This is a genomic window from Streptomyces sp. MspMP-M5, from assembly GCF_000373585.1.
In the GTDB taxonomy this organism is placed as follows: Bacteria; Actinomycetota; Actinomycetes; order Streptomycetales; family Streptomycetaceae; genus Streptomyces.
Genome location: NZ_KB891881.1, coordinates 113,629 through 157,161, shown reverse-complemented (window position 1 = coordinate 157,161; position 43,533 = coordinate 113,629). Strand labels below are relative to the sequence as shown.

The 43,533-nt window shown below is 70.0% G+C and carries 36 protein-coding genes and 1 pseudogene (1 of these 37 only partly in view); 20 read left to right on the top strand and 17 right to left on the bottom strand.

Annotated elements, in window-relative coordinates:
- The coding region (locus B073_RS0111230) for a hypothetical protein (RefSeq protein WP_018538193.1) at nt 1-807 on the bottom strand (807 nt) is incomplete at its 3' end.
- Nucleotides 808-940: 133 nt separating this feature from the next.
- On the bottom strand, nt 941-3,106 hold the full coding sequence (locus tag B073_RS39785; RefSeq protein WP_078507980.1) for an MFS transporter: 2,166 nt from the start codon (nt 3,104-3,106) through the stop codon (nt 941-943).
- A 137-nt stretch (nt 3,107-3,243) separates the two neighbouring features.
- Here B073_RS39785 and B073_RS0111220 point away from each other — a divergent pair, with 137 nt between their 5' ends.
- From B073_RS0111220 to B073_RS0111210, 3 genes are all read left to right on the top strand, one after another.
- Entirely contained in the window at nt 3,244-3,684 is a 441-nt protein-coding gene (locus tag B073_RS0111220; protein WP_018538191.1) for a MarR family winged helix-turn-helix transcriptional regulator, read from the top strand.
- Nucleotides 3,685-4,156: 472 nt separating this feature from the next.
- Nucleotides 4,157-4,384 (top strand): hypothetical protein, encoded by a 228-nt coding sequence (locus tag B073_RS0111215; RefSeq protein ID WP_018538190.1) that lies wholly within the window; start codon nt 4,157-4,159, stop codon nt 4,382-4,384.
- A 346-nt stretch (nt 4,385-4,730) separates the two neighbouring features.
- The gene (locus tag B073_RS0111210) at nt 4,731-5,450 is read left to right on the top strand and encodes a leucine-rich repeat domain-containing protein (RefSeq protein ID WP_018538189.1); all 720 of its coding nucleotides are present in this window, start codon (nt 4,731-4,733) and stop codon (nt 5,448-5,450) included.
- Nucleotides 5,451-5,586: 136 nt separating this feature from the next.
- Here B073_RS0111210 and B073_RS0111205 read toward each other — a convergent pair whose 3' ends face one another.
- The gene (locus B073_RS0111205; protein ID WP_037811469.1) at nt 5,587-5,934 is read right to left on the bottom strand and encodes an ArsR/SmtB family transcription factor; all 348 of its coding nucleotides are present in this window, start codon (nt 5,932-5,934) and stop codon (nt 5,587-5,589) included.
- Between the two features lie 133 nt (nt 5,935-6,067).
- Here B073_RS0111205 and B073_RS0111200 point away from each other — a divergent pair, with 133 nt between their 5' ends.
- From B073_RS0111200 to B073_RS0111190, 3 genes are all read left to right on the top strand, one after another.
- Entirely contained in the window at nt 6,068-7,177 is a 1,110-nt protein-coding gene (locus B073_RS0111200) for a Gfo/Idh/MocA family protein (protein ID WP_018538187.1), read from the top strand.
- A 280-nt stretch (nt 7,178-7,457) separates the two neighbouring features.
- On the top strand, nt 7,458-8,732 hold the full coding sequence (locus B073_RS0111195; RefSeq protein WP_018538186.1) for an MFS transporter: 1,275 nt from the start codon (nt 7,458-7,460) through the stop codon (nt 8,730-8,732).
- Between the two features lie 368 nt (nt 8,733-9,100).
- Nucleotides 9,101-9,883, top strand: coding sequence for a sugar ABC transporter permease (locus B073_RS0111190; protein ID WP_234025050.1), 783 nt, complete (start codon nt 9,101-9,103; stop codon nt 9,881-9,883).
- Nucleotides 9,884-9,982: 99 nt separating this feature from the next.
- Here the strand turns inward: B073_RS0111190 and B073_RS0111185 are convergent, their stop codons facing one another.
- The gene (locus tag B073_RS0111185; RefSeq protein WP_018538184.1) at nt 9,983-11,227 is read right to left on the bottom strand and encodes an acyl-CoA dehydrogenase family protein; all 1,245 of its coding nucleotides are present in this window, start codon (nt 11,225-11,227) and stop codon (nt 9,983-9,985) included.
- A 148-nt stretch (nt 11,228-11,375) separates the two neighbouring features.
- Between B073_RS0111185 and B073_RS0111180 the strand changes: the two genes are divergently transcribed.
- Both B073_RS0111180 and B073_RS0111175 read left to right on the top strand, forming a co-directional pair.
- Nucleotides 11,376-13,175 carry a CoA transferase gene (locus B073_RS0111180; RefSeq protein ID WP_018538183.1) on the top strand — a complete coding sequence of 600 codons (1,800 nt, stop codon included), beginning with the start codon at nt 11,376-11,378 and terminating at the stop codon, nt 13,173-13,175.
- Between the two features lie 68 nt (nt 13,176-13,243).
- Nucleotides 13,244-14,998: a class I adenylate-forming enzyme family protein gene (locus tag B073_RS0111175; RefSeq protein ID WP_037811467.1), complete on the top strand. Its 1,755-nt coding sequence runs from the start codon at nt 13,244-13,246 to the stop codon at nt 14,996-14,998.
- A 143-nt stretch (nt 14,999-15,141) separates the two neighbouring features.
- On the opposite strand, the gene B073_RS0111170 is transcribed toward B073_RS0111175, so the two are convergent.
- Genes B073_RS0111170 through B073_RS39780 form a run of 4 tightly spaced genes read right to left on the bottom strand, consistent with a single transcriptional unit; the run spans nt 15,142 to nt 18,087 of the window.
- Nucleotides 15,142-15,954 (bottom strand): metal ABC transporter solute-binding protein, Zn/Mn family, encoded by an 813-nt coding sequence (locus tag B073_RS0111170; protein ID WP_018538181.1) that lies wholly within the window; start codon nt 15,952-15,954, stop codon nt 15,142-15,144.
- Nucleotides 15,912-16,781, bottom strand: coding sequence for a metal ABC transporter permease (locus B073_RS0111165; protein WP_018538180.1), 870 nt, complete (start codon nt 16,779-16,781; stop codon nt 15,912-15,914). Before B073_RS0111165 ends, B073_RS0111170 begins: the two co-directional genes overlap by 43 nt.
- Nucleotides 16,778-17,413, bottom strand: a complete 636-nt coding sequence (locus B073_RS0111160; RefSeq protein WP_018538179.1) for a metal ABC transporter ATP-binding protein — start codon at nt 17,411-17,413, stop codon at nt 16,778-16,780. Before B073_RS0111160 ends, B073_RS0111165 begins: the two co-directional genes overlap by 4 nt.
- Nucleotides 17,413-18,087, bottom strand: a complete 675-nt coding sequence (locus tag B073_RS39780) for a sigma-70 family RNA polymerase sigma factor (RefSeq protein ID WP_051093980.1) — start codon at nt 18,085-18,087, stop codon at nt 17,413-17,415. The genes B073_RS0111160 and B073_RS39780 overlap by 1 nt, the downstream gene beginning before the upstream one ends.
- A 73-nt stretch (nt 18,088-18,160) precedes the next feature.
- On the opposite strand from B073_RS39780, the gene B073_RS39775 reads away from it, so the two are divergent.
- Nucleotides 18,161-18,403 (top strand): zf-HC2 domain-containing protein, encoded by a 243-nt coding sequence (locus tag B073_RS39775; RefSeq protein WP_018538177.1) that lies wholly within the window; start codon nt 18,161-18,163, stop codon nt 18,401-18,403.
- Between the two features lie 395 nt (nt 18,404-18,798).
- Here the strand turns inward: B073_RS39775 and B073_RS39770 are convergent, their stop codons facing one another.
- Complete coding sequence (locus B073_RS39770; protein WP_018538176.1) at nt 18,799-19,509, bottom strand: hypothetical protein; 711 nt, start codon at nt 19,507-19,509, stop codon at nt 18,799-18,801.
- A 379-nt stretch (nt 19,510-19,888) separates the two neighbouring features.
- On the opposite strand from B073_RS39770, the gene abc-f reads away from it, so the two are divergent.
- Nucleotides 19,889-21,535: a ribosomal protection-like ABC-F family protein gene (gene abc-f / locus B073_RS0111140; protein ID WP_018538175.1), complete on the top strand. Its 1,647-nt coding sequence runs from the start codon at nt 19,889-19,891 to the stop codon at nt 21,533-21,535.
- A gap of 118 nt (nt 21,536-21,653) precedes the next feature.
- Here the strand turns inward: abc-f and B073_RS46330 are convergent, their stop codons facing one another.
- Complete coding sequence (locus B073_RS46330; RefSeq protein ID WP_158690114.1) at nt 21,654-21,848, bottom strand: hypothetical protein; 195 nt, start codon at nt 21,846-21,848, stop codon at nt 21,654-21,656.
- A 1,190-nt stretch (nt 21,849-23,038) separates the two neighbouring features.
- On the opposite strand from B073_RS46330, the gene B073_RS0111130 reads away from it, so the two are divergent.
- Both B073_RS0111130 and B073_RS39765 read left to right on the top strand, forming a co-directional pair.
- Nucleotides 23,039-23,524, top strand: coding sequence for a hemerythrin domain-containing protein (locus B073_RS0111130; RefSeq protein WP_018538173.1), 486 nt, complete (start codon nt 23,039-23,041; stop codon nt 23,522-23,524).
- Nucleotides 23,525-23,553: 29 nt separating this feature from the next.
- A complete protein-coding gene (locus B073_RS39765; RefSeq protein WP_018538172.1) occupies nt 23,554-23,961 on the top strand; it encodes a hypothetical protein in 408 nt (135 codons plus the stop codon).
- A gap of 435 nt (nt 23,962-24,396) precedes the next feature.
- On the opposite strand, the gene B073_RS0111120 is transcribed toward B073_RS39765, so the two are convergent.
- Both B073_RS0111120 and B073_RS0111115 read right to left on the bottom strand, forming a co-directional pair.
- Nucleotides 24,397-25,215 (bottom strand): SDR family NAD(P)-dependent oxidoreductase, encoded by an 819-nt coding sequence (locus B073_RS0111120; protein ID WP_018538171.1) that lies wholly within the window; start codon nt 25,213-25,215, stop codon nt 24,397-24,399.
- A gap of 451 nt (nt 25,216-25,666) precedes the next feature.
- Complete coding sequence (locus tag B073_RS0111115; protein WP_018538170.1) at nt 25,667-27,616, bottom strand: FAD-dependent oxidoreductase; 1,950 nt, start codon at nt 27,614-27,616, stop codon at nt 25,667-25,669.
- Nucleotides 27,617-27,965: 349 nt separating this feature from the next.
- On the opposite strand from B073_RS0111115, the gene B073_RS0111110 reads away from it, so the two are divergent.
- Nucleotides 27,966-28,646, top strand: a complete 681-nt coding sequence (locus B073_RS0111110; RefSeq protein ID WP_018538169.1) for an NAD(P)H-dependent oxidoreductase — start codon at nt 27,966-27,968, stop codon at nt 28,644-28,646.
- 104 nt (nt 28,647-28,750) lie between these two features.
- Entirely contained in the window at nt 28,751-29,578 is an 828-nt protein-coding gene (locus B073_RS0111105) for an SDR family oxidoreductase (protein ID WP_018538168.1), read from the top strand.
- A 45-nt stretch (nt 29,579-29,623) separates the two neighbouring features.
- Here the strand turns inward: B073_RS0111105 and B073_RS0111100 are convergent, their stop codons facing one another.
- The 3 genes from B073_RS0111100 to B073_RS43880 all read right to left on the bottom strand — a co-directional run bounded on the left by B073_RS0111100 (nt 29,624) and on the right by B073_RS43880 (nt 32,556).
- On the bottom strand, nt 29,624-30,190 hold the full coding sequence (locus B073_RS0111100; protein ID WP_018538167.1) for an AAA family ATPase: 567 nt from the start codon (nt 30,188-30,190) through the stop codon (nt 29,624-29,626).
- Nucleotides 30,191-30,280: 90 nt separating this feature from the next.
- Nucleotides 30,281-31,573 carry a glycosyltransferase gene (locus B073_RS0111095; RefSeq protein WP_018538166.1) on the bottom strand — a complete coding sequence of 431 codons (1,293 nt, stop codon included), beginning with the start codon at nt 31,571-31,573 and terminating at the stop codon, nt 30,281-30,283.
- A gap of 47 nt (nt 31,574-31,620) precedes the next feature.
- Nucleotides 31,621-32,556: a class I SAM-dependent methyltransferase gene (locus tag B073_RS43880; protein ID WP_078507977.1), complete on the bottom strand. Its 936-nt coding sequence runs from the start codon at nt 32,554-32,556 to the stop codon at nt 31,621-31,623.
- 569 nt (nt 32,557-33,125) lie between these two features.
- Between B073_RS43880 and B073_RS0111090 the strand changes: the two genes are divergently transcribed.
- Nucleotides 33,126-36,659 (top strand): hypothetical protein, encoded by a 3,534-nt coding sequence (locus tag B073_RS0111090; RefSeq protein WP_026247265.1) that lies wholly within the window; start codon nt 33,126-33,128, stop codon nt 36,657-36,659.
- A gap of 97 nt (nt 36,660-36,756) precedes the next feature.
- Here B073_RS0111090 and B073_RS39760 read toward each other — a convergent pair.
- A pseudogene (locus B073_RS39760) lies at nt 36,757-36,999 on the bottom strand (SAM-dependent methyltransferase); the annotation flags it as partial.
- Between the two features lie 148 nt (nt 37,000-37,147).
- Here B073_RS39760 and B073_RS0111080 point away from each other — a divergent pair.
- From B073_RS0111080 to B073_RS0111060, 5 genes are all read left to right on the top strand, one after another.
- Entirely contained in the window at nt 37,148-39,331 is a 2,184-nt protein-coding gene (locus B073_RS0111080) for a trehalose-6-phosphate synthase (protein WP_018538164.1), read from the top strand.
- 96 nt (nt 39,332-39,427) lie between these two features.
- Entirely contained in the window at nt 39,428-39,664 is a 237-nt protein-coding gene (locus B073_RS46325) for a hypothetical protein (protein ID WP_018538163.1), read from the top strand.
- A 483-nt stretch (nt 39,665-40,147) separates the two neighbouring features.
- Nucleotides 40,148-40,651, top strand: a complete 504-nt coding sequence (locus B073_RS39755; RefSeq protein ID WP_234025049.1) for a universal stress protein — start codon at nt 40,148-40,150, stop codon at nt 40,649-40,651.
- 102 nt (nt 40,652-40,753) lie between these two features.
- Nucleotides 40,754-41,911 (top strand): PP2C family protein-serine/threonine phosphatase, encoded by a 1,158-nt coding sequence (locus tag B073_RS0111065; protein ID WP_018538161.1) that lies wholly within the window; start codon nt 40,754-40,756, stop codon nt 41,909-41,911.
- A 285-nt stretch (nt 41,912-42,196) separates the two neighbouring features.
- A complete protein-coding gene (locus tag B073_RS0111060; RefSeq protein WP_051093979.1) occupies nt 42,197-43,342 on the top strand; it encodes a sensor histidine kinase in 1,146 nt (381 codons plus the stop codon).
- 43 nt (nt 43,343-43,385) lie between these two features.
- On the opposite strand, the gene B073_RS39750 is transcribed toward B073_RS0111060, so the two are convergent.
- Nucleotides 43,386-43,533, bottom strand: the 3' portion of a protein-coding gene (locus B073_RS39750; protein ID WP_018538159.1) for a universal stress protein. 374 nt of this gene lie beyond the right edge of the window; the window shows 148 of its 522 coding nt (coding positions 375-522); the start codon falls outside the window, past its right edge; it ends in the stop codon at nt 43,386-43,388.

Here is a 43,533-nt window from a genome sequence, read left to right as displayed (position 1 = left end):
GGCGTGGAAGGCGTCGACGCCGGCCGCGGCGAGCGGAGCCAGGATCGCCTCCAGCTCCTGCGGGGTCTGGGCGAGCCGTGCGTCGTACGCCTCCTGCTTCCACTGCGAGTAGCGGAAGATCACCGGGAAGGCGGGCGAGACGGTGTCCCGGACGGCGGCCACGATCTCCGCCGCGAACTTCGTCCGGGCCACCGGGTCGCCGCCGTAGGCGTCGGTACGGCGGTTGGTGCCCTCCCACAGGAACTGGTCGAGGAGGTAGCCGTGGGCGCCGTGCAGTTCGACGCCGTCGAAGCCGATCCGCTCGGCGGCCGCGGCGGCCTCGGCGAAGGCACCGATGACGTCGTCCAGGTCGCCTCGGGTCATCGCCTTGCCGGTGCCCTCGGTACCGTCGATGCGGATGCCGGAGGGGCCGACGGCGGGGGCGTCGACGAAGGGCGGCTCGCCCGGCTTGCGGACCATGCCGATGTGCCACAGCTGCGGCACTATCGTGCCCCCTGCCGCGTGCACGTCCTCGGCGACCTTCGCCCAGCCGGCGAGCTGCTCCTCGCCGTGGAAACGCGGAACGCGGTCGCTCTGCCCCGCCGAGTCGTGGCCGACGTAGGTACCCTCGGTGACGATCAGGCCGACGCCCGCGGCGGCCCGACGGGCGTAGTACGACCGCACGTCCTCACCGGGGACGCCGCCCGGGGAGAACATCCGCGTCATCGGCGCCATCACGATGCGGTTCGGGACGGTCAGGCCGTTCAGCGCGACGGGCCGGGAGAGGATCTCGGCCGCGCGGGAGGCGGGGGACGTAGAGACGGTCATCGGGTGCTCCTTGTCGGTATCAGTAGGTGTGCGCAATGAGTGTGTTGGAGTGGCGTAGGACGACCGTCTGCCGTCTGGGGGCGCGGGATTCCGGCGGTCCGGCGAGCTGCCTGGCGCTCCCGGAGGCTGTGGCCTACTGCGGCGCGGGGTGTGCCAGTTCCAGAGCGAAGTCGTCCGTGCCGCGGCCCTCGACGGCCAGCGCCGACGCGACGGGTGGGTAGCCGCTGGCGATGAGTGAGTACTCGCCCGCGGTCAGGTCGGTGAAGGCGTACGCGCCGTCGGCGTCCGAGAGGGTGGTGCGCACGACGTTCCCGGCGGCGTCGACCAGCGTGAGCCGGGCGTTGGGCAGCGGATCGCCGGCCTTCCCGGCGCGCACGGTGCCCCGCACCTGCGCACCGGCCGTTCCTGCGGCACGCCGGAGCCGTACGCCGTAGGCGACCGGGGTGGCTGCTGCCATGACCGCGGCGGCCTGCGGCTCATGGCCCTCGGCGGCGGCGATCAGCACGTACGGACCGCTGGCCGGGGCGTGCAGCGCGTAGCGGCCGTCGGGGTGGGAGAGCGTACGGCCGACCTGCCGTCCGTCCGGCGATATGAGGGTGAGGGCGGCACCGTCCAGCGCCTCGCCGGCGGCGTCCCGCACCAGGCCGTGAAACCCGGCCCCGGCCCGGACGATCCCGGCCAAGACGGCATCGGCTGGGACGGCGTCAGTCTGCGCGGCGCCCGTCGGGACGGCGTCGGCCTGGGGCGCGAGCTCTGTAGTGGAGTCAACAACGGTCGCTTCCTCAGCCTGAATTGACGAGGTATCAGCACTCGCCGTGCCCACCTTGGCGGTCCCGGGGCCGTGCAGCCGGTGCTGTGCCTGCTGCCCCTGTCGTCCGCGCAGGCCGAGCCAGCCGATCACCGCGACCAGCGCGAAGGCCACGGCCCCGATGCCGAAGGTGAGGGTGAACCCGGATTCGGCGGGCAGCGGTGCCACGCCCGCCGGCAGGTGCTCGACGGTCTTGGACGCCAGGATCGTGGTGACGATGGCGCTGCCGATCGCGCTGCCGGTGGAGCGGGAGATCGAGTTGATGCCGTTGGCTATGCCGCTCTGGTGGTGCGGGACGCTCGCCATGATGACGGCGGGCATGGCGGCGTAGCCGAAGCTGACAGCCGCGCCGGTCAGGAGACCGGCTCCGATCACCGAGGCGGTGTGGCCGTGGTCAAGGGCCAGCCAGCCGAAGCCGACGGCGCCGGAAGCCGCGGCCACGCCCAGCGCATACCGGGGGCCACGGTGGCGGACGAGCTGGCCGCCGAGGGGCGAGGCGAGCAGGGAGACGATCGCGCCGGGCAGCAGGAACTGGACGGATGCCCGCAGGATGGACGCGTCGAAGCCGAAGCCGGTGAGTGCCTTGGGCATCTGTACGAGGTAGGAGACGCCGAGGAAGTTGGCGAACATGCCGAAGCCGACCAGAACGCCGGAGAGGTTGGCCATGAGGACCGGGCGGTGGACGAACATCCGCATGTCGACGAGGGGCTCGCGAACCTTCAGCTCGGTCAGGACCCAGACCGCGATCATGACGGCCGCACCGGCGAAGGTGCCGAGCGTACGGCCGGAGGCCCAGCCCCACTCGTGCCCCTGGGAGATCGGCAGCAGGAGCAGCAGCAGGGCGACGCCGAGGGTGAGGGCGCCGAGGAAGTCGGTGCGCCCGCCGGTCTTGTGCCGGGTCGCCGGGACCAGGAAGACGACCGCGAGCAGGGCGAGGACCGCGAAGCCGGTGGCCATCCAGAAGGCGTTGCGGTAGTCGGCGTCGGCACCGGAGGTGAGCAGGCCCGTGGCGACGAGCGCCAGCCCACTGCCGAACGCGAGGGTGCCGCTGACCAGGGCCATGGCGCCGGGAAGCCGCTGCGGCCGGACCTCTTCACGCAGGACGGAAAGGGCCAGCGGGAAGATCGCGGTGGCGGCCCCCTGGAGCACCCGGCCCAGGATCAGCAGCGGCAGCGAGCCGGCGACCGCGGCTATGACGGAGCCCGCGACCATGACGACGAGCACGGCCACCAGGGTGGGCTTCTTGCCGTGCTGGTCGCCGAAGCGGCCGAGCAGCGGGGTGAAGACGGCGGCGGAGAGCAGAGTGGCGGTGGTCACCCAGCTGACGTCGGCGGCCGAGGTGCCGAGGTCGTTCCGAATCAGGCCCAGGATCGGGACGGGCAGGGTCTGCATCATCGACACGACCATCGCGGCAAGGCTCAGGGCGAGGATGACGAGCGTCTCGTGCCGTCGCCCTGCGGCGGGGGCGGATGCGGATGCGGCGTGGCTCATGACTGGCAGGGACCTTCGGTGCTTCAGGCCATGGATGTTTCATGGCATCAAGTATTTCGACAGACGGTAGACCTAAATAGTTCAGGTAGTCAAGTAAACAATTGATGACGTGAAGCATCTTTGGGTACGCTCTGGCCATGAGGACCACACCCGCGCCGGCACCCACCAAGCTCCAGCTGCTGGAACTGCTGGCCGCAGTGGGCACCGCCCAGTGGCGCGATTTCGCGGCCGCCGCAGCCCACCACGGCCTCACCGCCACGCAGGCGAAGGTCCTCGCCCAGCTCGACGGCCCGCTGCCGATGCGCGGCCTGGCCACTCTGCTCGTATGCGATGCGTCGAATGTCACAGGGATAGTGGACCGACTGGAGGCCCGCGAGCTGGTCCGCCGTGAAGCCGACCCCGCGGACCGCCGGGTGAAGAACGTCGTCGCGACCGACGCGGGCCGCGAGATCATCCGCCGCGTGCGCGAGGAGATGCAGGAGACGCACGGCGCCCTCGATGCCCTGACCGAAGTCGAGAGCGCGACGCTCTACGGCCTGCTGGAGCGCCTGCGGCCGGCGAGGAAGAACGACGCCTGACGGGCGCGGCCTGGGCACGGCATCGCGTCGGGGGCGGCAGACGGCGCTCCGGGCGTCAAGCTTCCTCACGGTCCATGGCCTGGAGAGGTCAGGGACCCACCTCCTGGGGATAATGCCTGGCCTTGTCTGGCCGCGTTGCCTGGCACCCCTGCCTGGCTGACTTGCGGGGTGCCAGACCTGGGTGTCTTGCCTGAAAGGCGGCCGGGACGGCGGCCCAGCGACGCCCCGGTCAAACCGCCTCTCTGCGTTCATCTCATGCCCCACCGGGTCACGGGACTGGCCCGCGAGGACCGGCCCTCGCGACACGTTCCCCCAAATCCCCTACCCAACATGGCAGTTGGAAAGGGAATCGTTGACAGCGCCAGAGCGGGAACCCTAGGCTCGACGGCCAACTGTCGACCATGACCCACTATTCATCACCTGGGCGCAACACCTCTGGAGGTAAGTCAGTGAAGAACAAGAGGCTGACGGGGTGCCGGAGCTTCAGGGGCCCGCGCAGTACGAGTTCATCTACTCCACGACGACGTCACCGACCAAGTCGGCCACGATGATTTGCGGTGGTAGCGGTACGGGCAACAGCTGCAGTCACAACTTCACCATCAACGCCACATACGCGCACGGGGTCGGCATCAAGAGCTGCGGTCAGATCAAGCGCATCGACAACAACCAGAGCATGGGGATCGCCTGCAAGAAGTGGTGATATGGGGAGACAGGCAGCCCGCCACTCCGGATTTGCCCGTCGCCTCCCATCTCACCTCCTGCACTCTATCGACCAATTCAGCTTATTCTCCCTAAAGTTGACTCATGAGGAGAGGTAAAGCCAAGAAGAGCAGTGAAGCCAGGATTTGGTGGTGTTCGCGTGCTGGCGGGGTCGGTGCGACCACGGCGGTGCTGGCGCTGCTCGCCGTGGCCGCCACACCGCCCGGGCCGGCAGCAGCAGCCGCGGGACGGAACGGCGCTGCTGCGGCCGAGGCGACCGCCCCCTCGCAATCAGCCTGCGGAAGGGGCACACGGTCGGGCGGACGTCAACGGAAGGGGCCCAGGCCGTGCAGCCCACAGTCAACCTCTGGCGCCAGCAGCTCGGGAAGGTGCCCGAGTGGGTCTGGCAGCGCACCGAGCTGCGCGTACTGATCCTGGCCGAAACCGGCCTTACAACCCTCTCGCCGAAGATCGGGCTCCTGGGCCGCCTGACCACGTTGGACCTCGGCCACAACAACCTCACGTCGCTCCCCGACGCCCTGGGCGACCTGGTCGAGCTGAGCGACTACCTCTACCTCCACGACAACCACCTGACCAGGCTCCCGGACACATGGGAAAACCTGACGCGGCTGCGTTACCTCAACGTCGGCGAGAACCCTCTGACCGCCCTGCCCGAAACCATCGGCCGGATCGCAGAACTGACCGAGCTACGAGCCCAGCACACCCAGCTGACCGCATTGCCTGACGGCATCGGTCACCTCCACAAGCTGCGCGAGCTCTGGCTGCAGGGAAACGCACTCACCGATCTGCCGTCCACCGTGGCCGACCTGCAGGAACTTCGGCACCTGGACCTGCGTGAGAACGCCCTCACCGAACTACCCGAGTCCTTGGCCGGCCTCCCACTGCTTCGGCAGCTCGACCTGCGCAGCAACCGCCTGGCCCGGATTCCCGACTGGGTCACGCAGATGCCCGCGCTGGAAAAGCTGGATCTTCGTTGGAACGCCTGCACGCTCCCCCATCGCTTGCTGCGAAGCCTGGAGGAACGCGGGTGCGTCGTCCTGAAGTGAGCCCTCAGCGGGCACACCGACGCGAAGCCGCTGCGATGCCTCGACCTCTCGATGTCTCGATGTCTCGATGTCTCATGCGGTTCCGCGTGCAGCCTGCTCTCGGAACACACACCGGCCAACGCCCTTCAATAGCAGTTCAGTTGGTTTCGCCGACCGCCACCTCTCGCCCGGCCCCCTCCTTCAGTACGAGGTCGAGCAGCCCGGGGAAGCGGCGGTCCAGTTCCTCGCAGCGCAAAGTGTTCACGCGTCGGGTGCCCGCGTCCCGCTGCCGGATCAGCCCTGACTCACGAAGGATCTTGAAGTGGCGGCTGAGCGCGGACTTGGCGACCGGCAACTGGAAGGTCCCGCACGCGACCTCGACGTGGCGGCCGAGCGTGACGACGATGCTCAACCGGATCGGGTCGGCGAGGGCGCTCATGATCACAAAGAGGTCCAGGTCCCGTTCGTCGGGGTGGACCAAGGGCGAAGAGGTACGGCTGGCCATGGCTCCAGTATCCATGACCACACGCCTCCATGTTCACATTCATGCGAACATGGGCTACGGTCGTGATCATCGAACACCGGAGGCCCAGGCCACCGGCGGACCCATCCTGCTCCGCAACATCCAGGAGGCACCCATGCCTGCCACCCCTTCACCCCGCACCCCCATCGGCGTCGGCATCATCGGCCTCAGCGCCTCCGGCGGCTGGGCCGCCACCGCCCACCTGCCCGCACTGCGCGCGCTGGACGGCTTCGAGGTCCGCGCACTGTCCGCCTCCAGCGCCGCCTCCGCCAAGGCGGCGGGCGAGAAATACGGCATCCCGCTCGCCTTCGGCACCCACGAGGAGCTGGTGCGGCGCGACGAGGTCGACCTGGTCGTCATCACCGTGAAGGTCCCGCAGCACCGGGAGTTGGCACTGGCCGCGCTGCACGCCGGAAAGATGGTGCTGAGCGAGTGGCCGCTGGGCAACGGGCTCGCCGAGGCCGAAGAGCTGGCAGCACTCGCCGAATCCAAGGGGCTGCGCACCTTCGTCGGCCTGCAGGCCCGCTCCGCTCCCCCAGTCCGCTACGTACGCGATCTGATCGCGTCGGGGTACGTCGGGGAGGTGCTTTCCACCAGCATCATCGCCTCGGGACGCGGCTGGGGCGGCGACATCCCGGGCCGCAATGCCTACACCCTCGACCCGGCCAACGGCGCCACCATGCTGACCGTCCCCTTCGGCCACACCATCGACGCGCTCACGATGACTCTCGGAGAGTTCACCGACCTCGGCGCAACCATGGCCACCCGCCGTACCTCCGTGCGCGACGAGGCAACCGGTGAGATCCTGCCGATGACCGCGCCGGACCAACTCGCCGTCAACGGCGTGCTGGAGGGCGGCGCGGTCGCCTCCGTCCACTTCCGTGGTGGCCTGTCCCGCGCGACCGACTTCCACTGGGAGATCAACGGAACCGAAGGTGATCTGCTGCTCACCGGCCCCTCCGGCCACCTCCAGTTCGGCCAGGTAACCGTGCACGGCGCCCGGGGCGAGGAAACCACCCTCAAGGAACTGCCGGTCCCCACCTCCTACGAGACACTGCCCCAACTCACCAGCCGCCGCACCGAGATGGCGTACACCATCGCCCACTCCTACGAGCAGATCCACGCCGACCTCACCAACGGCACCCACCACGCACCGGACTTCGCCCACGCGGTACGCCGCCACCGCCTCCTGGACCGCATCGAACGCGCAGCGACAGAAGGCTGATCCGCCTGGCCACACAGCGGGCCATCGGAGACGGGCCGTGACGCGCCCATAGCGCGACGTGCCCCCTGGCCGCCGGCGGTGTGGAACCGCGGTGCCAGCCGCGTTCCTGTGCGTGTTTCCAGGCCATCCCAGTCACCGGTGTTCCGTGGGAGGTATGGGAGGTACCAGCTGCGACGCCGCGCCCCGTGGCACCGGGCGCGGGAACCGGTGGGTGGGTGCGTACGACTCTCTGCCGTGGGCCTCGTGCGGTGCGTGGTCCGGGCATGGAGGAAGAGTGCGTGTGCACGCAGACCGGTCGTTCCCGCCGTCCTCGATACCAGCGGGCCCACGGAGGGGTGGTGACGCGGGCGCCGAGCCGCGTACCGGGGCGGGGCTGACCCTGCTGCTGACGTCGGCGATGGCGTTTTCCATGCTGCAGTTGTTCCTGCTCGGGGCGCTCGGTCCGATGCTGGTGGGGGAACTGCGGTTGAGCCGGGCCATGTTGGGGCTGACTACGACGGCGGGGTTCGGGGCCGCCGCCGTGCTGTCCCCGGTGGCGGGACGAGTGGTGGACCGGGTGGGGCCGCGGCGCTGTCTGATCGCGTTGTTGTGGCTCGTCGGTGTGGCTCTTGCCTTGATCGCTTCGGCCCCGCGGTACGGGGTGCTGCTGGCGGCGGTCGCGGTGGGCGGGGTTCCGCAGGCGCTGGCCAACCCGGCGACGAACAAGGTGATATTGGCCGTCGTGCCGGAGGCGCGGCGCGGTGCGGTGACTGGCGCCAAGCAGTCGGGGGTGCAGCTGGGGGCGTTTGCCGCCGGTCTGCCGTTGGCCGCGTTGGCGGGCGGGGTCGGTTGGCGGGGTGCGGTGTGGGTGGCCGCGGCCCTGGCCGTGGTCGCGGCGCTGTGGGCGGTCCGTGGACTACCCGTCGATGCGTTGCCTGGCGGTCCGGCCCGGCGTGCGGTGCGGAAGCCGGACGGTGGGGAGGTGTCTTCGGCGGGGTCCGTGGTGGGGTGGTTGCTGGTGTTCTCGCTGCTGCTCGGGGCGGGGATAGCCTCGGTGAACACGTATCTGGCCCTGTTCGGGGCGCAGCGGCTCGGGTTCGCTCCTACCTCGGCGAGTGTTCTGGTGGCGGTGTTGGGACTGGCGGGGATCGCCGGGCGGATGGGCTGGTCGAGGGCGGCTGGACGGCCGGAGCGGGCGGTGGTGTTGCCCGCGGTGCTGGCGGGTGGTGCAGTGGTTGCCGGGCTGTTGCTGGTCGCCGCGCTGCGGGTCCCGGTGCTGGTGTGGGTGTCGGCGGTGGCGGTCGGGGTGTTCGCGGTCGCCGGTAATGCCGTGTCGATGGTGGTGGTGATCCAGCGGGCGGCGCCTGGTCGGGCCGGGCGGGACTCCGCTCTGGTGTCCGCGGGATTCTTCGCCGGGTTCGCCGTCGGGCCGCCGGCGTTCGGTGCGCTGGTGGAGTCGTCCGGGTACGGGCCGGGGTGGCTGCTGGTGGCGGTGGAGTTCGCGGCGGCGTGCCTGGTCGCGGCGGTGTGGGCGGTGCGGGAACGGCGCCGGACCGGCAGCGGGGTACGGACATGAACGCGCGGTCGAGGAAGGCAGCCCGAGCCGACGGTCCCGGGTCGATGCCATGGGCGCGTCATGCTCTCGCCCTCGTCCTGGACCGGGTGGCCGTAACGGCCGCGGAGGTCGGTGAACGGTTCCCGTTGTATGCGGACCCGGAGAGCGGGCGGTGGACGACGACTTCGCGCGGCTCGTGGGCCGGGGGCTTCTGGGCAGGGTTGCGGTGGCTGCGAGCGCTGCACTCCGGAGACGTACGGGATCAGGCGGAGGCAGCTGAGTGCACGGGGCGGCTGGCGGGTTGGCTGGGTGTTGATACGGCGGCCCGGGGGCTGATCTTCTGGTACGGCACGGCGTTGGGCGCGGGGCCCGGTGGGGATCCCGCCGCGGTGGGTCTGCGGGACCGGGCGGCTCGCGTATGCCTGGAGGACGCCTTCGACGCCGTGCTCGGCATCGTGCCGTGGGGCGCCGCCTTCGGCGGGCCTCGCCTGGTGGCGCGGGTGGACGGAGCGGCCGGGATGGTGCCGCTGCTCTCGACCGCCGGAACGGCCGAGGGACGGCGTGCCGCCCGGTCCCATCTCGACCGGCATCTCGCGCTCTGCCTCGGTGCGGAGCCGCTGAGGCCGGCGTGGGAATGGACCGCGAACGGACGGTGGGTCGGCTGTTCACGTCCGGCGCCGGGCTGGCGCCGCGGGCGGGCATGGTTGCTGCTGGCCCTCGCCGACGCCGCCCGGTATCTGGAGGACCGCGCGTATGTGCAAGTTGCCCGGGAGGTGCTCGGGCGCGACGGGGGAATGACTGACGAGATCGTTCCGTTGGCCGCCCAGGTGACGGGACATCAATCTGCCCTGTTCGGTGACCAGTTGACGTCGCGGGGGCCGATGGACACGTCCGCCGCCGCGATCGAGGCGGTTGCGTTGTTGAAGCTCGCGGCGGCTGTCACGGCGTCCGAAGCGGAAGGGTTGCGGGGGCGGGCGACCACGATCCTGGAGCATCTGGTCACCGCGCATCTGACGGCTCCGGGCGCGGGCCGGCCGCCCGGGATGCTGCTCCATGGCTGTTACGACCTCGATCAGGGCATTGCCGTCCGGCACGAGTTGGTGTGGGGCGATTTCTTTCTCGCCCTCGGGCTCGCGCTGGTGACGGGGTTGGTGGATACCGACGACGTGTGAAGTGTTACGTGTTACGTACGCGACGGGCGGTGCCCACGGCGTCCGCACACCCCGCCGGAGCACCGTCTCCTCCCCCAACCCTCTCCCCGTACTTGTCTCTCACTCGTCCCGCAACACCCGTCGCGCCACGGAGGTGATGTGCAGCTCGTCCGGGCCGTCGAGGAGGCGCGCCAGGCGGCCCATGCGAAAGAGCGCGGGGAGCGGCGTGTCCGGGCCGAGGCCGGCGGCACCGTGGACCTGGATGGCTGCGTCGGCGACGTGCTGGAGCATGCGTGCCGCCGCGACCTTGGCCAGTCCGACCTCGATGCGGGCGTCGTGACCTGCCTCGATGAGCCGGGCGGCTTCGTGGACCAAGGGCCGGGTGGAACGGACGGCGAGCAGTGCTTCGAAGAGCTGCTGTTGGACGAGTTGGTGGTTGCCGAGTGGCCCGTCGCGCAGGGTCCGTTCCCGGGCGCGGGTGCGCATGAGTGCGAAGGCCCGATCTGCCTGGCCGAGCCACCGCAGGCAGCGCAGTGTGCGGCCGAGTTGGAGACGTTGCGCGGCGACGGCCAGTGCCTGGCCGCGTTCGCCGACGAGGTGGTCGGCAGGGACTCGTACGTCGTCGAGTTCGATCTCCCACTGGCCTCCGACGCCCAGGATGGGCAGCTCCCTGACGAGGCGGAAGCCCGGGGCGTCCGTGGGGACCAGGAGCAGGGACAGGCCGTGTCGATCGGGCGGCTCGCCGTCGGTGCGGGCGAGGACGGTCACGAAGTCGGCCTCGGCGGCCGCGGTCGTGAACCACTTGCGGCCGCGCACCTTCCAGGAGCCGTCGGCCCCGGCCTCGGCCCGGGTTCTGGTCAGGAGCGGGTCGCTGCCCGGCGCTTCCGGCTCGGTCATCGCATAGGCGGAGCGGAGCCTGCCGGCCGTCAGCGGGGGCAGAAAGCGTGTGCGGAGGCGGAGCGTGGCATGCCGGTGGAGCATGCGGGCGTCCAGCAGAGTGGCGGAGCCGAGTGCGGCCGGGCCGTGGTCGCTGGCCCCTTCGGCCTCGGCGAGGGGGGCGTACGAGGTCAACGGCAGCCCCTGACCGCCCAGTTCGACCGGTAGAGGCAAGGCCCAGAGCCCCTCCCGCTTCGCCACCTCCTGGAGCGCGGCGAGGGTCCGCGCCGCCGTCGGGCCGCCCGCGTCGAGTGCGGGCTCCTGAGGGATGACGCGACGGGTGACGAATTCCGTTATGCGCTCCCGCAGTTCTGCGACAGGCGCCGGGCAGGACGACACCGCGCCCCCGCCGGTGTGGTCATCCCCCTCCCCGGCGCGCCCTCCCACGTTCCGGTTCCGGTCCGCACAGGCAGATCGCGGAATCTCCATCAGCTTTCTCCGTTCGTTTCGGGAACCAGGCGTTGCGGCCATCCGACTGCTGGGCTCGCGGGACAGTTGTCGGCTCCGACCGCCCTCGGGTTCCCGCGCCGAGTCCGGTGCCGAAGCGGCGGCCATCGCCGCCGGAGGAGGATCAGCCATGGCACACACCACGACGACGGGGACGGCTCTGCCGCTCGACGGGCTGGAGCTGAGTGCTTCGGGCCCGTCCGGTCCGGCCGGTACGGCCGTCGGTCATCTGCGGGCGCTGGGTGCCCGCCCGGCACCGGTCGCCGACCGCGGTCCGGCCGACCGTGCCCGACTGGTCCTGGCGGGACGGGGGCATCCGCCGGTGCTGGCCCGCGTGGGCTGGGCGGACGTATGCCCTCCGCAGGAGGTGTGCGACGAGGCCACCGCGCAGGCGGTCTGCGGAGTGATGGCCGTCCACGGGCAGCGCGAGGGCGGCCCGCGCGGGCTGGCCGTCGACTACGCGACGACCGCCGCCGGCGTCCTCACGGTGCAGGGGCTGCTCGCCGCGCTGATCGGTCAGGCGCGCGGCGGCACGTTCGGCTCGGTCTCCACCGCGGTGGACAGGGCGGCGCTGCTGACGGTCTCCCAGTACATAGCCGCTGCCGGAGCGGAGGAGGGGGAAGCGGCACCGACGGGGCCGGGCGGGCCGCCGTTCACCACTGCCGACGGGACGCGCTTCGAGCTGGAGGCGCTGGAGCCCGCGGTGTGGGCGGCCTTCTGGCGTGCGGTGGGCGCGCCGCACACGGCGATACGGGAGGGCTGGCGGCCGTTCCAGTTCCGGTACGCGACGGGCTGTGCCCCGCTGCCCGAGGTGTTGCACGTCGCCACCCGGACCCGTAGCTGGGCGGAGGTCCGCCGCGCCGCGGACATCTCGGGGGCGGATGTCTGCCGGCTCCACACCCTGGTGGAGCGGGCGGCGGAGAGCGGTGCGACGGATGTGCCGTGGGCGCTCGCACCCGGCCGGGCCGCCCCGCGTGCCGCCCGTGCGCGCATACCGTCGTCCGCCCGTCCGTTGGAGGGCCTGGTCGTCCTGGAGGCCGGACGCCGGATCCAGGCACCGTTCGTCGCGCACCTGCTGGGTCTGCTCGGCGCGGAGGTGATCCGTATAGAGCCTCCGGGTGGTGACCCGCTGCGCGGTATGCCGCCCACGTGCTCCGGTCTCTCCGCGCGGTGGCTGGCCCTGAACCGGGGCAAGAAGGCCGTGGAGATCGACATCAAGTCCGCGTCCGAACGCCGCCGGCTGCGCGAGATGGCGGCCGGGGCGGATGTGTTCCTCCACAACTGGGCGCCGGGGAAGGCCGAGCAGCTGCGCCTGGACGCCGAGGCACTGTCCGTCACCAACCCCGGTCTGGTATACGCCTACACCAGTGGTTTCGCCGGCCGGGAGCTGCCCGGTGCGCCGGTGGGCACCGACTTCATGGTGCAGGCCAGAACGGGCGTCGGCGAGGCCGCCCGCCCTGCCGGTGAGCCGCCGGCACCCTCCCTGATGACGTTGTTGGACGTGCTCGGCGGACTGCTGGGCGCGGAGGCCGTCCTGGCCGGCCTGCTGGCCCGCGAACGCACCGGGCACGGCATCCGCGTCGACTCCTCGCTGCTGGGCGCCGCCGACCTGCTCACCGCGCCGGCCCTGCGCCGTGCGGCGGCCGGCCGGAACCCCCGTCGTCCGACGGGCTTCCGCCGTCCACTGCGGACCGCGGACGGCTGGCTGGCCCCGGCCGATGCCCACGCCGCCGAAGCCGCCGGCCGCGCGGCACGCCTACGGCGGCTGCCCACCGTCGAAGCCCTCGTCGACCTGCGCACCCGCGGGCTGGCGGCCACCGCTGTCAGCACCGACCTCGCCGGCCTCCCGGGCGACCCCCGGCTCGCCGGCGCCCTGACCCGTGACGCCCACGGCGCACCCGCCGTCCCGTCTCCTTGGAGTCTTTCGTGACCCGGACAGTGACCGTGACCGACTCGACCAGCACAGGCGCGGCGCCCGCCGTCTCGGAGCGGACCGAGGTGCGCGCACCGATCCGTGATCTGGTGCCGGCCGCGCTACGCCGCTCCTGGGCGGCCGACGGCAGCTGCCCCGACCTCGATCTGTACGGGCTCTTCCGTGCCCGGCGCTACGCCGACCCGCACCGCGGCGCCGTCATCGACCCGCAGGGAGAGGTGAGTTACGCCGAACTGGACCGGCGGGCGCGATGTCTGGCCGCCGGCCTCGCCGCCGCCGGCGTGCGCTCCGGCGACATCGTCGGGGTCCAGCTGCCCAGCGGACGGCAGGCCGTCATCGCCGACCTCGCGCTGGCCGCCCTCGGTGCGGTCGTCCTGCCCTTTCCGGTCGGTCGCGGCAGGTGCGAGGCGGCCTCACTGCTCGGCCGCTCCGGTGCGGTCGCCGTCATCGCCGCCACCGAGCACGGAGGCAACCGCCACGCCGAGGACCTGGTCGCACTCTCCGCCGAACTCCCGGCGCTCCCCACGGTGTTCGCGGCCGGCCCCGGACAGCCCCCGCCCGGCGCCGCCTCCTTCGACGCGCTGCTGGAGGCCGACGGCGCCGCCTTCACGCCCGCACGCCCCGACCCCGACGCGGCCGTCCGCATCCTGGTTTCCTCCGGCTCCGAGGCCGAACCCAAGATGGTCGCCTACTCGCACAACGCGCTGGCCGGCGGCCGCGGCAACGTCATGGCGTCCCTCCTGGACAGGGGCCAACCGCCGCGCAATCTCTACCTGGTGCCGCTGGCCTCGGCATTTGGCAGCAGCGGCACCGCCGTCACCCTCGCCCGCCACGGCGGCACCCTGATCCTCCTCGACCGCTTCGACCCCGGCACCGCCCTCACCGCGATCGCCCGGCACCGCCCCACACACCTCTTCGCCGTACCGACCATGATCCGTATGCTCCTGGAGCGCCTCGGCCGAACACCGACCGACACCTCCTCCCTCACCGCGATGGTGCTGGGCGGCGCTCCTCTCGACGCGGGCACCGCGGCCGAGGCCCGGCGCGCCTTCGGCTGCGCGGTGGTGAACCTCTACGGGTCGGCCGACGGCGTGAACTGCCATACGGGGCTCGCCGAGCGAACGCAGCCCGATGACGGGCCGGGCATCGCGGCCGGGCACCCCGATCCCCGGGTGGCCGACATCCTGATCGCCGACCTGGACGCCCCGCCCGGCGAGGTCGCCCCGGCGCCGCCGGGTGTCACCGGTGAGATCGTCGCCCGTGGCCCGATGACCCCGCTGTCGTACGTGGGCTCCCCCGAACTCGACGCCCGCTACCGGACCCCCGGCGGCTGGGTCCGTACCGGCGACCTCGGCATACTGGACGAGAGCGGCTCGCTGCGCCTCATGGGGCGGCTGAAGGACATCGTGATCCGAGGAGGCGTCAACATCAGTCCCAATGAGGTGGAACGGCACCTCCTGACGCACCCTCAGGTTCGGGAGGTGGTCTGCGTGGGCCTACCGGACCAGCTGATGGGGGAACGGCTCGGCGCCTGCGTGGTGCCGAAACAGAGCCAGGAACCACCGGTCCGGGACCCACTGTCCCCAGAACCATCGGCCCCAGAACCACCGTCGCCGGAACTGACCTTGACGGAACTGACCTTGAGGGAACCGACGTTGAAGGAGCTGTGCCATCACCTCGACGCGCGCGGCCTGGAGCGCCGCAAGCACCCCGAGGCGCTGCTGCTCCTGGACGAGCTGCCGCTGACCCCGGCGGGCAAGCCGGACCGGGCAGCCCTGCGCGAACGACTGGCCGAGACCGGCGGCGCCCAGGCGGAGTAGCCGCGCACCCACGGCCCGGGCAGGCGAAAGGGCCGCGGCAAAGATCGATCCGCGGCCCTTCACCACACTGTCGCCCTACCGAACCTGTCGACCAACTGGCATGTCAGCACTCTGACTTGGCGACCTGTCGAACAGGCCCCCGCTCAGGACGTGGACAGACTCCTCTCGATCGCGGTCGCGGCCTCGCGATACACCTTCAGCAGGTCCAGGTCCTTGCCGGGGTAGTTGGCGATCTCCACCTGCTTGGCGCCGGAGTCCGGCAGGACGGTGCCGGTCGACATATGGACGTTGTCCAGGACCAGCGACGGCTTCTTCGCCGACAGTTTGGACACCTGGCCGGGGGTCACCGGGTCCGGCCCGTACGTGCCGAGCAGGTCGGCGCCCGCCATCTGCGCGGCCCAGGTGGAGAACGTCTGGGCCACCACCGACGGACGGCGGCCGCCCGGCCACGCCTTCTTCACCTCGGCAGAGAGCTTGCCGTACTCGGCCTGGAAGGACTTCGTCCAGGCAGCTGCCGCCTTCTCGGTGCCGAACTTCCGTCCCAGCGCCGCCACTTGGGCGGTGGCCTTGGCGGCGGTGTTGTCGAGGTTCACCTCCACGAGTTCGGCCTTCGACCCCGCGGCCTTCTTGATCTTCCCCGCGAAGGGCTCGAACGGGGCGTAGAGCACATAGTCGGCGCCGGCGACCGCGGCGAGGTCGGAGGGCTTGGGCTCGTAGTCGGGGGCGTGCTGCACGGTCGACGGCACGATGACCTTGACGTCCGGCGCACCGGCGGCATGGGCGAAGGCCGCCTCCCAGGTGGTGGTGGCCACGACCACCGGCCCGCCGTTCTTCTTGCCGTGGGACCCAGCATGCGCGGCGTCGTCGGTGCTGCCGCCGCCGGAACAGGCGGCGAGCAGGGACAGTCCCGCCGTCAGTGCGACGGCGGAGAGGAAGGAGACGCGGACTTGCGCCATGAGCGGTTCCTCCGTTCGGGGACGAGGTGGGCGACCAGGGCCGTCGCCCCGGCCACGAGGACGAGAATCGGTCCGGGCGGCAGGTCCAGGACCAGGGCCAGCAGGAAGCCGACGAGGTTGACGGCCGTGCCGATGCCGATCGCCCAGCCGACGATCGAGCCCAGGGAGCGGCCCAGTCGGCGGGCGGCCAGCGCGGGCAGCAGGGTGAGGGCGTCCACCAGCAGTGCACCGGTGAGCCGGATCGCGCCGGCCACCGCCACCGCGACGAGGACCAGCAGGATCAGGGTCAGCCGCTGCGCCGGTACCCCGGCACAGACGGCGAGTTCGCGGTCGTGCAGCAGCAGTGCCACCTGGCGCCGCCGCCACCAGAACAGCCCGGGGACGATCACCGCGAGGACCGCGAGGACGGCCACGTCCCCGTCGCCCACCGACAGGATCGCCCCCCACAGCAGCGCGAAGGCCCCGGCGGCATTGACGCCCGAGACCGCCAGGACGAGCAGCGCCGCGGCGATGGCCAGACTCATCAGCAGCCCCATCGCCCCGGACAGCCCGTCGGGTGTACGGGCCAGTGGGCTGATCCCGGCTCCGGCCAGGGCACAGGTGACGATCGCGCACACGGCCGGGTCGAGCCCGGTCAGCATCCCGATCGCGATCCCCAGCAGCGCCACATGCATCATCGCGAAGCGGACCGGCATGATGTCCAGCCCCACGATCACCACCCCCACCACCGGCAGCCCGACGGCCGCCAGCAGCAGCGCGAGACCCGCGCGCTGCACCGGCACCAGGCTCAGCAGATCGCCGAGGTGCGCGAACCCGGCCCCGTTCATCGGACCTCCCGGAGCCGCCCGGCGGCCATCTCCAGGACCCGGTCGCACCGCTGCGCCAGCCCCCGGTCATGGGTCACCACGATCAGCGTCACCGGAAGGCCGGTGAGCACCTCGGCCGCCTCCGACTGCCCGTCGAAGTCCAGCGCGGCCGTGGGCTCGTCGGCCAGCAGCACTCCCGCGCCGGCCGCCACACAGCCGACCGCCCTGGCCAGATGGACCCGCTGGAGCTGGCCGCCGGAGAGCGTGTGCAGGGGCCGGTCGGCGAGTTCACCGACGCCCAGCCGCCCTGCCGCCTCCGTCGCCTCCCGCGCAGCCCAGCTGCTGGCCAGCAACTCCCGTACCAGCAGCGGGAAGCGGCCGACGGCCGGGCGTTGCGGGATCCAGGCACAGGCCCGCCGCCGCCACGCCCACTCGGCCGCCGTGCCGGCCGGCCTGCCGCCCACCGAGATCCGGCCGCCGACCTTGCGGTGCAGTCCCAGTACCGCACGCAGCAACGTCGTCTTGCCCGACCCGTTCGTTCCGGTCAGCGCCACCCGCGAACCGGCGGCGATGTCGAGATCCACCTCACGCACCACCTCCTGCCGGCCGTGACGGCAGCAGACCTCGGCCATGTGTACGCCGAGCCCGTCCATCACACCCTCCTCCCCGCACTCATCGCGTGCCGCGTCCCGGGGGCATGCGCCCCGGCCATGGAGAGCTGTCGGACACCGAACGCCTTCGGTTCCCGGCCGTTTTCGCCGCGCCCTGCGCGGGACCGTTCCACGGGAGCCTCGGCGGCCCGCAGCAAGGTGATCAGCTGGTCCCGCGCCCGGGCGACGCGCGACCGCACCGTGCCCACGGGACAGCCGACGACCTGGGCCGCCTCCGCATACGGCAGGCCGACCACCTGCGTGAGCACGAACGCCTCCCGCCGGTCGTCCGGGAGGCCGGCGAGCAGTTCGTCGAGCGCCACCCGCTCCTCGAAACCCGGCAGGCCATGCGGCTGGCAGCGCTCCGCGCTCGCCTCCCAGTCCGCCACATCCGCCTTCTTGGGCCGGGCGGAGGCGGCCCGATGCCGGTCCACCACCACCCGGCGGGCGATCGAGAGCAGCCACGTACGGGCCGAGGAACGCCCGGCGAAACGCGCCAGGCTGCCCAGCGCACGCAGAAACGTCTCCTGCGCGAGGTCGTCCGCCGACTGCGGATCGGTCAGATGGGCGACGAACCGCCACACATCCCGCTGCGTGGCCCGGACGAACGCCTCCACTGCCGCCGAGTCGCCGGCACGTGCGGCCAACGCCAGGGCGGTCACCTGCTCATCGTCCATCGCACGCCCCCGGCCCCGGGAAAGCGACAGCACGTATACCCACGGGGGGCTTCGTAGGAGCGACAATGGAGCCATGATCTGCGCCCCCCACCGCGCCGCCCTCTCCGCCCGCCTGGACGGCGAACTCGACTACGACGCCCCTGAGTCGGAGGCCCTCGACCGGCATCTCGCCCGATGCGCCGACTGCCGCCGCTGGGCCGCCGATGCCGAAAGGCTGCGCACCATGAGCAGTACGACTCCCGGCCCCGGCCCCGATTGGACGGACCGGTTGCTGAAGTCGCTGACGGCCCACCGGGACGGTACGGGCGGCAGCTGAGTTCCTCAGTTCGGACAGGAAGCGACGGGGAATGGGAAACGGTGCCCTCAGCCGGCGAACCACGGCGCGGTCGAGCGCACGCGTACGCCAAGAATGTATGCGTGTCATCGGGGTTCAGTCCTCGGTATGCGGCCGCACCGGTGCCCAGCGCACCAGGGCACGGCAGATGGACGACCGCCGTCCGCTGACGGTCACCGCCACCACATGAGTGCCGGACCGGGACAAGCGGCCGCAAGGCAGCAAAGATCCCGCCGCGCGCCCTCGACCACAGGGATCACGGGCAGCCGCGACGGTCGCTCACTCCACACGTCCATCGCCCGCGCGCAGGCGCCACCGACCACCAGGCCGGCTCAGCAGCCCGGCAGTCCGGCGGCCCAGCGGCCCGCGACGGACGTTCAGCAACAGGCCAAACAGGCCGACCCCGACGGCGGCCCGCGCCGCGACACCACATGACACAGCAACGCCGCCCGCAACCGGTCGACGGGCAACTCCGCCCGCGCCAGGGCCCGCACGCTCGCCCGCTGTACGGGACGAACGAAGCAGACGATCAGCAGCCTGAACGACCCGAAGGCTCGTACGGCCAACATGCCCAGGCAGCGCAACAGCCGGAAAAAGGCACTCTCGCCCCACCACAGCCACAACCCGCACACCACGGCAGCCAACCCGTGCACGACAACCATCCCGAGGGATCCGTGCACGCAATGCGCTGCATCACCCACGTCCATGCCCGCGCCCATGCCCATGCCCATATCCATATCCGCCGACATAGCCATGTTCGCGCGCATTGGCACAGGTACGGGCATGGGGATGGGCAGGGGAACGGGCATGGGCATAGGCATGGCCCCGTGAGCCCCTCCCTGCGCCCACGCAAAGAGATGGTGCAGCAACACCTGCGCACCCAGCAGCCCGCCCACGATCGCCACCGGGCCACGCTGCCGACCGGCCGCCCCCCACGCGCCCGCCCCCGTCACCAAGAACGCAGCGGCCAGCGCCCACCACGCGACGTCGGAACCGGACATCATCACATGGCCGGCCGCGGACAGCACAACGCACACCGCGGCGAACAGCGCGGCGCGCACCCCTCTCGACAGCGATGCTGCGGCCATGACCCCGCCATGCTGCCACCCACTCGTTCCGATCGGAGTACCGCGGAAGCCATATCCGACCGGACGGAAGCCTTCCGCCCCTCACAAGCCGACCGATGCAACCATGCGCTGCTTAAGCATGCTTCCGACGGATTCCCGCAACGCCGCCGGCTCGACCCCCACCCCGGAGCCACCCCAAGCCCGCAACTCCCGCTGCTTTCACGCCACGTCGACAGTCAAGCACTACGTGGCGCGTCGGGTGGCAGCATCAAACAGAGACGAGACGGATCGTTCTGCTATGGTGAGGGCATGACTTTCTTCTACTTCATCTGAGTCCGGGCACGGCCGACGCCGCCGTTTCTGCTGCCCGTAGACACTTCACACTCTCAGGGAAAGTCACATGCGCGAACGCGCCCATACCGCTGCACCCGCTGCCGTGGCACAGTTGTCCGTCAAGCACCTCACCAAGTCCTACGGCACCCGGACCGTCCTCGACCAGGTCTCCTTCACCGTCCGCCCAGGCGAGAAGGCCGCCGTCATCGGTGAGAACGGTTCCGGCAAGTCCACCCTGCTGCGGTTGCTCGCCGCGGCCGAGTCGCCGGACGCCGGGGAGATCACCGTCAGCTTTCCAGGCGGCACCGGCCACCTCGCCCAGACCCTCGACCTCGGCCCGAACCGCACCGTGCAGGATGCCGTCGACCGCGCACTGAGCGAACTGCGCGACATGGAGCGCCGGATCCGTGCGGCGGAGCAGCGCCTGGGCGCGGCTTCCCCGGACGAACTCACCGCGTACGGCGATCTATTGATGGCCTATCAGGAACGTGGTGGCTACGAGGCGGACGCCCGGGTCGACGCAGCCATGCACGGGCTCGGCCTCGCCGGGATCACCCGCGACCGCGTGCTCGGATCGCTCTCCGGCGGTGAGCAGTCGCGGCTCGCACTCGCCTGTGTCCTGGCCGCCGCCCCTGAGCTTCTACTGCTCGACGAACCGACGAACCACCTCGACGCATCGGCCGTGCGCTGGCTCGAGGAACACCTGCGCGCGCACCGCGGCACCGTCGTCGCAGTCACCCACGACCGCGGCTTCCTCGAACGCATCGCCACCACGATCCTCGAGGTCGACCGGGATGCGCGCACGGTGCATCGGTACGGTGACGGATGGGCCGGCTACCGCACCGCCAAGGCGGCGGCCCGACGCCGCGCGGAACAGGCATACGAGGATTGGCTTCAGGAGGTTGCCCGTACCGAGGAGCTGCTCGAAGCCGCGGGAAGGCGACTTGCCGTCACCGGCAGGGACCCCCGCCAGGGCTTCGGCAAGCACCGCCGGTCGCACGAGGCGAAGCTCGGCGGTCAGGTGCGGGCCGTCCGGGAGCGGCTGGCCCATCTGCAGCGCAATCCGGTGGCGCCGCCGCCGGAACCACTGCGGTTCACGGCCGCACTGTCAGTCACACGCGGCGAACATCCCGTCGACCGCCCGCTCGCCGAGCTCAACGGCGTTGCGGTCAGCCAGCGCTTCTGCCTGGACGGACCGCTGACGATCAGCCACGGGCAGCGGCTCCTGGTCACAGGCGAGAACGGCGCCGGCAAGACAACCCTGCTGCGTATCCTGGCGGGCGACCTGGAACCCGATGCGGGTACGGTACGCCGCGCTGCCCGGATCGGATACCTGCCGCAGGAACTCCCCACGCGCTGCACACGCCTACCGCTGCTCTCCGCGTTCGCCGCCGGCCGACCCGGATTACCTGAGGAGCACGCCGAACAACTGCTGGCACTGGGCCTGTTCCGCGAGGAGGACCTGCGCGTCCCGGTCGCTTCCCTCTCCGCGGGGCAGCAACGACGGTTGCAGATAGCGCACCTGATCACCCGGCCCGCGGACCTGCTCGTACTGGACGAGCCGACCAACCACATCGCGCTCGACCTGGTCGAAGACCTGGAGGCCGCGCTCGCCGCATACCCAGGGGCAGTCGTCGCGGTCTCGCACGATCGCGGCTTCCGCCAGCGGTTCCCAGGAACGCGGCTGGAACTGCACAGCGGCCTCAGGCACTAACCGGCGCCGCCTGACCCGGCGGTTGCACAGCCAGCAACAACTACACGACCGTCGTGCACGCGGGGCGGGGCAGCCCACCGCCCCGCCCCGCGGTTGTTCACTCCCTCACGGGCCGCAGTCAGACGAGATCGTTCGCGGCGCCGGCAGCATCGATCACGAGGTTGTCCACGTTCTCCGTCGGGAAGCCCAGTTTCGTGATGACTCTCTTGACCGGACTGGCGGCCTCGTCGGCGCTGGCTTGAGGGGCCACGAGTCCGACGAGCGCAACAGCTCCGACGACGACGGAGACGGCTCGGCGAGTGCTACGGGGCATGGCGTTCCTCCTACGACAGGTAACGGGGTGCTGGGTAACGCCGCCGCGTCTGGCCCGCAGCGACATGTCTGCAAGAGCGAATCCACCCGGTGGATGCGATGAACCGACCACTCTCTGGTCCGCGGTTGACAATACGGGCAGACCTGGTCAGTGACCCATCGGACACGCCTAGGGAGGGCTTCCCGAGTGAGGCCGCGACGGCCTGCCCCGAGCAACCCAGGCACGGAAGACTCGTTCGCCCCGGCCCTGACCACGCAGAGGTCAGGACGCTATCCCCTTACGGACTTCCGGTGTTGAGCGTCAAGGTGGAGCGACTGGCGCCCCGACCCATCGGCCGTCCCACCCAATCCGGAACGACAACACCGCACTCCCAGTGCAGCTATAGGTTAATTTGCCGAAATTATCGTGCTCCTCATGAAGCATCTCAACCAACTCCCCCACAGCCAAGGTTGTTCGCGGCAGAGGTGCAGGGGGTCTGCGGGTGGCCGTCGGCAACCAACAGGCACGCGTATCGGCTCAGGGCCCGCTTGGTCGAGACTCAGCGTCCGCCTGGACGAGGCTCAACCTCCAAGTGCCAGCGACGGCCGGGGCCCTTGACCATCAATGCGTCGAACCCCCATGGCCGCAACGCCGAAGCACAGTACGCCAGTTGCTCATGTTCCTCGTAGCGGGATCCGCTCCCCCGCGGGCCGGCCCACTCCACGCGCACACCTCCGTCCCCTCCGTCTCCTCCATCCCCACCATCGGCAGCCAGGCTCGTCCGGTATCCCGTTCTGGCCACCGCACCGGACCTATCGACGGCAGCCGGGACGATCCCGCCCGCCTCCAGCAGGAGACTGACGGCTCGCAACGGCTGGCGGCGCTCCCACTCGGCGGGTAGCGCCTCAGGCTCAGGCACACCCACGTTGGCCAGACGGCGGATTTGCCGCAGCCCCTCCACAGCGGCTTCCAGCTGTCCCGCTCGCTCCTCGTTCTCCCACCATTCGGGACGCTCCCTCCCCGTGCAGACCTGAAAGCCCCCGACACCACCCTCATGAACCGCCATCGACACCCCGACTCCCATTGTGCGGCCCGGCCTGGGCAACCGTGCTTGCCGTCCCGCCCTCCACGTGGTCAGATATTGCCAGCATCGCGTGCCGGTGACGGACAGCGTCAGGCATGGAGGTGCGGAACCGAAGGGACCGCCATCAATGGCCTCCCACGGCGGCGACCGGGTAGTCGCCTTGAGCCGACAGCTCGCACAAGCGCATCAAGAACTCCTCCACCAAGTCGAAGAGATCAGGAACGGCCTCGGACACCGCCGGTTGAGCGACGGTACACTTCTCGCCCACTGCCTGGCCTTCTGCTCTTCACTGACCGCGCACCACAAGGGTGAGGACGATGGAATCTTCTCCCAGTTGCTGCAGGAGCGCCCGGATCTCACCACGACGGTTGCGAAGCTGGTCGAGGATCACGAAATGATCTCCTCGATCTTGTCCCGGGTGAGCGAACTCGCCGAGAGAGCCGCCGGGTTGCATGGTCCGGCATTGGAATCGATCGGACGTGAGCTTGACGGCTTGGCGGCCATCATGGAATCCCACTTCAGGTACGAAGAGCGCGCGATCAGCAAAGCGCTCGACGACAGAGCGCCGGATACCGACTGGCCCAGCATGGTGTTCGGGTTCGGCGTCACGTGAAGGGGCATGGCCGCCGAGAGACCACGCATGTGACGGTACAGCGGCTCGTCGACCTGCTGGAGATCGAACGGCGCAGTATGGACGTCCGCCCCGGCATGCGGCACAAGTACACGCCGCTGCGCTACGCCCCGGTGACGGGAGCGCCACAGATCGGAGGCCGGTACCTCTTCGACACCTGGGAGAACGTACGTGACTACGAGCAATTCACCAGCCAGGAGCTGGAGTTCGAGCCCGGAGTGAAGTTCTGGGACCGACCGTTCTTCCTGGGAGTGGACCGCCGTCTGTGGCGAGTGGCAGGCGCGGAGGACTTCCTCCCCCTGGCGAAAGTCTTCGACCGGACGAGCCCGATCCTGGCCATGTGGCTGCCGGAATCCCGCACGGCGGGGACCGGTGCGGGGCCGATCGGCCAGCCGGCGGCGATAGCCCACCCGGCCTAAGGCGGGGGCACCTTATGGTGACGTCGGTGTCATCGAATCGTTGGCACGACATGAAAAATACGCGTTGCACACTCTTCGGTCTCGCGCTTGTGACTGTGCTTCTCGGCTCCATGCCGGTGTCGGCCGTGGCCGCTCCCAGGGACGGCACCCCGATCCAACCGCATGTCACGATGCCTCTGGGCGGGCTTCTCACCGACCACAGCACTCCGGTCAATTGGAGCGTCCTCGGAATTCCTCTCTGATACATCGCGAACACCACAGCTACACCGCGAGCACCACAGCCCTCCTTTGAGGCCCATCGGTCACCACCGGTGGGCCTCTTTTGACTGAGGCTGATTCCCTGGGCTGTGCGCAACAAGCACCGCGGCTACCACTACTCTCCCCCACCCAGCCCTGCCCGACCTCCAGGGATGGAGTCCAATACCCGACGGGGTGTCAGCGGCCGTTGTCGCGGGGCTCAAGGCGAAAGTCGAACGCTGCGGTCCCGGGGTCGAGCGCCGTCACTCCACCGTCCATCGTGAGTACCGCACCGTTGACCAGCGAGGCGGCGGGCGAGAGCAGCCAGGTGATGGCCTCGGCAACCTCATGCGGCTCGCCCGGGCGCCCCGTCGGCACCAACGCGGTGGCCTCCTCATACGCCGTGTCCACTCCCCCACCCGGAAGGCCGGCCTCCTCCGCGAAGCGGGCCATGCGCCGGTCGGCCATTTCGGTACGCACCCAGCCGGGGCACACGGTGTTGGCCCGCAGACCCGATCGCCCGTAGTCGACCGCGAGCGACCGGCACAGCTGAAGCAGGGCTGCCTTGGAGGTCGCGTATGCGGCGTTGCCGCGGCCGTTGCGGAGTGCGGCGACCGAGGCCACCGCGACCACCGAGCCGCGGGTCTTGAGCAGATGCGGCAGTGCGGCGCGCAGCAACCGGAAGGGACCTGTCAGGTTGGTCTGGAGGACCGTCTCCCATGTCTCGTCCGACAGGTCCCCGACGGCCCCGCTGCGTCCGACGCCGGCGTTGAGGACCAGTCCGTCCAGGCGGCCGTAAGTGGCCACTGCGGTTTCGACGAGTTGCCGGACGGCAGCCGAGTCCGTGACGTCGGTGGGGCAGGCCAAGGCACCGGTCTCGGCGGCGACTTGGTGCAGCGGGTCCGGCCTCCGTCCGGCGATGACGACTTGGTGCCCGTCGGCTCGCAGCAGTCGGGCGGTCGCGGCACCGATGCCGGTCCCTCCGCCGGTGATGATGACAACTCGCTGCTCTGCCATAGAGGTTGGTCTCCTCACCAGATCCGGGAACACAGAGAAGTCGCGCAACCCTATCGAAATCGAACCCGAGTGATCGCCGTGCGGTTGGTCGGTGGGGCTGGATCAGGCCATGGCGTTCGGCCGCAAGGTGCGGCGGAGCGGGCTCCACTGCGCCGCGTACATCAGCCGAGGGGGCAGTCATGCGCATACCCCCGCTTCCCCGAGCCCGCCGCCGTCGGGTCCGTCACGGTTCACGCCACCCCGGCCGAGGCGTACGCCATCGTCAGCGATCCGATCGCCATGGTGCGCTTCACCGAGGAGGCGTATCGCGTCCGACCCCTCTCGCCCTCCCGATCGCACGCCGGCAGGAGGAGTCAACCCTGCCCTCGTAGGGCTTGTCGTGCCGGAGGCCGGAAGCGCCAGCCTCCCAACAATCGCAGACTTGTCGGGAGGCGGCGGAGCGCCCTCCCCGTCAGCCTGTGTGGACCTTCAGTGCCGTCCGGACGGCGGACTCGAGCGCGCCCTCGATCCAGGCGGGCTTGATGGAGGTGTGGTCCCCCGCGAAGTGCAGCGCGCCCTCGGAAGTGGGGACGTCGGGGAACAGTTCCGTGTGCTGACCGGGGAGGAGCACCGACGCCTCACCGTAGGCGTAGTGGTCGCGCATCCATGACTGCGTCTTGCACTTGTTGGTGAAGAAGACCTCGCATCGGCGGCCGAAGACCTCCTGCACCCCGGCGAGCGCGCGCAGATACCGCTCGTCGTCGGCGAAGGCGTCCCACTTGAGGGCGTCGTCCGACCAGCTGTAGGAGGCGAGCAGGATGCCCCCTTCGCTGCCCGCCATGGGCTTCGCGTGCTCGAAGTACATGAAGCGGTTGGTGTTGTCACTGACGTTGCCGCCGCCGCGGAGATGAGCGGCGTCCGGTTCGCTGCTCATCACGGGCCGGAAGGCGGTGAAGCACTTCTTGACGTCGTCGGGGATCGTCACTCCCAGCGCCTTTACGGACTTGTGCGCACCGAGGTATTTGCCGGCGTCGACCTTGCCCGCCTGGTATCTGTCGTAGAGCTTGTCCTCGATGGAGTTCAGCGCCGTCTCCCACTGTGCCTCGGTGAATTCCCACCAGCGTTGGGAGAATTCCAACAGCACCTTGGTGGCGGCGTCGTAGTGCAGCTCCGTGATGGCCCGGCGCTTGCCGTAGCCGAGTGGCGGGTTGAAGGCCATATGGCGCAGTCCGGAGAAGGGGACGGTGATGATCGCCTCGTCGCCGTCGAAGACCTCCGTGACACCGCCCTTGCCGGGCCGGCAGTCCTCGGAAACGGTGTGCACCCTGACTTTGCCGGCGTGGTGTTCGATGCGTACGGCGCGCCGGTCGAGTTTCACCTGCCCCTTCACAGGCTTGTACAGGGCATCGGCGAGCAGTGCGGTACCGCCCTTGATCTCCCAGAACTTGGTTTTGGGGTCGATCAGCGCGCTGGACAGGAAGCTGTGGGTGAAGGAGAGGTGCAGTCGCGAGGTCACGTTCTGGATGGTGCCGACGAGGTCGATGGTCCGGGTGTCGAGTGCGGCGACTTCGGTGAGGTAGCGGTACATGGACCAGTGGCCGTACCGTTTGAGGACCTCCGCCCATCCGTCGACCAGGGCTGCGCCTTCCTTGCCCCGGATGAGCCGCATGGCGGGTTCGAGGGCATTGGCGAGGATGGCCGATGCGGTCTTTGTGCGGTTGGGGCCCGTGACGCCGAAGGTCGCGTTGATCTTTTCTGGATTCTTCTCGTAGTCGGCCCGGCGCATATGGACGCCATTGACGTGGATCCAGGCACGATTGGCCCGCTTCGTCGGGTTCTCGACGTCGACATCCACCAGGTAGAACTCCCGAAGCGGGAGTTCGAGCTTCTTGAGCAGTGCCATGAGGAGGGGGTGGCTGTCGGGCAGCCGCATGGCACCGGCTTCGGCGTACTGCTTGGGGTCGGCGAAGGGCTGCTCCCCGTTCTCGTGGCCGCCCTTGCGGAATGTCTTGATGCGACCGCCGACGCGGTTGCCGTTGGCCTCGATGACGACGACGTCGTGGCCTGCACGGTGGAGCAGGTTGGCGGCGAGCAGGCCGGCCGGGCCGGCTCCGACGATCAGGACCCGCTTGGTCGCCTTGGCCCGGCTGGTGGGCAGACCCTGTTCGACGGCCTTCAGGTACGTCGGGACGAGGGGTTTGTCCTGCTGGTCGTAGACGGCGATGGCGCGGGCGACGGTGGTGTACGCCGTGGGGTCGGTGCCGGGCGGTGCTGCGGTCGGCGCCGTCGCGGGTGCCGTGGCGGGGCTCAACGCGAGTGCGGGCGTACTGGAGGCGGCGGTCAGGCCGGCGGCGAGCACCGAGGCACCGGTCGCCGCGACGATGGCGCGCCGTGAGGGCTGGGCGTCGTGCGGTTGCGGCACAGGTTGCGAGGCGGACGAAGCGTCCGAGGCGAGTGGCTCGCCACTCGACGTGCCTGGCTTCTTGGGGTGGGGAACGGCCACGTTCGGTGTACTCCTGTCGTGTGAATTGTTCGCTCATCACACTTGGCGTACGCGCGAGGCGGAGCCAGTGCCTTCACCCGGACGGGAACGCCAAACCACTCTCCCGGCTACACGAGGCCGCTTTCCGTGAACGCCCGTGCGGTGGGCGGGCGTTGCACCCTGACGGCACTCGCCTCGACGGCCACGAAGAGCGACCGACGCAGCCGGCGCGAGCGATCGACCCCGGTCACCCCATTGACACATCGCAATACGTCGATACGATCTCCTCATGTCGCCCTTCGATGCTGCTCCCACCGCCCTGATCGTGCACGCTCACCCCGAGCCCCATTCGTTCAGCACCGCCCAGATGACCACCGCGGCCCAGACCCTGCGTGACGCCGGGTACCGGGTCGATGTCCTCGACCTCTACTCCGACGCCTGGGCCCCGGTCCTCGGCCGTGACGAGTTCGCGCCGGTAGAAGGCCACTTCAAGCCGCAGGCCGAGCAGATGCGCGCCCTGAAGGACGGAACGCTCGACGCCACGGTCAAGGCCCATCTCGATCGGCTGCTCGCCGCTGATCTGCTCGTGCTCTCGTTCCCGCTGTGGTGGTTCTCGCTGCCGGCCATCCTCAAGGGATGGGTGGACCGGGTCTTCGTGATGGGTGGGGTCTTCGGCGGGGACTACGGGCTCTTCGACGACGCTGCCCTCGCCGGGAAGCGGGCGATGCTCCTGGTCACGACCGGCGGGCCCAGCGAGTCGTTCCAGTCGGGTGGCGCCCTGGGCTCGATCGACGACTTTCTCTTCCATATACACCGCGGCATGCTGGAGTTCGTCGGCTACCAGACCCTCGCCCCCGTGATCACCTACGGACCGGCTCACATGACCGACCACGAAAGGGCAGTTGCGCTGGAATCCGTCCGGGAGTCCGTCGCCCTCGCCGTGCCGCACCCGCAACCGGCCGTTGGATGAATCCGCAGTCTCCGAGGCGGCGGTTGGGCTACCACCTCAACCTACCGACCGCCGCACGGACGACGAGCCCCGATCCGGTCGAGAACGGGTTAACCTGACCGGTCATGAACATCCTGATCGTAGGCGGCAGTGGCTTCCTGGGCCGCGAGTTGGCCCACCAGGCACAGACGACCGGGCACACCGTGACAGCGACTTTCGCCACCCGCGCCGGCGCCATCGCCGGGATCCGCTGGCTTCCCATGGACCTCCGTCAGAGCAGGGAGATCGCACCGGTGCTCAGCGGGTCCAGGCCGGACGTGGTCATCAACGCGGCGTATCGCAAAGCCGACTGGGCCACTACGGCCGACGGCGCGATCCGTCTGGCGACGGCCGCCACCGAGTACGGAGCGCGGCTGGTGCACGTGTCCAGTGACGCCGTCTTCTCCGGGGCCGACGTACGCTACGACGAATCGGCCATGCCGGATCCGGTCACCCCGTACGGGGCTGCGAAGGCCGCGGCCGAAACGGCGATCCGCCTGATCGCCCCGGCCGCCGTCATCGCTCGCACCTCGCTGATCATCGGCGACGGCGGCTCCGTACACGAAACACTCGTCCACGATCTGGCCACCGGGCGCCGCGAGGGCATGCTGTTCACCGATGACATCCGGTGCCCCGTCCATGTCACCGACCTCGCGCAGGCCGTTCTCGAACTGGCCGCTTCCGACCGCGCCGGCGTGTGCCACCTTGCCGGATCGGATGCCGTCAGCCGTCATGAACTCGGCGCCCTGATCGCCGAACGCGACGCATTGGACACCTCCCGGCTGACTGCCGGCCGCCGCGCCGGCACCGGTTCCCCGGGAGCGTTGGACGTCCGCTTGGACAGCACGCGGACGCAACGCACCCTGCGCACCACACTGCGTGGCGCAGGCGACTTCCTGCGTCACGGGCGCTGACGCGGGCGGGTGCCGCGAATCCGTGGGGTGTCGTGCATGGGTGCGTCAGCAGTCCAGGGCGGGGAGGCCGGCCAGGCCGGTTTCCCGCATGATGCGCGCCACCGTGGTGGCCAGAGAACTGTCGCTGTCGATGACCGTCTCGACGCCGCCGGGCAAGAGATCGCGTTCCCGGTACCAGGCTCGCATCTCCGCCTCGCCGTACTCACCGGTCTGCGGTTTGGTGGCGTGCCGGGCGAGGGTCTCCGCGAACGGCACGTGGAGGTAGTAGTGGTGCGTCGCGCCGCGGTGGTCGGCGCGCAGTCGGGCGAGCATGGCGCCATAGCGGTCGGCGCCCAGGATGCCTTCGACCACGACGTGGAAGCCCGCATCGAGGGCGTAGCGGGCCGTCAGGTCGATCAGGCCGAGGTTGGCCGCGCCGGGTCGGTCATGTTCGCGCAGGACGATGCGGCGCAGGTTGTCCTGGGCGACGACGGCCAGACCACCGCCGAACTTCTCACGCAGGCCCGCCGCGACAGATGACTTGCCGGACGCGCTGTTGCCGCGCAGGACGACGAGTCGGCTCTCTTCGGTGCCCACCAACAGGAAGCCCAGGCTACCGGCGTCCACTGACATCGCCCAGGCACCAGCACTCGGCCGCCTTCGCGGTGGCTGCACCGCGGCATTGCGCTGCTGAATTGCCGCTACGCATCGCCGGGCCGGCCGTCAGGAGGACTCCACGACGGATTCCAGGACCTCGACGGCTCTTCCCACGCCATCTCGGGTGAGACTGCAAAGGCCGAACTGTTCGGCGCTTTCCTTCAGTTGGCCGTCACCGACGGCTCGACGGAGTGCGGCGGCCAGACGGTCCGCCGTGAGGTCGTTCTGCGGCAGAGGCGCCGGCGCAAGGCCGAGGGCATGCATGCGCCGCGCCCAAAAGGGCTGGTCGAAGGTGAACGGGCACACGACTTGCGGGCGGCCCGATCGCAGGGCCGATGCCGTGGTTCCGGCGCCGCCGTGGTGCACGATGGCAGCTATATGGGGGAACAGGCGGTCGTGCGGTGCCTCGTCGGCGAAGAAGACATCGTCGGAGCCTCGGCACTGCTCCTGTTCGGAGGCCATTGCCCCACCCCAGTCGGCGGCAATCACCGCCCGGACCCCGGCTTTGCGTACCGCGGCAAGGACGGCCCTGCTTCTCGCGACAGAACGGCTCACGACCATACTGCCGAATCCGATGTACACGGGCCGATCACCCGCTTCCAGAAACGAGCGCAGGTCCGCAGGCATGGACCACTCGTCGGTGATCGGCAGATGCCAAAAGCCCGTGGTGTGCGTGGTCGGAGGATAGCGAGGTGCGCCGGGCAGCACTCCGGGATCGAATGCCTGCAATACGGTGGCCGGCCGCCCATCAGGACGGAACAGGATGCTGGGCCCACGCGCCCGATTCGGCAATCCCAGCAATGCGCGTCGCAATCGCGTCACCGACGAGCCGTACAGGAGACGCACCAGCCACTCGGCGTAGGCATACGAGGCCCCGCTCAGCGAGGCGGGCAAGGGAACGGGTACCAACGGATTGACGAAGTCGGGTGTGGGCACCCAACCAGGCTGCAAACACACCGGCACAGCGGGCACCTTGAGCCACTCGGCGAGGTGATGCGCCTGCACCCAGGGCGCGAAGACCACGACGTCGGGACGAGGCAGTCCTTGGACCTTCGCAATCAGGTCTTCCAGCAGCTTCACGTAATACGGCCGGTTTCTTCTGAACCAGCGCATACCGCGTACCGCACCGCGAAGCCCGCGGCAATCCTCGTTGGCTCGCAGGACAACAGGATCGGCAAGGAGCTCAAGGGGCCCGTCCACCACAGGAACGTAGGGCACTCCTGCCGAGCGGGCCAATTCCCAGAGGGAGTTCGGGCCCATCAGTGTCACGTCGTGTCCGACCGCCATCAAACGGCAGGCCAAGGCCACATACGGCTGGACATCACCGCGCGTGCCATGGGACATCAGCAAGACCTTCATCGCAGCGATCCTCCCAGTTACCGGCCGCTCGGCAATGTCCCGTCACGTCAACCGGCTTCGGCCGGAAGAATCCCTACTCGAAGATGCCGTGCCGGGGGCTCCGCACCCGAAGACTTCATAGCCGAAGGCTCCATACGTGACAGCTGCCCGAATTGCGCCACTGCCGTAACCAGTACCAGAGCGTTACGGATACCGATGCGACTGAGGAGGGGAGCTACCGCGCCATGATAGAGACCTCTTCCTACGGACGGTAGGAGCTGACGGACAGAGGTAATCGCGGGATGCGCAGTGACCAGCCGTGGAAGCTCACTCCGGTTGATCGCCCACGGCATGGGTGGTGCCGGATATCCTCGCGCGGTGCGGACGGCGCCGGTAAAGGTATAGGCGCTGAACCAGCGTGGCACGGTGTCGAAGACGAGCGCGCCGCCGGGAAAAGCTTCGGCGCAGCCTGCGAGCAGGTCACGCACTTGGCGGGGCTGCAGGTACATCAGCAGCCCCTGGGCGGTGATGAGTACTCCTCGCGAAGGGTCGATCTCGTCACGCCAGGACAGATCGAGTGCCGAACACGCGAGGGTACGTCGGCGCTCGCTGTCCGGTAGCAAGGAGCGACGCAGTTCGGCGGTTTCGGGCAGCTCGACGCCGAGCCACTGGGCATGGCCGTTGTCACAGCGCCAGAACTGGGTTTCCAGCCCTTCGGCGAGTTGAACGACGGTGCCGTAGGGATGGGCGGCGAGGAAGTCTCTCACCACTGCGTCGAACATACGGACGCGCAATGCATGGCCTTGGGCGATAAGGCCGTTGGGGCGCCCGAAGCGCCGCTCGAAGGGGAAGTCGATCGTGTCGACCAGTTCCACCGCTTTGGGGTCGTGGAGTACCGGCCGGGGACGGCGCGCTTCCCACGCACGCTGATAGAGGTTCCACATCAGTGTTTCCGGGACACCGCTGAGGGTGACGGCGTGCGTAGTACCGATGCCACGGTCCATCGCGTTATTCCTCCCTCGGCTCAGCCGTCCCGCAGTGTTGGAGTGGCTCAGGATTGGGTCGTCCCTGGAAACCGCGTGGAGCAAACTCGCCGATGTTCAACACCTGCCAAGGCCCTTAACGTATTCCTTAGGAAGGAGGGAGATCGTGAAGAACACGCGGTCTCCAGCGCCATAGCACGTCGGGCCGGGCGGCGAACTGGACATCCGGCGTTGCCAGTCACTGTGCTTCCCATTGACATGCGCAAGGGCACGAAGGACTCCAAGGACTCCCATGGCTCCCCTCCCTCTGGAGGAGGCGCGGCGCTGCCCAGCGCACTGCACTGCAGGGAAATTTTCACCTCACACAGCAATAGGACTGTCCCCAAAGCGCGGTGAGGCTGGTGTCGGTGGCACTGGAGGGAGTGGAGTGGTCTGTTCTCTGCGTGGTCTGGTCACGGACTGCACGACCTGTCCAAATGCTCCACAAGAAGTTCGAGATTTGATCGAGCCTTCTTGCGTTACCTTCCTGCCGTCGCCTGACCGTCCGCCGTTGCGGCTCCTCTTCAGGCGTGAGGTCGATGGGGGGAACCATGGACATCGCACTTCCGACCGACGACACCGGTGGCCCGGCCCGCTGCTGTGTGTTTCTCTTCGACAACCGGACCGGCGGGCCCGTGTCCGGGGCGCCGGCCTTCCTCGAAGCCCAACTGACCGTTTCCGAACAGGGCTCAGGCGGCGGGGCGGGGGCTGCCGCCCGAGCCGACAGATCGGTGCGCATGCCGCTGGGCCTGCTCGGCAGTGACCACGCCGGGTACTGCTCGTGGGACCTGGCGCCGCTGTGGCGGCAGGCGCGGCAACTGGCCGAGCGGCCCGACGGTGCCACCGCGGAGGTACGGCTCGACCATGTCTGGCTGTACCTCGGCGGTCCGCTGCAGAGCGCGGTGGACGTCCTGGCCGAGGCCGACGAGGAGGCTCAGGCACTGGTCCTGCGGCTCGGGGTGGACCGCGGTGGCGTCTTCACCGGTTCCGCCGGCGGCTTTCCGTCGATGCAGTCGCCCTCGCTGCTTGACTGGTATCTCTCACCGGGCTCCTTCGCGTACGTACCGGCCGAACTCATCGGGCAGGACGGCTGTGAGACCCTGCTGCCGTCCAACGTCGCCACCCAGCAGTACCAGGTGCACCAGATCGTGACCGTTCCGGATCTCATGGCGCTGCTGGACTACGGTGCGCAGGAAGCGGCCCCCGTCGGGGGCGGCGGGACGGCCGACCGCATCGCGGGATTTCCGGTGCCGATCGCCCTGGTCATCAGCTACGACGTCACCTGGATCCCGGTGGGGCACGGGCTCGGGCAGGTCACCTACAGCCTCCCGTTGGCGCCGGGCGAGCAGGTGCAGCTCGCGATCGTGGACTGGTCGCGGACGTCGACCGACAGTCGGCTGGAGGACATCGCTCTCACGGACGACCTGGAGCACGCCCTGACTCGTGACCGGACGGTGGACGAGGTGGTCAAGGGTGCCGTCAACGAGTGGCAGCGTGGTGGGTCGGTCATGGCCGGCGCGGCGGGTGCGGCGTCGCTGGGCATGTTCGGCGGCTCGGCCGCGCTCGGTGGCGGCTATGCCACGACGACCGGCGACCGCAGTGTCTCGGTGGACACCGTGCAGAACCTGCACGATCAGATCAGGCAGCACTCCACCTCCGTACGCGATATGCGCAGCACGGTCGTCGTGCAGTCGCGGCAGGCGGAGGCGTCCACCGCGCAGACCCGGACGGTACGCAACCACAATCACGCGCATGCGATGACGCTGCTCTACTACGAGGTGTTGCGGCACTTCCGGGTGCTCGTCGAGCGTGGCAGGGTCCGGCCGGCCGTTCTGCTGCCCGCGGGGTCTCCGAACCTCGACGACGAACTGGTCATCGTCCGCTACCGCCGCCTGCTGGCGGCCGGGTTGCTCGACCCGCAGCTGGCCGGCGGATTCGACGCGGTGGAGAAGTACGCTGCCTGGCGGGAGCTCCAGCCCGAGGTGCCGGTGCCGCCCGACCCGGGCAGTGTGGAGTTCATCCTCTTCCAGTTCCGCTTCACCATCGGTGGCCTGTCCAGCTTCCAGGACCGCGTGCCCACGACGGTCACGCTGACCCAGCGCGCACCGGACGGTGCCCAGAAGGACACGAACCTCGTCCGCCCGCAGCACAGCGACTGGGACCCCGATCCGACGCATCTGCAGAATCCCGGAGACTTCCAACACACCAACGCGGTGGTCGACCTCGCGGGTGTACCCAGGTCCGACGAGCGGGTCAACTGGCGTGATCTGCGGACGATTTCGGTGACGATGATCCCTCCTCACACGGAGGGCAGGAACGACGACGTCGCCGTGGAGCATCTGGTCGTCACGGCCGTGGACACCGCGGGCAACACCCATCTCCTGGTCGACGAGCCCAGCGGCAAGCTCTTCCAGAAGCCGTCCACGACCTGGGCACTGGCCGCCCGCCAGGCACCGGAGCCGGCCCCCGCACCGACCCCGTTCCAACGGCTCAGCGACGAGGAGAACCTGCTGCGGATCCGGCTGCGCAGACACTTGGTGCAGAACCGTGAGCACTACTACCGGCTGATCCGGCTCGGGGAGGATCCCAACGCCCGGTGGACGGATCTGGCAGGCAGCCGCCTCACCGTCGGGGCCACCACGCGTCCACTGTTCCAGGCCATCGAGAACCGCGCCCTGGAAGTGCTCGGGGACGCCACGGCCTTTCCGCTCGACCCGGCCCTGTTCGAGGGCTCGGGCGAGGGGCGAGTGCGCCTGCCCGAGGTGGCACCTGCGCGCAGCGAGCAGTTGGTCAGTCTGCCCACCCGCGGTGTCTTCGCCGAGGCCAAACTCGGCCACTGCAATGCGGCGGAGGTCATCGACGACACGCGTTTCTGGGACTGGCAGAAGTCGCCCGACCCGGACAGTGCCCCGCAGATCGCTCCGGTGTCCACGGCGAGCCGCGAGGTGGTCGTCCCCACCACGCCCTCGGGGCTGCCGGCGTCGGCGGTCACCATCGTCCAGCCGCCGCAGGCCCCCGACCCGGTCGGCATGGCGGCAGCGCTGCAACTCCTGGGCAAGGGCGACATCTTCCGCGACGAGTCGATGCAGAAGGAGGTCGCCGCGCTGCTGACCTCACTGGCGAGCAACGCGGCCGGGCTGGCCGGCAAGAACCCCGGTACGCCCGGTGGGCCCGGAACGCCAGGGACGCCCGGAACGCCCAGCACCGGTGGGACGCCGGGCGCAGGACCGGGCGGCAGCGGTGCGGGAACCGGCGCGCCAGGCGCGGGAACGCCGGGCGGCGGTACCGGAAGCGGAACCGGAACGGCCGGCAGCCCGACCCCAGGCACCGGCGGAACGGTCCCCAACCCGGGCGGCGCCCCCGGTACGCCGGGTCCCGGTACACAACCCGGCTCCGGCGACGGCGGATCCGGTACACCGCACCCGCCTGCTCCCGCGCCACGTCCCACCCCGCGGCCGCCGGTGCCGATCAGTTCGGACAACCGATCGTTCGTGTTCAGTTTCGCCCCGGTGAGCTTCGGCCCCAGCGAAGCGGACTGGGAACGCGGCAGGTTCGCCATCGCCGTCTTCCAGGACAACAGGCAGGTGCTCGGCCAGGACAACGTGGTGCCCGCGGCTCCCAGCGTCATCCTCAACGGCAAGATCGCCCCGGACAAGCCACTGGACATCGTGGTCGACGGCTCGTCCACCCACTGGGTGACCTACCCCTCGATCTACTCCTCCGCCATGGCAGGGAATCCGGCCACCGTGGGTACCCCGCCCGGCCTGCTGATCACCACACATCTGGTCGGCAAGCTCACCCTCGCCGGCCTGGATCCCAAGCAGCGCAGTTACGTGTTCTCGATCCAACGGGACGTCAAATTCACCTCGGTCACCCTCAGTGAGCAGCAGATCCGGCAGCAGGGCCTGGAGACGGCGGTGTCGGGACAGATCAACGCCAGCTTCGACAAGGTGATTTCGTTCGGTGCGGGCCTCAGTTCGTCCGAGACCTCGTCGACCAGCAGCGGCACGACCACCAACAAGACGGACACCGTGCCGGTCACGTTCTTCACCGGACTGATGACCATCAACCCGGTCAAGAACTGACTGCCGTCGGCAACACGCGTTGTGCGATCCGTGCCGCCTGCGCAGGCGGCACGCAGGCCACCCGCCCGACTGATCGATCGGTCGGTCGGTCGGGCGGTCAGGCGGGTGTCTGTCGCCGGAGCAACTTGCCCCTGCGCACCAGCAGATGGCCTCCGCGGAACCGTTCGTTCTCGCTCGGCTCGCCCAGCATCCGGCCGATCTCCACGAACCTGGCTTCGCCGGCCGGCGCCACCAGGTCGTCGATCGGCCATCGGTAGGCTGTCGCCACCTTGTGATCGAACGCCGTCACCGGTTCACCCTCCGACTCGAAGAAGCCGAGCAGGAGGTGGCCGCCGGGCGCGAAACCGCCGAGCCCTGTCGACCACTTCCCCCGTCGCCATGGCTTCCGTTGCGGGACGGTCTGTCGCCTCCGCGCTTCGCCCTGGCATCCTGACGGCGAGGCCCAACGGCCGTACCGACAACGACACACCGACGACGAGAGGGTCCCCATGGCCGACGAAACGAGCCAGGCCGACGCCGGTGTGCGGTCGGCGCATACACACATCAAGGTCTTGGTGACCGACCTGGACGGCACCCTGCTCGGAGGGGACGAGGACGAGCGGCGACGGTTACGCCAGGCACTGGACCGGCACCCGGAAATCACCGTCGTCTTCGCCACCGGACGCGGTCTGCCCTCCGTCCAGGCACTCCTGGACCGCGATCCCCTCGTCCCGTCGCCACGGTGGATCATCGCGGACGTCGGGGCGAGCGTCGTCGACGCCACCGACATGAGCCACGTCGACGTCCTGGAAGCCCAGCTCCGGGCGGGCTGGCCCGGCCACGACCACGTTCGCACGGCCCTCGCCCGCCGCTTCCCCCAGCTCAGACACCAGGAGGGAGTGGCACAGGACGGCCGCTGCTCCTTCTATCTGTCCCCGCAGCACCTCACCGGGCCCCTCAAAGCGGCCGTCGAGGACCTGGGGTGCTCGTGGTCGTACTCCGAGGGTCGTTTCTTCGATGTCCTCCCGCCCCAGGCAGGCAAGGGCCCGGCCGTCCAGCAACTCGCCCGCAAACTCCAATGGCCCGCCTCCGGGATCCTCGTGGCCGGTGACTCGCTCAACGACCTGTCGATGTTCCGCCTCGGCGCCCACGGAGTGATCGTCGGCAACGCCGAACCGGGCCTGTCCACCCAAGCGCCCACGACCGCCCGCGTCTTCCGGACCGTCCGACACGGAGCCGCCGGGGTCCTCGCCGCCCTGGAACGCCTGGGGTGGTTACGGACCCCCTCGCCGGTGGTCATCGCCTACCACCGCCCGCCCGCGCAGTGGTCCCTCGGCCAGTGGCACCGCCCCTTGAGCCCCAACGGAATCCTGCCGGCTCTGACCTCCGCCCTCACCGACGAAAGCGCCCACACATCCTCCGCGGTCTGGGCCGCCGCCGTCGTCCACGACGGCCCGGCAGCCAGTGTCCCCGGACCTCCCGCCAACCTCCTCATGGCACTGCTACCGGTCCCGTCCCTGCGGTGGGCGGGGTACTTCCACGGTGCCTGCAAGGAGACCCTGTGGCCTGCGCTGATGTCCCAGCCGCAGCTGATCCGGCACACGACGCCCCAGTGGGCCGCCTACGAGGCGTTCAACGAGGACTTCGCCCATCACATCGGCGCGCACGCGGAACACGGTGGGACGGTCTGGCTGCACGACTACAACCTCTGGCTGGTCCCCGGCATCCTCCGGTCCCAACGGCCCGACCTGCGCATCGGCCTGTTCCACCACACGCCCTTTCCCGACCCCGACACCTTCCGGCAGCTCCCCGTGGCCGAGCAACTGCGCTCTTCCCTCGATCAGTTGGACTGGGCCGGCTTCCACACAGCCGCCTCCGCCCGCAACTTCCAAGACCTTCTCACCGACCGTTCCGACCGTTCCGACCGTTCCGACCGTTCCGACCACTCCGAACGCCTGCCGTGCATCGGCGTCCACCCCCTGGGCATCGACCGCCAGGCCGTCGCCGGCATTGCCCGCTCCCGCCGGCCCCACCGCCCCACTCCCGACGACGGCGCCATACTCGTCCTGTCCGTCGAACGCCTCGACTACGCCAAGGCCCCGGTCCAGAAGATCCATGCCCTCTCGGCACTCCTCGAACAGTGCCCCGGACTACGTGGGCGGCTCCGTTTCCGCCTGATCTGCCCACCACCCGAACCAGGCATCCACGCCTACGACGCCACACGCGCCGCGCTCGAGGACGCCATCGGCACACTCAACGCCCGCTGGGGAACGGAAGACTGGACACCCGTTGACTACCGCCCCCAGTCCCTGCCCTTCCCCGAGGTCGTCGACCACTACCTGGCAGCCGATGTGTTCTGGGTGACGTCTCTCGCCGACGGCATGAACCTCACCGCCCAGGAATACATCGCCGCCAAGTCGGCCACCGATCGTCCAGGCACCCTCGTCCTGTCCAGCCAGGCAGGAGCCGCCGAACACTTCGGTACGGCCGCCCTGCTGACCGACCCGCACCGTCCCCAGGACCTGGTCGACACCCTCCACCAGGCCCTCGACATGACCCCTGCCCAGCGACAGACACACATCACACGTCTCGCCGCCCTCCTCACCACTCCGTCCCCCGCCGCCTGGGCCCGGACCATCATCGCCGCCATACGCCGAGCAGGCGGCGGCTCACAGCCGGGAGCGCCCGCATAGCGGCTCCCGCCTGGAGGTCCTCGCGCTCGTCGGAGGCAGATCGTAGGCGCGGGGAGGGAACCTGGCCGAGCGTCATAGGGGCCGTGGCCGAGCGTCATGAGGCGTGCCGGCATCGCCCTGGCCCAACGTCTGGACACCCTCGACTGGGACGTCGTCGTCCTGGAGAAGGCTCCGGGTCCGCGCACGCAGGGCCCGCCGCGGCCAGCGGACATACCGGAGACGGCGAGGGGACGGTGGCCGGTGCGGCGGGCCAGGCGGCCGGACAGGGCGGCGGCGAACGTGGTCGTCGCCACCACCGGCAACAGGGCCACTCCGGTCACCGGAGCGCTGTAGCGGCGCTGTCTTTGAAAGTCGAGACTGACGGTGAACACCCTGCCGTAGAAGGCGAAGTTGAACAGCAGTCCGATGGCGGCTCCCCCCCTCGGGCGTGAGCGCAGCAGGCGTGGCGGCAGTACAGGCAGGCGCGCCAGATGTTCGCGTGCGACGAAGGCGGCTGCGCACAGCGCCGAAAGCCCCGCCAGGGCGAGGACGGCCGGGTCGAGCCGGCCGCGCCTGCCTGCTTCGTTGAGGGCGGCGGTCAGCAACGCCACCATCGCCGCGACGGCGCGCTGGGCCGGCCAGTCCAGGGGCCGGGCAGTGTGCCGGGGCGAGGGGCCGACGCACCGTAGGGTCAGCGCCAGACAGTCGGCACCAACCGGCAGGTTATGACTTCCGGCCTCGGACTTCTGGCCTCCGGTCGACCCGGCTGTCGTCCGGTGAATCGGCTATCCGGCTGATGCCGCCGGCCCCCGCACCTCCTACTGTCGAAATTCCCCGATGACGATGAAGAAGACGAGGAAGAAGAAGGAGTGCAGTGCTATGTCGACAGTGGTCAAGCGTGTGGTGGTCGGCGTGGACGGCTCGCCCGGCAGCATCGCCGCGCTCCGGCAGGGTGCCCAGGAAGCCGCACGCCACAAGGCGCTGCTGTGTCCGATACATGCCTGGGCACCCCCGGGCGGCGAGGCGGCGGACGCCGTTTGTCCGGCGCCGGCGGACGTGCGCGCGCACTGGCAGCGTGACGCCGACGGCCGACTGGCACGGGCCTGCCAGGAGGCGTTCGGAACCGTTGGGAACGGGGCACGTATGCGGCCCAGGACCGTCCGTGCGCCGGCCGGAATGGCCCTGGTGGCATTCGCCGCCCAGGACACCGATGTGCTGGTGGTGGGCGAGAACAGGCACGGGCCCGTGCACCAACTGCTGCACGGCTCGGTCAGCCGCTACTGCCTGCGGCACGCGCACTGCCCGGTGCTCCTGGTGCACTCCACCGACGACGAGACGTGAGCGGCCGTGTGGGCGGCCCTGTCCCATCGGGCGATGGCTCCCGCCGGCGGAAGGCGCATGAGCGAGGAGCGAGGCGCATCACCTACCGGTCCCGTGGGCACGATGGACACGATCATCCGGCAGCGCCGGCACCTCGACGGCGGCCTGCCGAACGGTGGCGGGCTTGCACACCGTGCGCCCGCGGACGGCGTGGTGCTCTCGCGCCAGGCATGGGCGCCCTTCCTGCCCTGGGCGCTGTTGGTGGTGCTGGTCGCCGTCGATGTGGCGCTCCCTGACTGGGTGGTCATCGCTCCCGCGCTGGCGGCGGTGCCCGCACTGGCCGCGGCAGTGGGACGTCGGGGGTGGTACCCGCTGGAGCTTGGCGTGGTCACCGCCGCCGCCAGCTTCATCGACGCCTCCCGCAGCCATGGGATCTTCGTCGTCGGTCATCTGGCCACGTTGGATGCGATCGCGCTGACCACGGTCATCGGCTGTGCCACTGTCGGGGCGCGGGCGCGCCAGGAGCGGGAACTGGCCCAAGTCCGCGTCACCGCCGAGGTGGCCCAGCAGGTCCTGCTGCGTCCGCCGCCCCCACGGTTGGGGCCGGCGCGGATCGCGGTGGACTACTCGGCCGCGGCTGCCTGCGCCCGTATCGGCGGGGACCTCTACGACGTGGCGCTGACCCGCTGGGGTGTGCGGGCCCTGATCGGTGACGTACGCGGCAAGGGCCTGTCGGCGGTGTCCACCGCCTCCGTGGTGCTGGGCGCCTTCCGTGAGGCGGCCTACGACGAGCGCTGCCCGTCGGCGCTCGTGCGCAGGATCGCCTGCTCGCTGGACCGCAGCCTTCCGCCGTGCACGGAGGAGTTCGTCACTCTGGCGGTGCTGTGTCTGCCGTCATCGCCGAGTGGGCGCAACGCCGACCTTCAGGTGGTCAACTGCGGGCACCCGGCTCCCCTGCTGCTGCGGTCGGGCCAGGCACCGGAGGCGTTGGCTCCTCCGGAGCCGGTACCGCCACTGGGCGTGCTGTCACCCGAGGACGTGCGCCCGCCGGTGCTGCATCATCCGGTGCGGCGCGGCGACGCGGTGCTGCTCTACACCGACGGCATCACCGAGGCCCGCGACGCTGCCAGGCGGTTCTATGCGCTGCGGCAACGCCTGGCCACGCTGCAGATGGGCGACCCGGACCAGCTGCTGACCCGCCTCCACGCGGATGTCCGGGCGCATACGGGCGGCTCGCTCGACGATGATGCCGCGGCGCTGCTGCTGCGCTACGAGCCATGAGGCAGCCGGCTGCACCTGCGCGATGGAGGGCCCGGCGGATGCCTGCGGAAGGGCGAGCGGCGGAGGGCAGCAGGTACCGCCCGGTGTCGTACGTACGGAAGACCGCGGCGGACGTCGGGCATCCGAGAGATTCGGCAGGGCGTCCTTTGATCCGACGGCCCGTCATCACCGTGGCTGGGGGCTGCTGTTCGCTACTGTCGCAGCATGCACCCTCGCAGCGGCGACCGCCCGCATGGCCGCCTGGTTCCGCTGCCGCCATCATGGTCCCGGGGTACGGCCGGTGACATGGCGGCGGAAGCCTCCCGGAATGTGGCCTGGGTTCGACTGCTCATGCTGGTGCCGCTCGTGCCGGCCGGGCTGCAGGCAGGCCGTTCCCTCGCGGCGCTCCCTTTCGGCCTGCTGGCAGTGGGCTATGCGCTGTGGGCCGGGGCCCGTCTGCTGTGGGTGTACCGGCGGCCGGTCACCGATGTACGCGGTGCGGCGGCCGCGCTGGTTGTCGACCTCACGCTGATCACTGCCTTGGCGGCGGTGTCCGGTGGCCGGAACTCGGCTGTGCGCTACGCCTACTTCATGTGGCCGATGGCCACGGTCCTGTGGCAGCTTCCGCTGGTGACCGCGGTGTTCGGCCTCATCTGTGTGGTGGGGTACACCGTGATGTCGGTTCCGGGACTGCCGTCGCAGTACGCCGACTGGACCTGGTCGGTGATGTCGGACGAGACGTACCTGCTGTGGACCGTGCTGGCGTCCATCGTCATCGCCGAGCTGTTGAGGCGCCGTACCAACCGGATCCATGAACTGCTCCGCGCCCGTGAAATGCTGCTGGAGGACGCACTGCAGGCAGAAAGCCGCGAGCGCGGCGACCTCGCGGATGCGCTGCACGACGGGCCGGTGCAGACCCTTACGGTCGCGGTACAGGATCTGGACGAGGTGGCCGAACGGGCCGATGGTGACCTGCTCGCACCGGTTCGTGCACAGCTGCGCGGGACCATCGGGGAGATCCGGGGCATCATCGTCGATCTCCACCCGCAGGTCCTGTCCACGAAGGGCCTGGGGCCGGCGCTGCAGGCCATGGGCCAACGGTGCGCGCAGCGCGGCGGCTTCGGCGTCGACTACGACATCCAGGCATCCGAGCCCGTCGCCCACCGGGAACTCCTCTATTCCGTGGCACGGGAGCTGCTGACCAACGTCGTCAAACACGCACGGGCCACCGAGGTCTCCGTGCGCCTGCACACCACACAAGGTGGCGAGACGGTGCTCTCCGTGCGCGACAACGGGACGGGGTTCGACCCGGCGCTGGCCCAACAGCGGCTGCGCGAAGGGCATATCGGCCTGGCGAGCCACTGTGCGCGGGTGGAGAGCGCGGGCGGGCGGTGGCAGGTGGAGAGTTCGCCGGGTGGCCCGACCACGATCGAGGTGCGTCTTCCTGCCTGAGCGGCCGAGTCGGCGTGGTGTCGATGCCGGTGCGGGTGGGCGTTCACAGGGCGGGGTGGGATTCCGCACGCTCGGATTCGGCATGCTCGGATTCCGCAGGCTCGGATGCCCCATCGGGTACGACCAGCACCGGGCCCGCCGCGTGCCGCAGGCAGTACCGTCCCACCGATCCGCTGACCAGGCGGCTGAGC

Excerpts from the sequence above, each read along its gene's own strand:
- abc-f (WP_018538175.1), top strand. The coding sequence starts at position 19,889 with ATGCGCGAACGCGCCCATACCGCTGCACCCGCTGCCGTGGCACAGTTG.
- B073_RS0111095 (WP_018538166.1), bottom strand. The coding sequence starts at position 31,573 with ATGAAGGTCTTGCTGATGTCCCATGGCACGCGCGGTGATGTCCAGCCG.
- B073_RS43880 (WP_078507977.1), bottom strand. The coding sequence starts at position 32,556 with ATGGACCGTGGCATCGGTACTACGCACGCCGTCACCCTCAGCGGTGTC.
- B073_RS0111100 (WP_018538167.1), bottom strand. The coding sequence starts at position 30,190 with ATGTCAGTGGACGCCGGTAGCCTGGGCTTCCTGTTGGTGGGCACCGAA.
- B073_RS0111185 (WP_018538184.1), bottom strand. The coding sequence starts at position 11,227 with ATGGAGATTCCGCGATCTGCCTGTGCGGACCGGAACCGGAACGTGGGA.
- B073_RS39770 (WP_018538176.1), bottom strand. The coding sequence starts at position 19,509 with ATGGCCGCAGCATCGCTGTCGAGAGGGGTGCGCGCCGCGCTGTTCGCC.
- B073_RS0111220 (WP_018538191.1), top strand. The coding sequence starts at position 3,244 with ATGAGGACCACACCCGCGCCGGCACCCACCAAGCTCCAGCTGCTGGAA.
- B073_RS0111170 (WP_018538181.1), bottom strand. The coding sequence starts at position 15,954 with ATGGCGCAAGTCCGCGTCTCCTTCCTCTCCGCCGTCGCACTGACGGCG.
- B073_RS39785 (WP_078507980.1), bottom strand. The coding sequence starts at position 3,106 with ATGAGCCACGCCGCATCCGCATCCGCCCCCGCCGCAGGGCGACGGCAC.
- B073_RS39755 (WP_234025049.1), top strand. The coding sequence starts at position 40,148 with ATGACGATGAAGAAGACGAGGAAGAAGAAGGAGTGCAGTGCTATGTCG.
- B073_RS0111165 (WP_018538180.1), bottom strand. The coding sequence starts at position 16,781 with ATGAACGGGGCCGGGTTCGCGCACCTCGGCGATCTGCTGAGCCTGGTG.
- B073_RS0111060 (WP_051093979.1), top strand. The coding sequence starts at position 42,197 with ATGGCGGCGGAAGCCTCCCGGAATGTGGCCTGGGTTCGACTGCTCATG.
- B073_RS39775 (WP_018538177.1), top strand. The coding sequence starts at position 18,161 with ATGATCTGCGCCCCCCACCGCGCCGCCCTCTCCGCCCGCCTGGACGGC.
- B073_RS0111205 (WP_037811469.1), bottom strand. The coding sequence starts at position 5,934 with ATGGCCAGCCGTACCTCTTCGCCCTTGGTCCACCCCGACGAACGGGAC.
- B073_RS0111065 (WP_018538161.1), top strand. The coding sequence starts at position 40,754 with ATGGACACGATCATCCGGCAGCGCCGGCACCTCGACGGCGGCCTGCCG.
- B073_RS0111160 (WP_018538179.1), bottom strand. The coding sequence starts at position 17,413 with ATGGACGGGCTCGGCGTACACATGGCCGAGGTCTGCTGCCGTCACGGC.
- B073_RS0111180 (WP_018538183.1), top strand. The coding sequence starts at position 11,376 with ATGGCACACACCACGACGACGGGGACGGCTCTGCCGCTCGACGGGCTG.
- B073_RS0111090 (WP_026247265.1), top strand. The coding sequence starts at position 33,126 with ATGGACATCGCACTTCCGACCGACGACACCGGTGGCCCGGCCCGCTGC.
- B073_RS0111130 (WP_018538173.1), top strand. The coding sequence starts at position 23,039 with ATGGCCTCCCACGGCGGCGACCGGGTAGTCGCCTTGAGCCGACAGCTC.
- B073_RS0111105 (WP_018538168.1), top strand. The coding sequence starts at position 28,751 with ATGAACATCCTGATCGTAGGCGGCAGTGGCTTCCTGGGCCGCGAGTTG.
- B073_RS0111120 (WP_018538171.1), bottom strand. The coding sequence starts at position 25,215 with ATGGCAGAGCAGCGAGTTGTCATCATCACCGGCGGAGGGACCGGCATC.
- B073_RS0111200 (WP_018538187.1), top strand. The coding sequence starts at position 6,068 with ATGCCTGCCACCCCTTCACCCCGCACCCCCATCGGCGTCGGCATCATC.
- B073_RS46325 (WP_018538163.1), top strand. The coding sequence starts at position 39,428 with ATGAGGCGTGCCGGCATCGCCCTGGCCCAACGTCTGGACACCCTCGAC.
- B073_RS39780 (WP_051093980.1), bottom strand. The coding sequence starts at position 18,087 with ATGGACGATGAGCAGGTGACCGCCCTGGCGTTGGCCGCACGTGCCGGC.
- B073_RS0111110 (WP_018538169.1), top strand. The coding sequence starts at position 27,966 with ATGTCGCCCTTCGATGCTGCTCCCACCGCCCTGATCGTGCACGCTCAC.
- B073_RS46330 (WP_158690114.1), bottom strand. The coding sequence starts at position 21,848 with ATGCCCCGTAGCACTCGCCGAGCCGTCTCCGTCGTCGTCGGAGCTGTT.
- B073_RS0111080 (WP_018538164.1), top strand. The coding sequence starts at position 37,148 with ATGGCCGACGAAACGAGCCAGGCCGACGCCGGTGTGCGGTCGGCGCAT.